This window comes from Paraburkholderia ginsengiterrae (assembly GCF_001645125.1).
GTDB classification, from domain to species: Bacteria; Pseudomonadota; Gammaproteobacteria; order Burkholderiales; family Burkholderiaceae; genus Paraburkholderia; species Paraburkholderia ginsengiterrae.
The window spans coordinates 1-56880 of sequence record NZ_LXKA01000330.1 but is presented as its reverse complement, the minus strand read 5'-3'; the positions used below and the strand labels follow the sequence as shown (position 1 = coordinate 56880).

The 56880-nt window shown below is 62.2% G+C and carries 57 protein-coding genes and 1 tRNA gene (1 of these 58 only partly in view); 19 read left to right on the top strand and 39 right to left on the bottom strand.

Going from position 1 to position 56880, the window contains the following annotated elements:
* The 5 genes from A6V37_RS24730 to A6V37_RS24710 all read left to right on the top strand — a co-directional run.
* A protein-coding gene (locus tag A6V37_RS24730; protein ID WP_064272074.1) for an oxepin-CoA hydrolase, alternative type crosses the window boundary here: on the top strand, window positions 1–662 show its 3' portion. 127 nt of this gene lie to the left of the window's left edge; only the last 662 of its 789 coding nucleotides appear in the window; its start codon lies beyond the left edge, outside the window; the stop codon is at window positions 660–662.
* 22 nt (window positions 663–684) lie between these two features.
* On the top strand, window positions 685–1401 hold the full coding sequence (locus tag A6V37_RS24725; RefSeq protein ID WP_064272075.1) for a histidine phosphatase family protein: 717 nt from the start codon (window positions 685–687) through the stop codon (window positions 1399–1401).
* A 20-nt stretch (window positions 1402–1421) separates the two neighbouring features.
* A complete protein-coding gene (locus tag A6V37_RS24720) occupies window positions 1422–2528 on the top strand; it encodes a phosphotransferase (RefSeq protein ID WP_064272076.1) in 1107 nt (368 codons plus the stop codon).
* Window positions 2529–2591: 63 nt separating this feature from the next.
* Window positions 2592–3851: an acyl-CoA dehydrogenase family protein gene (locus A6V37_RS24715; RefSeq protein ID WP_064286426.1), complete on the top strand. Its 1260-nt coding sequence runs from the start codon at window positions 2592–2594 to the stop codon at window positions 3849–3851.
* A 142-nt stretch (window positions 3852–3993) separates the two neighbouring features.
* Window positions 3994–4695, top strand: a complete 702-nt coding sequence (locus tag A6V37_RS24710) for a glutathione binding-like protein (protein ID WP_064272078.1) — start codon at window positions 3994–3996, stop codon at window positions 4693–4695.
* Window positions 4696–4790: 95 nt separating this feature from the next.
* Here A6V37_RS24710 and A6V37_RS24705 read toward each other — a convergent pair whose 3' ends face one another.
* From A6V37_RS24705 to A6V37_RS24565, 30 genes are all read right to left on the bottom strand, one after another.
* The gene (locus A6V37_RS24705) at window positions 4791–5267 is read right to left on the bottom strand and encodes a MaoC family dehydratase (protein WP_064272079.1); all 477 of its coding nucleotides are present in this window, start codon (window positions 5265–5267) and stop codon (window positions 4791–4793) included.
* Window positions 5264–5722, bottom strand: coding sequence for a MaoC family dehydratase (locus tag A6V37_RS24700; RefSeq protein ID WP_064272080.1), 459 nt, complete (start codon window positions 5720–5722; stop codon window positions 5264–5266). Before A6V37_RS24700 ends, A6V37_RS24705 begins: the two co-directional genes overlap by 4 nt.
* Before the next feature lie 35 nt (window positions 5723–5757).
* Entirely contained in the window at window positions 5758–6885 is a 1128-nt protein-coding gene (locus tag A6V37_RS24695; protein WP_064272081.1) for an acyl-CoA dehydrogenase family protein, read from the bottom strand.
* A gap of 10 nt (window positions 6886–6895) precedes the next feature.
* Window positions 6896–8092, bottom strand: a complete 1197-nt coding sequence (locus A6V37_RS24690; protein ID WP_064272082.1) for an acyl-CoA dehydrogenase family protein — start codon at window positions 8090–8092, stop codon at window positions 6896–6898.
* 48 nt (window positions 8093–8140) lie between these two features.
* Entirely contained in the window at window positions 8141–8566 is a 426-nt protein-coding gene (locus A6V37_RS24685; protein WP_064272083.1) for a DUF1178 family protein, read from the bottom strand.
* Between the two features lie 224 nt (window positions 8567–8790).
* Entirely contained in the window at window positions 8791–9315 is a 525-nt protein-coding gene (locus A6V37_RS24680) for a helix-turn-helix transcriptional regulator (protein ID WP_064286425.1), read from the bottom strand.
* A gap of 52 nt (window positions 9316–9367) precedes the next feature.
* On the bottom strand, window positions 9368–9613 hold the full coding sequence (locus A6V37_RS42530) for a hypothetical protein (RefSeq protein WP_075643555.1): 246 nt from the start codon (window positions 9611–9613) through the stop codon (window positions 9368–9370).
* 337 nt (window positions 9614–9950) lie between these two features.
* Entirely contained in the window at window positions 9951–10535 is a 585-nt protein-coding gene (locus A6V37_RS24675) for an NUDIX domain-containing protein (protein ID WP_064272344.1), read from the bottom strand.
* Between the two features lie 40 nt (window positions 10536–10575).
* Window positions 10576–10872: a DUF2818 family protein gene (locus A6V37_RS24670; protein ID WP_007175603.1), complete on the bottom strand. Its 297-nt coding sequence runs from the start codon at window positions 10870–10872 to the stop codon at window positions 10576–10578.
* Complete coding sequence (gene nuoN, locus A6V37_RS24665) at window positions 10872–12344, bottom strand: NADH-quinone oxidoreductase subunit NuoN (protein ID WP_064272085.1); 1473 nt, start codon at window positions 12342–12344, stop codon at window positions 10872–10874. The genes A6V37_RS24670 and nuoN overlap by 1 nt, the downstream gene beginning before the upstream one ends.
* Before the next feature lie 23 nt (window positions 12345–12367).
* Window positions 12368–13861 carry an NADH-quinone oxidoreductase subunit M gene (locus A6V37_RS24660; RefSeq protein ID WP_064286424.1) on the bottom strand — a complete coding sequence of 498 codons (1494 nt, stop codon included), beginning with the start codon at window positions 13859–13861 and terminating at the stop codon, window positions 12368–12370.
* A gap of 14 nt (window positions 13862–13875) precedes the next feature.
* Window positions 13876–15954, bottom strand: a complete 2079-nt coding sequence (gene nuoL, locus A6V37_RS24655; protein ID WP_064272087.1) for an NADH-quinone oxidoreductase subunit L — start codon at window positions 15952–15954, stop codon at window positions 13876–13878.
* 17 nt (window positions 15955–15971) lie between these two features.
* On the bottom strand, window positions 15972–16277 hold the full coding sequence (nuoK, locus tag A6V37_RS24650) for an NADH-quinone oxidoreductase subunit NuoK (protein ID WP_013339863.1): 306 nt from the start codon (window positions 16275–16277) through the stop codon (window positions 15972–15974).
* Between the two features lie 20 nt (window positions 16278–16297).
* On the bottom strand, window positions 16298–16987 hold the full coding sequence (locus A6V37_RS24645; protein ID WP_064272088.1) for an NADH-quinone oxidoreductase subunit J: 690 nt from the start codon (window positions 16985–16987) through the stop codon (window positions 16298–16300).
* Window positions 16988–17156: 169 nt separating this feature from the next.
* Entirely contained in the window at window positions 17157–17645 is a 489-nt protein-coding gene (gene nuoI, locus A6V37_RS24640; protein ID WP_007588142.1) for an NADH-quinone oxidoreductase subunit NuoI, read from the bottom strand.
* A gap of 14 nt (window positions 17646–17659) precedes the next feature.
* Window positions 17660–18724, bottom strand: coding sequence for an NADH-quinone oxidoreductase subunit NuoH (gene nuoH, locus A6V37_RS24635; protein WP_064272089.1), 1065 nt, complete (start codon window positions 18722–18724; stop codon window positions 17660–17662).
* Window positions 18725–21058 carry an NADH-quinone oxidoreductase subunit NuoG gene (gene nuoG, locus A6V37_RS24630; protein ID WP_064286423.1) on the bottom strand — a complete coding sequence of 778 codons (2334 nt, stop codon included), beginning with the start codon at window positions 21056–21058 and terminating at the stop codon, window positions 18725–18727.
* A 126-nt stretch (window positions 21059–21184) separates the two neighbouring features.
* Window positions 21185–22513, bottom strand: coding sequence for an NADH-quinone oxidoreductase subunit NuoF (gene nuoF, locus A6V37_RS24625; RefSeq protein ID WP_064272091.1), 1329 nt, complete (start codon window positions 22511–22513; stop codon window positions 21185–21187).
* Window positions 22510–22995 carry an NADH-quinone oxidoreductase subunit NuoE gene (nuoE, locus tag A6V37_RS24620; protein ID WP_064272092.1) on the bottom strand — a complete coding sequence of 162 codons (486 nt, stop codon included), beginning with the start codon at window positions 22993–22995 and terminating at the stop codon, window positions 22510–22512. Before nuoE ends, nuoF begins: the two co-directional genes overlap by 4 nt.
* 131 nt (window positions 22996–23126) lie before the next feature.
* Window positions 23127–24380 (bottom strand): NADH-quinone oxidoreductase subunit D, encoded by a 1254-nt coding sequence (locus tag A6V37_RS24615; protein ID WP_064272093.1) that lies wholly within the window; start codon window positions 24378–24380, stop codon window positions 23127–23129.
* Between the two features lie 9 nt (window positions 24381–24389).
* Complete coding sequence (locus A6V37_RS24610; RefSeq protein WP_064272094.1) at window positions 24390–24992, bottom strand: NADH-quinone oxidoreductase subunit C; 603 nt, start codon at window positions 24990–24992, stop codon at window positions 24390–24392.
* Between the two features lie 21 nt (window positions 24993–25013).
* Window positions 25014–25493: a NuoB/complex I 20 kDa subunit family protein gene (locus A6V37_RS24605; RefSeq protein WP_006052903.1), complete on the bottom strand. Its 480-nt coding sequence runs from the start codon at window positions 25491–25493 to the stop codon at window positions 25014–25016.
* Window positions 25494–25556: 63 nt separating this feature from the next.
* Window positions 25557–25916, bottom strand: a complete 360-nt coding sequence (locus A6V37_RS24600; protein ID WP_025496704.1) for an NADH-quinone oxidoreductase subunit A — start codon at window positions 25914–25916, stop codon at window positions 25557–25559.
* 165 nt (window positions 25917–26081) lie between these two features.
* Window positions 26082–26166 (bottom strand) — tRNA-Leu (locus A6V37_RS24595).
* A 113-nt stretch (window positions 26167–26279) separates the two neighbouring features.
* Window positions 26280–26666 (bottom strand): preprotein translocase subunit SecG, encoded by a 387-nt coding sequence (gene secG, locus A6V37_RS24590; RefSeq protein WP_064272095.1) that lies wholly within the window; start codon window positions 26664–26666, stop codon window positions 26280–26282.
* An 82-nt stretch (window positions 26667–26748) separates the two neighbouring features.
* A complete protein-coding gene (gene tpiA, locus A6V37_RS24585) occupies window positions 26749–27528 on the bottom strand; it encodes a triose-phosphate isomerase (protein WP_064272096.1) in 780 nt (259 codons plus the stop codon).
* 132 nt (window positions 27529–27660) lie between these two features.
* Window positions 27661–28677, bottom strand: a complete 1017-nt coding sequence (locus tag A6V37_RS24580; protein WP_064272345.1) for an NAD(P)H-quinone oxidoreductase — start codon at window positions 28675–28677, stop codon at window positions 27661–27663.
* A gap of 128 nt (window positions 28678–28805) precedes the next feature.
* Window positions 28806–30953 carry a polyribonucleotide nucleotidyltransferase gene (pnp, locus tag A6V37_RS24575; RefSeq protein WP_208607894.1) on the bottom strand — a complete coding sequence of 716 codons (2148 nt, stop codon included), beginning with the start codon at window positions 30951–30953 and terminating at the stop codon, window positions 28806–28808.
* Window positions 30954–31306: 353 nt separating this feature from the next.
* Window positions 31307–31579: a 30S ribosomal protein S15 gene (rpsO, locus tag A6V37_RS24570; protein WP_064272098.1), complete on the bottom strand. Its 273-nt coding sequence runs from the start codon at window positions 31577–31579 to the stop codon at window positions 31307–31309.
* A 173-nt stretch (window positions 31580–31752) separates the two neighbouring features.
* Window positions 31753–33060: a branched-chain amino acid ABC transporter substrate-binding protein gene (locus A6V37_RS24565; RefSeq protein ID WP_207547700.1), complete on the bottom strand. Its 1308-nt coding sequence runs from the start codon at window positions 33058–33060 to the stop codon at window positions 31753–31755.
* A gap of 189 nt (window positions 33061–33249) precedes the next feature.
* On the opposite strand from A6V37_RS24565, the gene A6V37_RS24560 reads away from it, so the two are divergent.
* From A6V37_RS24560 to A6V37_RS24550, 3 genes are all read left to right on the top strand, one after another.
* On the top strand, window positions 33250–33801 hold the full coding sequence (locus tag A6V37_RS24560; RefSeq protein ID WP_064286422.1) for a hypothetical protein: 552 nt from the start codon (window positions 33250–33252) through the stop codon (window positions 33799–33801).
* Window positions 33802–34039: 238 nt separating this feature from the next.
* On the top strand, window positions 34040–34675 hold the full coding sequence (locus tag A6V37_RS24555; RefSeq protein ID WP_064272100.1) for a carbonic anhydrase: 636 nt from the start codon (window positions 34040–34042) through the stop codon (window positions 34673–34675).
* 73 nt (window positions 34676–34748) lie between these two features.
* On the top strand, window positions 34749–36329 hold the full coding sequence (locus tag A6V37_RS24550; RefSeq protein WP_064272101.1) for a SulP family inorganic anion transporter: 1581 nt from the start codon (window positions 34749–34751) through the stop codon (window positions 36327–36329).
* Between the two features lie 132 nt (window positions 36330–36461).
* On the opposite strand, the gene A6V37_RS24545 is transcribed toward A6V37_RS24550, so the two are convergent.
* The 6 genes from A6V37_RS24545 to A6V37_RS24520 all read right to left on the bottom strand — a co-directional run bounded on the left by A6V37_RS24545 (window position 36462) and on the right by A6V37_RS24520 (window position 43565).
* The gene (locus tag A6V37_RS24545; RefSeq protein ID WP_064272102.1) at window positions 36462–38009 is read right to left on the bottom strand and encodes a 2-isopropylmalate synthase; all 1548 of its coding nucleotides are present in this window, start codon (window positions 38007–38009) and stop codon (window positions 36462–36464) included.
* Window positions 38010–38397: 388 nt separating this feature from the next.
* Window positions 38398–39267 carry a CDP-diacylglycerol--serine O-phosphatidyltransferase gene (gene pssA, locus A6V37_RS24540; protein WP_064286421.1) on the bottom strand — a complete coding sequence of 290 codons (870 nt, stop codon included), beginning with the start codon at window positions 39265–39267 and terminating at the stop codon, window positions 38398–38400.
* Window positions 39268–39291: 24 nt separating this feature from the next.
* Complete coding sequence (locus A6V37_RS24535) at window positions 39292–39930, bottom strand: phosphatidylserine decarboxylase (protein WP_064272104.1); 639 nt, start codon at window positions 39928–39930, stop codon at window positions 39292–39294.
* A 129-nt stretch (window positions 39931–40059) separates the two neighbouring features.
* Entirely contained in the window at window positions 40060–41076 is a 1017-nt protein-coding gene (gene ilvC, locus A6V37_RS24530; protein ID WP_064272105.1) for a ketol-acid reductoisomerase, read from the bottom strand.
* Window positions 41077–41198: 122 nt separating this feature from the next.
* A complete protein-coding gene (gene ilvN, locus A6V37_RS24525) occupies window positions 41199–41690 on the bottom strand; it encodes an acetolactate synthase small subunit (RefSeq protein ID WP_064272106.1) in 492 nt (163 codons plus the stop codon).
* Window positions 41691–41801: 111 nt separating this feature from the next.
* Entirely contained in the window at window positions 41802–43565 is a 1764-nt protein-coding gene (locus tag A6V37_RS24520; RefSeq protein ID WP_064272107.1) for an acetolactate synthase 3 catalytic subunit, read from the bottom strand.
* A 353-nt stretch (window positions 43566–43918) separates the two neighbouring features.
* Between A6V37_RS24520 and A6V37_RS24515 the strand changes: the two genes are divergently transcribed.
* From A6V37_RS24515 to A6V37_RS24465, 11 genes are all read left to right on the top strand, one after another.
* Window positions 43919–44482 (top strand): RNA polymerase sigma factor, encoded by a 564-nt coding sequence (locus A6V37_RS24515; protein WP_064272108.1) that lies wholly within the window; start codon window positions 43919–43921, stop codon window positions 44480–44482.
* Window positions 44479–44901: a DUF3619 family protein gene (locus A6V37_RS24510; protein ID WP_064272109.1), complete on the top strand. Its 423-nt coding sequence runs from the start codon at window positions 44479–44481 to the stop codon at window positions 44899–44901. The genes A6V37_RS24515 and A6V37_RS24510 overlap by 4 nt, the downstream gene beginning before the upstream one ends.
* A gap of 16 nt (window positions 44902–44917) precedes the next feature.
* The gene (locus A6V37_RS24505; RefSeq protein WP_064272110.1) at window positions 44918–45679 is read left to right on the top strand and encodes a DUF3106 domain-containing protein; all 762 of its coding nucleotides are present in this window, start codon (window positions 44918–44920) and stop codon (window positions 45677–45679) included.
* Window positions 45680–45691: 12 nt separating this feature from the next.
* The gene (locus A6V37_RS24500; protein ID WP_064272111.1) at window positions 45692–46222 is read left to right on the top strand and encodes an RDD family protein; all 531 of its coding nucleotides are present in this window, start codon (window positions 45692–45694) and stop codon (window positions 46220–46222) included.
* A 92-nt stretch (window positions 46223–46314) separates the two neighbouring features.
* Window positions 46315–47256, top strand: coding sequence for a UDP-2,3-diacylglucosamine diphosphatase (locus A6V37_RS24495; protein WP_064272112.1), 942 nt, complete (start codon window positions 46315–46317; stop codon window positions 47254–47256).
* Window positions 47257–47297: 41 nt separating this feature from the next.
* On the top strand, window positions 47298–48329 hold the full coding sequence (locus A6V37_RS24490) for a glycosyltransferase family 4 protein (protein ID WP_064272113.1): 1032 nt from the start codon (window positions 47298–47300) through the stop codon (window positions 48327–48329).
* Window positions 48330–48349: 20 nt separating this feature from the next.
* The gene (locus A6V37_RS24485) at window positions 48350–48976 is read left to right on the top strand and encodes a diacylglycerol kinase (protein WP_075643554.1); all 627 of its coding nucleotides are present in this window, start codon (window positions 48350–48352) and stop codon (window positions 48974–48976) included.
* A 337-nt stretch (window positions 48977–49313) separates the two neighbouring features.
* On the top strand, window positions 49314–50039 hold the full coding sequence (locus tag A6V37_RS24480; protein WP_064272114.1) for a TetR/AcrR family transcriptional regulator: 726 nt from the start codon (window positions 49314–49316) through the stop codon (window positions 50037–50039).
* A 2-nt stretch (window positions 50040–50041) separates the two neighbouring features.
* Window positions 50042–50626: an LOG family protein gene (locus A6V37_RS24475; protein WP_064272115.1), complete on the top strand. Its 585-nt coding sequence runs from the start codon at window positions 50042–50044 to the stop codon at window positions 50624–50626.
* 31 nt (window positions 50627–50657) lie between these two features.
* Window positions 50658–51404 carry an SDR family oxidoreductase gene (locus A6V37_RS24470; RefSeq protein WP_064272116.1) on the top strand — a complete coding sequence of 249 codons (747 nt, stop codon included), beginning with the start codon at window positions 50658–50660 and terminating at the stop codon, window positions 51402–51404.
* 250 nt (window positions 51405–51654) lie between these two features.
* Window positions 51655–53628, top strand: coding sequence for an ArnT family glycosyltransferase (locus tag A6V37_RS24465; RefSeq protein WP_064286420.1), 1974 nt, complete (start codon window positions 51655–51657; stop codon window positions 53626–53628).
* Window positions 53629–53670: 42 nt separating this feature from the next.
* On the opposite strand, the gene A6V37_RS24460 is transcribed toward A6V37_RS24465, so the two are convergent.
* The 3 genes from A6V37_RS24460 to A6V37_RS24450 form a co-directional block, all read right to left on the bottom strand.
* On the bottom strand, window positions 53671–54321 hold the full coding sequence (locus A6V37_RS24460; protein ID WP_064286419.1) for a DUF924 family protein: 651 nt from the start codon (window positions 54319–54321) through the stop codon (window positions 53671–53673).
* Window positions 54314–54727 (bottom strand): group II truncated hemoglobin, encoded by a 414-nt coding sequence (locus A6V37_RS24455; protein WP_064272119.1) that lies wholly within the window; start codon window positions 54725–54727, stop codon window positions 54314–54316. The genes A6V37_RS24460 and A6V37_RS24455 overlap by 8 nt, the downstream gene beginning before the upstream one ends.
* A 26-nt stretch (window positions 54728–54753) precedes the next feature.
* Window positions 54754–56880: ABC transporter permease (locus tag A6V37_RS24450; protein ID WP_064286418.1), on the bottom strand; the 2127-nt coding region annotated here is incomplete at its 5' end.

Sequence of the window (56880 nt, the reverse complement as noted above, 5' to 3'; positions counted from 1 at the left end):
AATCGGTGGAGCGCGATCCGTCGATCCGCGCCATCGTGATTACCGGCGCGGACAACTTCTTCTGCGCGGGCGGCAATCTGAACCGTCTCCTCGAGAACCGCGCGAAGGAACCGTCCGTGCAAGCCGAAAGCATCGACCTGCTCGGCGAATGGATTTCAGCGCTGCGTCTTTCGTCGAAGCCGGTGATTGCCGCGGTCGATGGCGCTGCCGCCGGCGCGGGATTCTCGCTCGCGCTCGCATGCGACCTGATCGTCGCCGCGGACGACGCCAAATTTGTGATGTCGTATGCGCGTGTCGGTCTGACGCCCGACGGCGGCGGCTCGTGGTTCCTCGCTCAAGCCCTGCCGCGCCAGTTGGCCACCGAGGTGCTGATTGAAGGCAAACCGATCGGGGCCGCGCGCTTGCATGAACTCGGCGTCGTCAACAAACTGGCCAGGACCGGCGCCGTGCGTGACGCCGCGATTGCATGGGCCGACGAACTCGGCAAGATTTCGCCTAATTCAGTCTCTCGCATCAAGGGGATGATCGGCTCGGCCGCTACGCAACCGCTCGCCGACCATCTGATCACGGAGCGCGACAATTTTGTCGCGTCGCTGCACCACCGCGAGGGCCTTGAAGGGATTTCCGCGTTCCTCGAAAAACGCGCGCCGGTCTACAAGTGAACGAAGAGTGAACTAAAGGACCATGCCAGACTATCAATTGCCCAAACGCCGCCGCATCTTCCTGATGCGGCACGGCGACGTCACCTACTTCGACGACTCCGGCCGCGCGATCGATCCTGACACCGTGCCACTGAACGCCAACGGCCGCGAGCAGGCCAGCGCGGCCGGCCGTGTATTCGCCGAACAGCAGATCCGCTTCGACCGGGTGATTGTCAGCGGTTTGCCGCGCACGATCGAGACCGCGCGGCGCGTATTGGCCGAGACCGGCCAGCAGATCGAACTCGAAGTGGAGCCTGCGTGGCAGGAGATTCGCGGTGGCAAACTCCACGATATTCCACCGCAGGATATCGAAGCCGCGTTTCTCGGCGTGTTCGACGGCATCGTGCCGGAAAGCACACGCTTTCTCGAAGGCGAAACCATCGGCGAACTGTTCGATCGCGTGTTGCCCGCCGTGACGGCGTTGCGCGAGGACTCGTCGTGGGACACCTTGCTGCTGGTTCTGCACGGCGGGGTGAATCGCGCGATCCTGTCGCATGCGATCACCGCGGGCGGCCGCACGTTCTTTGGCCATCTTGCGCAGGCCACCGGCTGCATCAACGCACTCGACGTAGGTACCGCACCGCGAGATTGGGTGCTGCGCGCGCTCAACCACTCACCGCCTTCGCCGCTTCATCGCGACGTCCGCAACACCACGATGGAAATGCTCTACGCACAATTCACCCGATACCAGCGCAGCTAAATCCGAACTGGAGGAGACACATGGTGCAAGCCACACAGAACGGCGAACCAGAACACACGACGGATTATTCGGCGTTCGAGGGCACACGTCCTCTCAACGAACGGCAACGCTTCGCTACCGACGCGCTCGCCGCGTGGCTGGCCCAGCATGTCGACGGATTCTCGGGACCACTCTCTCTGGAGCAATTCGCCGGCGGCCAGTCCAATCCCACCTTCAAACTGGTCACCCCTTCCCGCTCGTATGTGATGCGCGCCAAGCCCGGGCCGGCGGCGAAGCTGCTGCCTTCCGCGCACGCCGTCGAACGTGAATATCGGGTGATGCACGCGCTGGCCGGCACCGCCGTGCCGGTCGCGAATATGCTCGCATTGTGCGAGGACGAAAGCGTGATCGGCCGTGCGTTCTACGTAATGGAGTACGTCGAAGGCCGCGTGTTGTGGGATCAATCTTTACCCGGCATGACGCCTGCCGAGCGCGCCGCGATCTACGACGAAATGAATCGTGTGATCGCCGCCTTGCACAGCGTCGATGTCGCGGCCGCCGGTCTCGTCGATTACGGCAAACCGGGCAACTATTTCGCGCGCCAGATTGGCCGCTGGAGCAAACAGTACATCGCGTCCGAGACCGAGCCGATCGACGCGATGCAGCGTCTGATCGAATGGCTGCCGCAGCATATGCCAGCGGAAACGGGCGAGCGCGTGTCGGTCGTGCATGGCGACTACCGGCTCGACAATCTGATCTTTCATCCTCATGAGCCGCGGGTGCTCGCTGTGCTCGACTGGGAATTGTCGACGCTCGGCGATCCGCTTGCCGACTTCGCTTACCACTGCATGGCGTGGCACGTCGATCCGGCGCAATTCCGCGGCATTGCGGGTCTCGATTGGACGGCCCTCGGCATCCCGGACGAAACGCAGTACGTCGAACGCTACTGCAAGCGCACCGGTTTCGAGATTCGCGGCGACTGGAATTTCTACCTGGCGTACAACATGTTCCGCATTGCCGCGATTCTGCAAGGGATCATGAAGCGCGTCGTCGACGGCACCGCGGCCAGCGCGCAGGCACTCGACGCCGGCAGCCGCGCAAAGCCGATGGCCGAGCTCGCCTGGCGCTACGCTCAGAAGGTGCGCTAACCGGATTCGCGCGTCGAGTTGCGCGCCTTGATCAACTGTCGTCCGTTATTCGCGAGGTCACACATGAATTTCGATTACACACCGAAGGTTCAGGCGTTGCGCGAGAAACTGCTCGCTTTCTTCGACGAGCATATTTATCCGAACGAGCAGGCGTTCTATGCGGAAATCGCACGCAATCGTCAGAGCGGCAACGCGTGGTTGCCGACCGAACTGATCGAGCAACTCAAACACAAGGCGCGCGACGCCGGTTTGTGGAACCTGTTTCTGCCTGAATCCATACGCGGAGCGGGACTGACGAATCTCGAATACGCGCCGCTGTGCGAGATCATGGGCCGCGTGCCCTGGGCGCCCGAAGTGTTCAACTGCAACGCGCCCGACACCGGCAACATGGAAACGATCGAGCGCTACGGCAGCGACGACAACAAGCGCCAGTGGCTCGAACCGCTGCTGCAAGGTCAGATACGGTCGGCGTTTCTGATGACGGAGCCCGAAGTCGCGTCGTCGGACGCAACCAATATCCAGACCAGCATCGTGCGTGACGGCGACCACTACGTGATCAACGGACACAAGTGGTGGTCCTCCGGCGCAGGCGATCCGCGCTGCAAGATCTATATCGTCATGGGCAAGACCGATCCCGAGGCGCCGCGCCACCAGCAGCAATCGATGATCCTCGTCCCCGCCGACGCCGCCGGCATCACCGTGCACCGCCCGCTCAACGTCTTCGGTTACGACGATGCGCCGCACGGCCACATGGAAATCACGCTCAAGAATGTGCGTGTGCCCGTCACCAACATGCTGCTCGGCGAAGGCCGTGGTTTCGAGATCGCGCAGGGACGTCTCGGACCAGGTCGCATCCATCACTGCATGCGTTTAATCGGTCTTGCCGAACGTGCGCTCGAACTGATGGCGAAACGCTCGATGCAACGTGTCGCGTTCGGCAAGCCGGTTGCCGCGCAAGGCGTCACGCAGGAGCGTATCGCCGAGGCGCGCTGCATGATCGAACAGGCGCGGCTCCTCACGCTAAAGACTGCCTACATGATGGACACCGTCGGCAACAAGGGGGCACGCGGCGAGATTGCGATGATCAAAGTGGTCGCGCCAAACATGGCTTGCCAGGTAATCGACTGGGCGATTCAGGCGCACGGCGGCGGCGGGGTCAGCGACGACTTCCCGCTGGCGTATGCCTACGCCTGCGCGCGCACGCTGCGTTTCGCCGACGGTCCCGACGAAGTGCACCGCAACGCAATCGCCAAAATCGAGCTCGCACGCTATATGGACGCCGGCGCGGCGGCCCGCGTGGAAACGCCGATTACGCGAGTTTGAGGTCAGGCCAGCTAACTCACCTGTTGCCGCGATGGCCGGACTGACTTGCGCCGTCGCCAGCAGCATCGCGCGATCTATGCTCTAATTTTCGTCAACAGCGGCGTCCTGCGGGGCGCCGCTTTCACGAAACGAAGGAGCCACGATGATCGACGTCTATAGCTGGGCAACCCCGAACGGCCACAAGGTTCACATCATGCTCGAGGAGACCGGCCTCGCGTATAACGTGCATGGCGTGAATATCGGCACGGGCGACCAGTTCAAACACGAGTTTCTCGCTATCAGTCCGAACAACAAGATTCCGGCAATCGTCGATTCCGAGGGTCCGAGAGGCGCCGACGGTCAACCGTTTGCGCTATTCGAGTCGGGTGCGATTCTGATTTATCTCGCCGAGAAAACCGGCAAGTTTCTGCCAGCCGATCCGGCGGCACGTTATTCAGTACTCCAATGGCTGATGTTCCAGATGGGCGGCCTGGGCCCGATGCTCGGTCAAACGCACCACTTTCGCCTCTATGCGCCGGAGCCGATTGAATACGCGATCAATCGCTACACAAACGAGGCGAAGCGCCTGTACGGCGTCATGGACGCGCAACTCGGCAAAACGCAGTACCTCGCCGGCAACGACTACACGATCGCGGACATCGCGGCGTTTCCGTGGACACGCTCCTGGCAAAACCAGGGTATCGAACTGGATGCATTGCCGAACGTGAAGCGCTGGCATGAAGAAATCGCCGCGCGTCCGGCGGTATTGCGCGGCGTCGAGGTATTGGCGTCCGCACGCAAGCCACTCATGGATGAGAAGGCAAAAGAGATGCTGTTCGGCGCAACCCAGTACGCGAAACATTGACGCCAGCGCAGCCTCTGAATCTGCACCAGTAAAAAAGCGCGAGACGGCGTGAATGCCGTTCGCGCTTTTGGGGCTCCGGGACGGACGCGACAACGCTAGAAATAATGCCGCGTAATGAACTCCGCGACACATACCGGCCGCTCACTGCCCTGCCGCTCCAGCGTCACATTCCACACGACCTGTACGCCATCATTGCCAGCGTCCGTCACGGACTCCACCGCGAATTTCGCGCGCAACTCCGAGCCGACCGGCACCGGCGACGTAAACCGCACGCGATTCAATCCGTAGTTGACGCCCATGCGCTGCTCGATCACCACCGTCTTTCCGAGCAGTGCCGGGATCAACGACAACGTCATGAAGCCATGGGCGATAGGTCCGCCGAACGGCGACTCACGCCGCGCCCGCTCGGGGTCGACGTGAATCCATTGATGATCGCCGGTGGCTTCTGCGAAACGATCAACACTCGCTTGATCGACCGTCAGCCATTCACTCACTAGCGGGTCAGCGCCCACCAATGCACGCAAGGCATCCGCATTGCCGAACGCCGCGGCGGGCACCGCGCAATCCGTCATGCTCCGGCTCCCGGATTGCGCAGTCCGAACATGCCCTTCGAGCGCACCGTGATCACCGTCTCGCCATGCTGATTAATACCTTCCCATTGGGTCGACACAATGCCGCGATCCGGCTTGCTTTCGGAGATGCGCTTGTCGAGCACGGCGTTCATCATGGTGATCGTGTCGCCGACGCGCACCGGCTTCAACCAGCGGATCTCGTCGATACCGGGCGAACCCATCGACGTGGAGCCTGCAAGCGCGTTACGCACCAGCATGCCCATCATGACCGAACAGGTATGCCAGCCACTCGCCACCAATCCGCGGAACGGCGACTCGGCCGCAGCGGCTTCATCCAGATGAAACGGCTGCGGGTCGAACTTCTGCGCGAACTCGACGATTTCCTCACGCGTAAACGTGTGCTTGCCGATTTCCATGCTCGCGCCGACTATAAAGTCCTCGTAACTCAGACTCATCGTTGCCTCTCCTTTTATCCGGTTCGAGCGGCTGTTCAGGCTTCGGCAACGACGAAGCCGGGCAGCGCAGCGAAGCGCGCCAGGTGGTGATCGACGTCGCCCAACGTGGTTTCGATGATGGCAAGGCGTTTGAACAGATGTGCCGCCGCCACCTCGTTCGTCACCCCCATGCCACCATGCAACTGAACCGCCTGCTGGCCCACGAAACGCGCGGCCTGACCGACCCGTGCCTTCGCCGCCGAGACCGCGCGACGGCGTTCGTCAGCATCCGCACTGTTATAGCGCATGGCGGCAAGATAGGTGACTGAACGCGCCTGCTCGGCATGAATCAGCATCTCGACCATGCGGTGCTGCAAGGCCTGGAAGCGTGCGATCGGCTGGCCGAACTGCTGGCGCGTCTTGGTGTAGTCGACGGTAGCGAAGTTCAAGGCATCAAGTGCGCCGATCGCTTCCGCGCACAGCAGTACGGTGCCGTAATCCGCGATATGTTCGAGCGCGGCCGCGCCGGCGTGTTTGCCGGCCAGCCGGCGCGCGGGCGTGGCGGTGAATTCGAGGGTGGCAGCCCGTTGGCCGTCGATCGTGCGGTAATCCGTCACTTTGACGCCGGACGCATCACGCGCCACGACGAAAAGCGCAATCTCGCCGTTCAGACGGGCCGGCACGATCCAGTAGTCCGCCTGCGCACCGTGCAGCACAACCGACTTCGTCCCGGACAGCGTCTGCTGCTCGCCCTGTCCACTAGCGGCCGTGTCGACTTCAAACAGGTCGTAGCGTGCGTGCGGCTCGTGAAATGCCACCGCCAGCTTGATCTCGCCCTGTGCGGCACGCTCGAGCAGCGACGCATCTTCGCCCTCGCCCGTGCCCGCGAGGCGCAACGTCTCAATGCCGACCGCGGTCGCCCAATAGGGTTCGACCACCAGTGCACGGCCGAGCTCCTGCATCACCACCAGCATGTCAATCGGACCACCGTTGAATCCTCCTTGCGCTTCCGGCACCGGCAATGCCGTCAGGCCCAGCTCCGCAAAAGCTGCCCAATGCGCCTCCGACACGCCGGATTCCGATTGCACGATCGCCTGGCGCGCTTCGAAGCCGTAGCTCTTGTCGAGGTAGCGGCGCAGCGCGTCGGCGAATTGCTGCTGTTCGTCGTTGAAAGTGAAGTCCATGCGCCACTCCTCAAAGTCCGAGAATCATCTGCGCGATGATGTTCTTTTGAATTTCGTTCGAGCCGCCGTAGATCGACGTCTTGCGGAAGTTGAAGTAGTACGCGGCCAACGGTGCTGCGTCGTCGTCGCCGGCAGCGCTGTGCTCGCGTTCGCCTTCGAGGAACGAAACGTCGAACGGTGCCGCGAGCGGCCCGACTGCTTCGAACATCAGCTCGGTCAGCGCTTGCTGCACTTCCGTGCCCTTGATCTTCAGCATCGATGCTTCCGGCCCCGGTCCACGGCCCCCTGCTTCATTGGCGACCACGCGTTGCACGGTGACTTCGAGCGCCATCAATTCGATCTCGAGGCTCGCGACCTTCGCGGCAAACACCGGATCGTGCAGCAACGGCTTGCCATTCTTTTTCTGATTCAGCGCAAGCCGTTTCAGGAAGACGAGTTCGCGCTTGGACTGGCCGACGCGCGCAATGCCGGTGCGCTCATGGCCGAGCAGGTATTTTGCGTATGTCCAGCCGCGATTTTCTTCGCCGACCAGATTTTCGACCGGCACCTTCACGTCTTCGAAAAAGACTTCATTGACTTCGTGGTCTTCGTCGAGCGTGATGATTGGCCGTACGGTGATGCCCGGAGTTTTCATGTCGATCAGCAGGAACGAGATGCCCTCCTGCTTCTTGGCGCCGCCGTCGGTGCGCACTAGGCAGAACATCATGTCGGCGTACTGGCCGAGTGTGGTCCAGGTTTTCTGACCGTTGACCACGTAATGGTCGCCGACGCGCTCCGCGCGCGTACGCAACGAGGCCAGATCAGAACCGGAGCCAGGCTCGGAGTAGCCTTGGCACCACCAATCCGTACCGTCGAGAATGCGCGGCAAATAGTGACGTTTTTGCGCCTCGTTACCGTACTTCATGATTACGGGGGCCACCATCGCCACGCCAAACGGCAGCACGGACGGCGCACCGATACGCGCGCACTCTTCGTCCCAGATGTGCCGTTGAGTGGCGTCCCAGCCCGGGCCGCCGTACTCCTTCGGCCACGCGATCGCCGACCAGCCGCGCGTGCCGAGCAGCTTGTGCCAGCTCGCGAAGTCTTCACGGGCAAGACGTTTGTGATTGAGTACCTTGTCGCTCAGTTCGCGAGGCAGATTCGCTTCGAGCCAGGCGCGGATGTCAGCGCGGAACGCTTTATCAGCGGGGGAATAGTCCAGATTCATGCGTAGTGTCTCCTGGCCGCCACCACCTGGCGCCAGCGAGCCACTGCGCTATTGCAGCGGTTCCTTCAAGGCGGCCGGGACCGGCAGCGGCATCACTTCGATGCCTTCTTCGACCAAGGCTTGCGCGTCTTCGGGTGTCGTGACACCACGAATATTGCGAGCGGGCGCTTCGTTATAGTGAATGCGCCGTGCCTCCTCGGCGAAGCGGTCGCCCACGTTCTCGGTCTTTTCCAGTACCTCGCGCAAAGCGCGCATCACACGCGCCTGCATTTCCCCCACGCCCGCTGGCGCATTCGTGCCGGTCGCACCAGACAAATTCAGGCGCGGCGCCGACGGCAAACGGCTTACCTCGTTCGCACCGCAGATCGGACATTCGACGAGCTTGCGGGACTGCTGCGATTCGAAGTCATCAGCCGAAGCGAACCAGCCTTCGAACCGATGGCCATGCGGACACTGTAAATCGAGGACCTTCATGTGGAATCAGGGCTTGCGTGCCAGTTTAGCGCAAAAAGCAAATTTGTGAACGGTCGTTCGTAAATTTTTACGGACGATGCGCCGACGCCGGACATCGCTGACAAATCAGACGCGGTGGGCGATTTTAACGCTTTGCGCAAAGGACTGCCGAAGCTGACCAGAACGCCAACTGGCGAGCCGATCAAACAGGCTTGTGTCTTCAGGTACGGGCCGCTGCCTTGCTGCTATGCCACCAGACACTCAAGCTGGCGGCTAAACTTCGGTTCAAGTTCGCGCGCTTCCTTGACGAGGTTGATCTGCTTGGCCAGTTTCGCAACGTCGGCCACGTCTGACTTGATGTCATAGCCACCGCGTGCAGCCAGCCAGTCAAGAATGTCCGACAGATGCCATACCGACGCACTGCCCTCGTGGACCGGCGGCGGAAAGTCGATTGCGTGGCCCAGCATCAGCTTGCGCATGTTCTGCCGGGACACGCCGGCGATTTCGGCGACGTCGGTGAGGCCAACAAAATCGGGGCCGGCTTCGACAAGGCGCGCGGACGGCACCGCTTGCTTGATATCTCTGAGTGCGCTGACCAGCGCTCCGAAAGCAGACGAGCTTTCGCGAGTGGAAAACAGCGCGAGACGGCCAGGCTGCCCCACGCCGACCGTGGCGTCGTCGCATCCGGCTTCGCCCAATCGCTCGACAATCGCATCAAGATCGCAATCTTCGGCTGCGAGCCGGTACTTCAAGGTGAACACATATTCCATACGTTACTCCTGCCCTCATTCAGCTCAAACTCTTGCCATGAGAACGCCCTTGCTACGAGCGAGCCGTGCAGTTGTCGACAATGCGCCGTAGATGTCTGGCATGGTTGCCGGGATTCCTTGGCGTACTCCAGATGCTTGATATACAGAACTCCCCGCACCGACACTCCGCGGTGTTGTCAGGACAGTACATTCTTCCCCAGGCATGACCTTTCCCACCGCCATGGACTTGCCAACCGTTTTTTTCGGCGTACACCAAGGCAGCTTCGATCTCCTTTTTGGAGTGAGTTCCTCGAACCATCTATGTCCTCCAATTTAGCGATTCCGATCATGGTTGTCAAGTGACAACCATGATCGGAATCATCAGTCTTCGCATCGCCATTTATTTCGTTATCCAAAGTAAATAGGCATGATGAACACGCTCAACAAAGATCGATATTAGAGTGACAACGATTGCGTGACGAGACTGGCGAATGGCATAGGACGTGTACGGATTCTCCAAGAACGCGCGACGGGAACCGCGTTACGCAATTTCGCCTCTACAACGACAAAGCCCCCGTTGGTCCTGAACCAACGGGGGCCTCGCCAAAACGATCCCTAACTGGTGCGCAAGCCGCGCACTGCCCACACCTACCGGATTAGTTCGGCTCCGCCGTCGGCCAGGCACCCGACAGGACCTTCTCCAGCCAGAACGTGCCGATCACCGTCTTGACGTCGGTAATCTTGCCGGTACGCACCCACTCCGACACGTCAGCCACGCTTGCCGTGAACAGTTCGAGGAATTCACCGTCGTCGAGTTTGCGCTTGCCGGCAGTCAGGCCACGCGCCAGATAGATATCGATGAATTCAGTCGAATAGGAAATGATCGGGTGAATGCGCGTCAGATAAACATACTCCCGCGCGGTATAGCCAGTCTCTTCCCTTAACTCACGTATTGCGCAAGCCAGCGCGCCTTCGTTCGGATCGAGTTTTCCGGCCGGATACTCGACCATCACCTTGCCCATCGGATACCGATACTGGTTTTCCAGCAGCACGCGGCCATCGTCGAATAGCGGGATGACCATCACGGCACCCGGGTGCTGTACATATTCGCGAGTGGCCTGCTTGCCGTCCGGCAGGCGTACGGTATCGCACTTGAGGGTCAAAAACGGCCCTTGATGGATCGTTTTGCTCTCGAGACAAGTCTCGGTAAGCGCGTGGTCGTGATTGGGAAGTTCAGCCATGTGCGGACCTTGAAACATGGTGCGCGACGGCTATGCGCCGTCAGCGGCGTTTGACGAGATACTGGAAGGTGAAGCCTGGGAATGCGAACACGACGAATAGCGCAAACGTGATCGCGTAGAACTGCCATCCCTGCTCGAAGCGGTTACCCGCCCGCGCTTCGAGCAGAAAACCGAGTGCGCCGACCACAAAGTACAGCACGATCAACTCGGCTATCCGGATCCAGGCGCTCTTCTTCGCCGCTTTCAACGGCACGGCGGCGAAGAGGCGCTGATTCAGGAACGGCAGGTTGGCGCCAACCAGCGCCAACAGCACGATAAACCAACCCGCTGCCGACATCAGAGAAGCAGCGTGTGCTGCATAGCCTGCAGACAGGCCTTCAACAGCGGATCCGGCACAATACCGAGCACCAGCACGGCCACACCGTTGAGCGCGAGCAATGCACGCGTGCTGGTGTCGGCAACAATCGGCGACGTGTCTTGCGGATCATCAAAGTACATCAGCTTGACGATACGCAAGTAGTAGAACGCACCGAACAGCGAGGTGATCACGGCCAGCACCGTCAGCCAGGTCAGGCCGGCGTTCATGGTGGCTTGCAGCACGGCGAGCTTCGCGTAGAAACCGACCGCGGGCGGGATGCCGGCGAGCGAGAACATCATGATCATCATCACGAACGCGAACACCGGGCTGCGCTGGTTCAGACCCTTGAAATCTTCGAGCGTGTCCGCTTCGAAATCGCGGCGCGCCAGCAGCATGATGACGCCGAACGTGCCCATCGTCGTGATCAGGTAGACGATGCTGTAATACATCGCCGAGCCGTACGCGCTCGCGGCACCCGTCGTCTTGCTGTCGACCACGCCGGCCAGCAGGCCCAGCAGCACGAAGCCCATGTTCGAGATCGCCGAGTACGCCAGCATCCGCTTGACATTGCGCTGCACGATACCGGTGATGTTGCCGACGATCAGCGACAGCGCCGCGAGGATCACCAGCATTTGCTGCCACTCGACCGCCAGCGGCAGCAGACCCATCACGAGGAAGCGCAAGCCCCACGCGAATGCCGCAACCTTCGGACCGCCGCCTACGAGCAGCGTCATTGCGGTCGGCGCGCCCTGGTACACGTCAGGCACCCACATGTGGAACGGCACCGCGCCCATCTTGAACGCCACACCCGCCACGATGAAGATCACGCCGAACAGCAGCACGCTCGGATCGTAGTGGCTCGTGCCGATCGCCTTGAACACTTCGTTCAGGTCGAGCGAGCCAGTCGCGCCGTACAGCATCGAAATGCCATACAGCAGGAAGCCGGAAGCCAGCGCGCCGAGCACGTAGTACTTCATGGCCGCTTCGTTCGACGGCGCAGCGTCGCGACGCAGAGCGATCACGCCGTACAGCGACAGAGACATCAGTTCCAGGCCGAGATACAGCGTCAGGAAGTTGTTGCCGGAGATCATGACGAGCTGACCGAGCAGCGAGAACATGCCCAACAGGAAGAACTCGCCGCGGAACAGACCGCGATCTTCCAGGTAACGGCGCGAGTAGACGATCGACAGGGCGTAGCCGAGCGTCACCACTGCTTTCATCAGGTTGGCGAACGAGTCGACCACGTACATGTGGCCGAAGTAGTAGCGCACTTGCGGGTCGAACGCGTTCATCGCGAACCAGATGCCGGCGACGAGCGTCGAGAAGAACGCGATGAAATACGTGGTACGACGACCGGCCTGGCCGACGAACGTGTCGTTGAGCCACGCGACCACAACGGCGAGCATCACCAGTGCGTCGGGCAACAGAGCAGTCATAGGGGCGTTTTGCATGGTTTAAATTCCTCCGCTCCGCGTTACTGAGGCAACAACGGCAGCTTTGATTGCGCAACGTGGGAGAGGAGGTTTTCCACGGATACGTGCATCACATCGGTAAAGGGCTTCGGATACAGGCCCATGAACAGCGTCAGTGCGGCAAGCACTGCCAGCATGAAAAACTCGCGGCGATTGATATCGAGCAGGCTCTTCACGTGATCGTTGACCACCGCGCCGAAGTACACGCGCTTGTACATCCACAGCGTGTAAGCCGCGCCGAGAATCAGCGTGACAGCCGCACCGCCCGCGATCCAGAAGTTGTACTGGACCGAGGCCAGAATCACCATGAACTCGCCGACGAAACCTGAAGTGCCTGGCAAGCCGCAATTCGCCATGGAGAACAGCATCACGAACGCCGCGAACTTCGGCATCACGTTGACCACGCCGCCGTAATCGGCGATCTGGCGCGAGTGCATGCGGTCATACAACACGCCGATGCAAAGGAACATCGCGCCCGACACGAAACCGTGCGAGATCATCTGCACGATCGCGCCTTCCACACCGAGCTGGTTGAAGATGAAGAAGCCGAGCGTCACGAAGCCCATGTGCGCAATCGACGAATACGCGACCAGCTTCTTCATGTCGGCCTGCACCATCGCGACCAGACCGATGTAGATCACCGCGATCAGCGACAGCGCGATCACCACCGGCGCGAGGAAATGGCTTGCGTCGGGTGCGATCGGCAACGAGAAGCGCAGGAAACCATAGGCGCCCAGCTTCAGCATGATCGCCGCCAGTACGACCGAGCCGCCGGTCGGCGCTTCCACGTGGGCGTCAGGCAACCACGTGTGGACCGGCCACATCGGCACCTTCACGGCGAAAGCGAGGAAGAACGCTATGAATAGCAGCACCTGCGGCGTCATGGCGATCTGCGCATGCTGCCACGTGGCGAGGTCGAACGTGCCGGTCTCGACGTACAGGTACAGCAACGCGACCAGCATCAGCAGCGAGCCCATCAGCGTGTACAGGAAGAACTTGAACGCCGCGTACACGCGGTTCGCCCCACCCCACACGCCGATGATGATGTACATCGGAATCAGCGTCGCTTCGAAGGACACGTAGAACAGCATGCCGTCGGCCGCGCTGAACACGCCGACCATGATGCCCGACAGGATCAGGAACGCGGCCAGATACTGCGCCACGTTCTTCGTGATCACTTCCCACGCGGAGATCACGACGATCACCGTAATCAATGCGGTCAGCACGACAAACCACATCGAGATGCCGTCGACACCCAGGTGATACGTAATGTTGAAGCGCTCGATCCAGTTCGCCTTTTCGACGAACTGCAGATCGGCCGTGCTCGAATCAAAACCGGTAATCAGCGGGATCGTCACGAGGAAACTGACGACCGAGCCGATCAGCGCGATCCAGCGCGCCGGAGCCGGGTTCCGGTCGGAACCGACAGCCAGAACAAGGAGGCCGACGAGGATCGGCAACCAGATCGCGATACTGAGAATCGGATATGCGTGCATTAGTGTCCCTCGCCTTATTTGCCGCCGAGCGTTACAAACAGGGTCAGGAGCCCCAACATGCCGATAATCATGGCGAACGCGTAGTGGTAGATGTAGCCGGATTGGAGGAAGCGGATCACACCGGCGAACCAGCCGATAAAGCGTGCGCTGCCGTTGACGATGCCGTCGATCACGACGACGTCGCCTTCCTTCCAGAGGCCACGGCCGATCGCCACGGCGCCCCGCGCAAACACGACTTCGTTGATCTTGTCCATGTAGTACTTGTTATCGAGCAGCGTGTAGATCGGGCCGAACGCGCGCTTGATGACAGCCGGCAGATCCGGACGAACGAGGTACAGGAACCACGCGGTCAACACGCCTGCGAGCGCCAGCCACACCGGCAGCCCTGCCACCGAGTGCAGACCCATCTGGCTCCAGCTAACGAACTCGTGGCTCATCTCTTCCAGTGCCGGATGGTTTTCGCCGATGAAGATCACCTTCTCGAACGCCACGCCATGCTGGAAGAAGTCGCCGAACAGCATCGGACCGACTGCAATCGCACCGATCACGACCGACGGAATGGCCAGCAGCACCAGCGGCACCCATACCACCCACGGCGTTTCATGCGGCTCGTGAGCATGGTCGTCGTGACCATGACCGTGACCGTGACCGTGCGCATCGTGGCCGTGGCCATGCGCGGCTGCATGAGCGGCTTCGATGCCCATCGGCGATTCCGGATGCTTCGGATCGCGGAAACGCTCCTTGCCGTGGAACACCATGAAGTACATACGGAACGAATACAGCGCGGTGACGAACACGCTCGCCACCACCGCGAAGTATGCGAAACCCGAGCCCGGCAGATGCGACAGCTTCACCGCGTCGATGATCGAATCTTTCGAATAGAAGCCGGAGAAGAACGGCGTACCGATCAGCGCCAGCGAACCGACCAGCGACGTGATCCACGTGATCGGCATGTACTTGCGCAGGCCGCCCATGTTGCGCATGTCCTGATCGTGGTGCATGCCGATGATCACCGAACCCGCGCCGAGGAACAGCAGCGCCTTGAAGAACGCGTGCGTCATCAGGTGGAAGATCGCGACCGGGTAAGCCGAGACGCCGAGCGCAACCGTCATGTAGCCAAGCTGCGACAGCGTCGAATAAGCCACCACGCGCTTGATGTCGTTCTGGACGATCCCGAGGAAGCCCATGAACAGCGCCGTAATCGCACCGATCACCGTAATGAACGTCAGCGCGCTATCCGACAGTTCGAACAGCGGCGACATGCGCGCCACCATGAAGATACCGGCCGTCACCATGGTTGCCGCGTGAATCAGCGCCGAGATCGGGGTCGGGCCTTCCATCGAATCCGGCAGCCAGACGTGCAACGGGAACTGCGCCGACTTACCCATTGCGCCGACGAACAGGCAAATACAGGCAACCGTCAGCAGGCCCCAGTCGGTGCCCGGGAAAGTCAACGCAGCGAGTTCGGTGCGCTTGGCGAAAACGTCGCCATAGTTCATCGAACCGGCGAACGCGAACAGCAGGCCGATGCCGAGCAGGAACCCGAAATCGCCGATGCGGTTCACGATGAACGCCTTCATGTTCGCGTAGATCGCGCTCTCACGGGTGAAGTAGAAGCCGATCAGCAGGTACGACACCAGACCCACTGCTTCCCAGCCGAAGAACAACTGGAGGAAGTTGTTGCTCATCACGAGCATCAGCATCGAGAACGTGAACAGCGCGATGTACGAGAAGAAGCGCTGGTAGCCGTCGTCGTCGGCCATGTAGCCGATCGTGTAGATGTGCACCATCAGCGACACGAAGGTCACCACGCACATCATCATCGCCGTCAGCGAGTCGACGAGGAAGCCGACCTCGAACTTCGTCTTGCCGATCGTCATCCATTCGTACACGGTCGCGTTGAAGCTCGCGCCGCCCAACACCTGGAAGTAGACGATGGCCGAGAGGATGAACGCAACCGCGACGCCGAGGATCGTCACCGTGTGCGCGCCCGCGCGCCCTACGGCTTTCCCGAACAGCCCCGCAATCAGGGAGCCGGCCAGCGGTGCCAGCGGGATCGCCAGCAGCAGGTTTTCATTGATTGTCGTTGACATAACCGCTTTACCTGAAATTAACCTTTGAGCTGATCGAGGTCCTCGACATTGATCGTGTCGAGGCTACGGAACAGGGTCACCAGAATCGCGAGGCCGATTGCCGCTTCCGCTGCCGCAACCGTCAGCACGAAGAAGACAAAGATCTGGCCATGCACGTCGCCGAGGTAGTGCGAGAACGCGACGAAATTGGTGTTCACCGCGAGCAGCATCAGTTCGATCGCCATCAGAATAATGATGACGTTGCGACGGTTCAGGAAAATGCCGACGACGCTGATCGCAAACAGGATCGCGCCGAGGACAAGGTAATGAGCAAGGGTCAACATGATTTCTATCTCCTGTCCGCTCAGCTGTTCTTGGCCGGTGCCGAGTCGGCTGCTGCTGCCGCTGCCGCTGCGGCTTCTTCCGCCGCGACGGTTGCCGCGGTCTTTTCCGACTTCATCTTCACGACGCGCACGCGGTCCTGGGCACGCACCTTGACCTGCTCGCTGACTTTCTGACGCTTGCTGTCTTTCTTATGGCTCGTGGTCAGCGCGATCGCCGCGATGATCGCGACCAGCAGCACGAGACCGGCCACTTCGAACGCGAAGATGTAATCGGTGTAGATGACCTTGCCGATGATGCGGGTGTTCGACCAGTCGCCCATGCCGTTCGCGGCGACCGTGGTATCACGCAACGCCGTGGTGGTCGCACCGTAGCCGTGCCACAGAACCAGCGCCGTTTCGAGCACGATGATCACGCCCACCAGCGTGGCCATTGGCACGAAACGCTTGAAGTCTTTGCGCAGCACGTCGAGATTGATGTCCAGCATCATCACGACGAACAGGAACAGCACCATCACCGCGCCGACATAGACCAGCACCAGCAGGATCGCAAGGAACTCGGCCTCCAGCAGCATCCAGATCGCGGCTGCGTTGAAGAACGCCAGCACCAGAAACAGTGCGGACGAAACCGGGTTGCGCGAGGTGATCACCTTCAGCCCTGAGACAACCAGGAGCAGCGCGAAGATGTAGAACAGTACGGTCGTGAATTCCATGATTACCGGTTCATCGTTAGGCCATCGTCAGGCATTGTTCTTTGGCACATGTGACTGGCAAAACCGCCAGAACAGCCGCACAGGTGCGCCGTGCCGCGGCGTTCAGGCCGCGGCGCCCGGCCCGACAACAGGCCGTGATTACTGCATTGACTGCTTCAACTGAATTGCTTCAACGATACGGTGCGTCGGCTGCCTTATTGGCGGCGATCTCCGTTTCGTAGCGATCGCCCACCGCCAGCAGCATGTCTTTCGTGAAGTACAGGTCGCCACGCTTTTCGCCGTGATACTCGAGAATGTGCGTCTCGACGATCGAATCGACCGGGCAGCTCTCTTCGCAGAAACCGCAGAAGATGCACTTGGTCAGGTCGATGTCGTAGCGCGTCGTGCGGCGCGTGTTGTCCGCGCGCGTTTCCGACTCGATCGTGATGGCGAGCGCCGGGCACACCGCTTCGCACAGCTTGCAGGCGATGCAGCGCTCTTCGCCGTTTTCATAGCGGCGCAGCGCATGCAGGCCACGGAAACGCGGCGAGATCGGGGTCTTCTCTTCCGGGAACTGCACGGTGATCTTGCGCTGGAACGTGTAACGTCCCGTCAGCGCGAGGCCCTTCAGCAGCTCGGTCAGAAAGAAGGTCTTGAAGAAGTTTTGAATTGCGGTCATGGTTCGTCCGCCCTTTAATTCCAGATATTCAACGGCGACATGATCCAGAAGCCGACCACGATCACCCAGATCACGGTGACGGGCAGAAAGATCTTCCAACCCAGACGCATGATCTGGTCATAGCGGTAGCGCGGGAACGTCGCGCGCACCCAGATGAATACCGACAGCAGCAAGAATACTTTCAGGACCAGCCAGAAGATGCCGGGGATGAACGAGAGAAACTCGAACGGTGCACTCCAGCCGCCGAGGAACAGCACGGAAGCCAGCGCCGAGATCACGATCATGTTGATGTACTCGGCGAGGAAGAACAGCGCGAACGCCATACCCGAGTAATCGATCATGTGACCCGCGACGATTTCCGACTCGCCTTCGACCACGTCGAACGGGTGACGGTTGGTTTCGGCGATACCCGAAATGAAGTAGACGACGAAGGCCGGCAGCAGCGGCAGCCAGTTCCACGAGAGGAACGTCACGCCGTGGCTCGCGAAGATGCCGCGCATCTGCGAACCGACGATGTCCGACAGATTCATCGTGCCCGCGGTCATCATCACGACGACGAGCGCGAAGCCCATCGAGATTTCGTACGACACCATCTGTGCCGCCGCGCGCATCGCACCGAGAAACGCATACTTCGAGTTCGACGCCCAGCCCGCCAGAATCACGCCGTACACGCCGATCGACGAGATCGAGATCGCGTACAGCAGACCCGCGTTGATGTTGCCGAGCACCGCGCCCGCCTGGAACGGAATCACCGCCCAGACCGCGAACGCCGGGACCACCACCATCACGGGGGCGATCAGATAGACCCAGCGGCTTGCCTGAGCAGGCTGAATCACTTCTTTCAGCAACAGCTTCAGCACGTCGGCGATCGGCTGCAGCGAACCACCGGGGCCGACGCGGTTCGGGCCGAGACGCACGTGCATCCAGCCGATCAGCTTACGCTCCCACAGAATCAGGTAAGCCACGCACAGCAGGATCGCGACGGCCACCACCAGGATGCGCACGAGTGCCCACACCGTGGGCCATGCCATACCGAGAAGCTGGGTGCCGCCCGAGTTGATCGTATCGAACAAGCTCATTTACGCCTTCTCCACCACCAGTTCACCGAACAGGCTGCCCAGCGCTGCACCGGCAGGCGTAGCCGCCGATACGCGGACGACCGTCTCCGCAAGATTTGCGTCGCGCACGGCCGGCAACTGCACCGATTGCTCGCCCTGGCGCACGCGCACTGCGTCGCCTTCCTTCAAACCCAGTTTGTCGAACAGCGCCGCCGGCAGACCGGCCGAGTTCGCTGCGCGAGCCGCGGCGGTCAGATGCAGCGACTCAGCGCGACGCACGAGCGCATCGGCGTGATAGATCGGCACATTGGCGATACGCTCGAACTTGCCGTCCGCAGCCTTTGCCGACTTGCCGCGCGCAATCGCGACGCCCGTCTTGTTCGACAGACGCGACTTCAGTTCGCCGTCGCCGAGGGCAGTGGCACGCACTTCTTCCGCTGTGTCGAATTCGAAGCCCGGCACGCCGAGCAGGCTGCCCAGCACGCGCAACACCTTCCATGCCGGACGCGTGTCGCCCAGCGGACGCACCACGCCGTTGAACGTCTGCACCGTACCTTCGGCGTTGACGAACGTACCGGACGTTTCCGTGAACGGGGCGATCGGCAGCAGCACGTCGGCGTAGTCGGCGCCGATCTGGAACGGCGACATCACCACGACCATCTCGGCCTGCTTCAGCGCGGCCAAAGCCTGCGCCGGATTGGCCGTGTCGAACTCCGGTTCGACGTTCAGCAGCACATAACCCTTGCGCGGTTGCTCGAACACTTCGCGAGCGTTCAAACCGCCCTCGCCCGGCAATGCGTTCACCAGATGCGCGCCAACCGTGTTGGCCGTTTCCGTGAGGAAGCCCAGCGTTGCACCGGTCGCGTCCGCGATCCATTGCGCAGCAGCGTGAATGGTTGCGAAGTCCGGGTGACGGGCCGCACCGTTGCCAAGCAGCACGAGGCGGCGCTCGCCGCTTGCGAGCGACTTCGCGGCTTGCTTGTCAGCGTCCGTGGCCTGCGCGCCGGCGAAAGCCTCCGGCAGTGCTGCACCGTTGGCTTCCGACACCGCAGCGGCGATACCGGCCAGCGCGTCGAGCCATGCGGAGGGCGCTGCAACCACCCGCTGTGCTTGCGGAATCAGTGCGTCGTCATTGGTGGCCTGCACGAGCGTGAGCTTCGCGCCGCCCTTCGCAGCCTGGCGCAGACGCGCGGCGAACAGCGGATGATCGCGGCGCAGATCCGAGCCGATAACGAGCGCGGCATCGACGTTCGACAGATCGGCGATAGCGGTGCCGAGCCACGGCGCGCCGTTGACGGGAGCCGAGAAATCCGACTGACGCAGGCGGAAGTCGACGTTAGGCGTGCCGACTGCTTGCGCCAGCTGCTTCAACAGGAACAGTTCTTCGACCGTGCTGTGGGCGCTGCCGAGCGCCGCCAGCGCGTTCGCGCCGTGGTCGCCCTTGATGCCCGTCAGACCCTTGACCACATAGTCCAGCGCGGTCTGCCAGTCGGTCTCGACCCACTGCCCGCCTTGCTTGAGCATCGGCTTCGTCAGACGCTCGGGGCTATTCAGGCCTTCATACGAGAAGCGATCCTTGTCCGAAATCCAGCATTCGTTGATGGCTTCGTTTTCGAACGGCAGAACGCGCATCACGCGGTTGTTCTTCACTTGCACCACGAGGTTCGCGCCGACGGAATCGTGCGGGCTCACCGACTTGCGGCGCGACAGTTCCCACGTGCGGGCGCTGTAGCGGAACGGCTTGCTGGTCAGCGCGCCGACCGGGCACAGATCGATCATGTTGCCCGAGAGTTCGGAGTCGACCGTCTTGCCGACGAACGACGTGATTTCCGAGTGCTCGCCGCGGCCCAGCATGCCGAGTTCCATCACGCCGGCCACTTCCTGGCCGAAACGCACACAGCGCGTGCAGTGGATGCAACGCGACATTTCTTCCATCGAGATCAGCGGGCCGACGTTCTTGTGGAACACCACGCGCTTTTCTTCGCTATAGCGCGATGCCGACTTGCCGTAGCCCACGGCCAGATCCTGCAACTGGCATTCGCCGCCCTGGTCGCAGATCGGGCAATCCAGCGGATGGTTGATCAGCAGGAATTCCATCACGGCTTGCTGGCCCTTCACCGCCTTGTCCGACTTGGTGCGCACGATCATGCCGGCCGACACCGGCGTGGCGCATGCGGGCACGGCCTTCGGCATCTTTTCAACATCGACCAGACACATCCGGCAGTTGGCCGCAATCGACAGCTTCTTGTGATAGCAGAAGTGAGGAATGTACGTGTCGACCTTATGCGCAGCCTGGATCACCATGCTGCCTTCAGGCACCTCTACTTTCTTGCCGTCTATTTCAAGTTCAACCATGATGGTCAATCTTCCTTAACCTGTTACCGCTCAATCGTTCGCCCCGTTCATCGCGTGTGTCATGCGATGAATCCCGCGGTTGACGTATTCTGGTGCGTACCTGTTCAGCGTACGTGTCTAACGCAATCAGGCAGCTACTGTTTCAGACGCCGCCGCCGCGCCGGTATGACCGCCGACGAGGCAATGCTTGTGGGCGACGTGGTATTCGAATTCGTCCCAGTAGTGCTTGAGCATGCCGCGAACCGGCATGGCCGCTGCATCGCCGAGCGCGCAGATCGTGCGGCCCATGATGTTTTCAGCAACCGAGTTCAGCAGGTCCAGATCTTCCGGCCGGCCGAGCCCATGCTCAATGCGATGCACCACGCGGTACAGCCAGCCCGTACCCTCGCGGCAAGGCGTGCATTGACCACATGATTCTTCGTAATAGAAGTAGGACAGGCGCAGCAGCGAGCGCACCATGCAACGTGTCTCGTCCATCACGATGACCGCGCCCGAACCGAGCATCGAGCCGGCCTTGGCGATCGCGTCGTAATCCATGTCGGTCTGCATCATGATGTCGCCCGGAATCACCGGCGCCGACGAGCCGCCAGGAATCACAGCCTTGATCTTCTTGCCGCCGCGCATGCCGCCGGCGAGTTCCATCAGCGTCGAGAACGGCGTGCCGAGCGGAATTTCATAGTTGCCGGGACGCTCGACGTCGCCGGCCACCGAGAAAATCTTCGTGCCGCCGTTGTTCGGCTTGCCGATTTCGAGGTAATTCTGCGGACCGATGGCGAGCAGGAACGGCACTGCCGCGAACGTTTCGGTGTTGTTGATCGTGGTCGGCTTGCCGTACACGCCAAAGCTCGCCGGGAACGGCGGTTTGAAGCGCGGCTGGCCTTTCTTGCCTTCCAGCGATTCGAGCAGCGCGGTTTCCTCGCCACAGATATAGGCGCCGTAACCGTGATGCGCATGCAGTTCGAACGAGAAGCCCGAACCCATGATGTTGTCGCCGAGGAACCCGGCGCGGCGAGCTTCTTCCAACGCTTCTTCGAAGCGTTTGTAGACTTCCCAGATTTCGCCGTGGATATAGTTGTAGCCGACCGTAATACCCATCGCGTACGCGCCGATGGCCATGCCTTCGATCAGCGAATGCGGATTGAAGCGCAGGATGTCGCGGTCCTTGAACGTGCCCGGTTCGCCTTCGTCCGAGTTGCAGACGAGATACTTCTGGCCGGGGAACTGACGCGGCATGAAGCTCCACTTCAGACCGGTCGGGAAGCCTGCGCCGCCACGGCCGCGCAGACCCGACGCCTTGACGTCGGCAATGACCTGCTCGGGCGGAATTTTTTCTTCGAGAATACGGCGCAGCTGGGCGTAGCCGCCGCGCGCCACATAGTCTTCGAGATGCCAGTTGTCGCCGTTCAGGCCGGCGAGAATCAGCGGTTTGATGTGACGGTCGTGTAGAGACGTCATTTCGAAAGTTCCTCGAGCAGCTGGTCGATCTTCGCGCGGCTCATGAAGCTGCACATGCGATGGTTGTTCACCAGCATCACCGGCGCGTCGCCGCACGAGCCCATGCACTCGCCCTCTTTCAGGGTGAATTTGCCGTCGGCCGTGGTTTCGCCGAAGTCGATGCCGAGCTTCTGCTTCAGATAGTCAGCGGCACTGTCGGAGCCGCCGTCCGGGCCGAGCTGGCACGGCAGGTTCGTGCAGAGCGTGATCTTGTACTTGCCGACCGGCTTGGTCTCGTACATCGTGTAGAAGGTCGCCACCTCCTGCACGGCGACTGCTGGCATGCCGAGATAGTCCGCGACGAACTGCATGAGTTCGGGCGACAGCCAGCCATGCTCTTCCTGAGCAGTGGCCAACGCCGACATTACGGCGGACTGTTTCTGATCGGCGGGATACTTCGCGATCGCACGATCGATTTCTTTCAGGCCTTCAGCTGAGATCATTTTCAGACACGACTCTTTCAATTCCTACCGAACGAAAACCCGTCGCTCACATCATGCTGCGACAGACCCGGCGTTCCTTTGCTTGACGCGCGCTTCGGTGCAAACCGAACACGCGCGCCGATGAATACGTCCTAGCGATCCACTTCGCCGAACACGATGTCCTGCGTGCCGATGATCGTCACGGCGTCGGCGATCATGTGGCCGCGCGCCATTTCATCCAGCGTAGACAGGTGCGCGTAGCCCGGCGCGCGGATCTTCAGGCGATACGGCTTGTTGGCGCCGTCCGAAATCAGGTAGATGCCGAACTCGCCCTTCGGATGCTCGACCGCCGCATACGCCTCGCCTTCCGGCACATGGAAGCCTTCCGTGAAGAGCTTGAAGTGGTGAATCAGCTCTTCCATGTTCGACTTCATGCCAACGCGCGACGGCGGCGCAACCTTGTGATTGTCGATCATCACAGGGCCGGGATTCTTACGCAGCCATTCAATGCACTGTTTCACAATCCGTGTGGACTGGCGCATTTCTTCGACGCGAACCAGGTAGCGGTCATAGCAATCGCCATTCACACCGACCGGGATGTCGAAATCCAGCTTGTCATAAACTTCGTACGGCTGCTTCTTACGCAGATCCCACTCGATACCCGAGCCGCGCAACATGGCGCCGGTCATGCCGAGGTTCAGCGCGCGTTCCGGGCTGACCACGCCGATACCGACCAGACGCTGCTTCCAGATCCGGTTGTCGGTCAGCAGCGTTTCGTACTCGTCGACACACTTCGGAAAACGCGTGAAGAAATCGTCGATGAAGTCGAGCAGTGAACCCTGGCGGTTCTCGTTCATCTTCGACAACGCCTTCGCATTGCGAATCTTGGACGCCTTATATTGCGGCATGGCGTCAGGCAGATCGCGATAGACGCCGCCCGGACGGTAGTAAGCCGCGTGCATCCGTGCTCCGGACACCGCTTCGTATACGTCCATCAGGTCTTCGCGTTCGCGGAACGCGTACAGAAACACGGCCATTGCGCCGACGTCGAGCGCGTGCGCGCCGATCCACATCAGGTGGTTCAGCACGCGCGTGACTTCGTCGAACATCACGCGGATGTATTGCGCGCGCACCGGCACGCCGATGCCGAGCAGCTTTTCGATGGCCATCACGTAGCCGTGCTCGTTGACCATCATCGACACGTAGTCGAGACGGTCCATGTACGGCACCGACTGGATGAACGTTTTGGTTTCCGCGAGCTTTTCAGTCGCGCGATGCAGCAGACCGATGTGCGGATCGGCGCGCTGGATGACTTCGCCGTCGAGTTCGAGCACGAGGCGCAGCACACCGTGCGCTGCCGGGTGCTGAGGGCCGAAGTTGAGCGTGTAGTTCTTAATCTCTGCCATGGCGTTCTCTTAGTGTTTCAGACCGCCATAGCGATCCTCGCGGATCACGCGCGGCGTGATCTCCCGCGGCTCGATCGTCACAGGCTGATAGACGACGCGCTTCTCTTCCGCGTCGTAACGCATTTCGACGTAGCCGGAGACGGGGAAATCTTTACGGAACGGGTGACCGATGAAGCCGTAGTCGGTCAGAATGCGGCGCAGATCCGGGTGACCTTCGAAAACGATGCCATACAGGTCGAATGCCTCGCGCTCGTACCAGTTGACCGAATTCCAGATGTCGACGACGGACGGCACGATCGGCATCTCGTCGTCCGGCGCGAACACGCGCAGACGCAAGCGCCAGTTGTTCTGCACCGACAGCAAATGCAGAACGGCCGCAAAACGCGGACCTTCGTACGCGCCGTCGGCATAAGTTTGATAGTCGACGCCGCACAGATCCACGCACTGCTCGAAACCGAGCGAGCGGTCGTCGCGCAGACGCGTTGCCACATTGATGTAGTCGCTTGCTTTCACGACGATCGTCAACTCACCGATTGCCTCGGTAGTGCTCAACAGGAGGCCGCCAAAGGCCGCCTCGAGGTTCGCTTTCAGGGTCTCGAGTTTGCTTGCCATATTGTGGGGGAGGCGTTGGCCTTATTGACGGGCGATTGTGTTGGTGCGGCGAATCTTGGCCTGCAACTGGATCACGCCGTACACCAGCGCTTCCGCGGTCGGCGGGCAACCCGGCACATAAACGTCGACCGGAACGATCCGGTCACAGCCGCGCACCACTGAATACGAGTAGTGGTAGTAGCCGCCGCCATTCGCACACGAACCCATCGAGATCACCCAGCGCGGCTCGGCCATCTGGTCGTAGACCTTGCGCAGAGCCGGCGCCATTTTGTTGCACAGCGTGCCGGCGACGATCATCACGTCCGACTGACGCGGACTCGGACGAAACACCACACCGAAACGGTCGAGGTCATAACGGGCGGCGCCCGCATGCATCATCTCGACCGCGCAACACGCAAGACCGAACGTCATCGGCCACAGCGAACCGGTGCGCGTCCAGTTGATCAGTTTGTCAGCCGTGGTGGTGACAAACCCTTCCTTCAAGACCCCTTCGATACTCATTTGCTTTCCACTCCAGACGGGATGGCAAGCTTTGGCCACCCACGCAAACCGGCGGTTAATCCATCATTCCCAGTCGAGACCGCCCTTCTTCCAGATATAGGCAAAGCCCAGCAGGAATTCGAGCAGGAAAATCATCATTGCCATGAAGCCGGTCCAGCCGATGTCGCGCAGGGCCACACCCCACGGAAACAGGAACGCGGTTTCAAGGTCGAAAATAATGAAGAGAATGGCGACGAGATAGTAGCGCACGTCGAACTTCATGCGCGCATCTTCGAATGCTTCGAAGCCGCACTCGTACGGTGCATTTTTCTCGGTATCGGGCTTGTTGGGACCGAGGATCTTGCCAATACTGACCAGTGCTACGCCTAAACCGGTGCCCACAATGAGGAACAGCAATACGGGGAAATAGGCTGCGAGGTTCAAGACTGTCCTCTATCGGTTAGTTCTGAGTGCCGACAGGAGCATAGCACTCCTGACGCGAAATCACTCCCGAAACGCACATGCAGCAAGCCCAACGCAAGCCACACACGCCAGAAGTGAAAAAAGCCAGCCGAAGCGAAGCAAGCGGCTAGCTTTTAGATAACATTTTGGTGCCGACGGCGAGACTCGAACTCGCACAGCTTTCGCCACTACCCCCTCAAGATAGCGTGTCTACCAATTTCACCACGTCGGCACTGCATGCAATCCGGGAAAACAACTTGTAAAACCCGCGAATCGCTTCAAGACTTAGATTGTAACGCGTCTAAACAGATTGTTCAACGCACAAAAGCACTTTGAACGAAAAATTTATTTCGGCACGTCGGTAGCCGGGACGGACGCAGCCGAGGCCGGCAGAACAGCCGAACCACCTGCAGGTGCCGCAGCAGCGGACACGCCAGAAGCCGCGACTGGGGCAGTCACTGTCGCGCCCAGCAAGCCAGCAGAAGGCTTCGCCCGATATGCACCGAGGTAGGTGAGCGTCAGCGTGGTGACGAAAAACACCGCCGCCAGCACCGCCGTTGTCCGCGACAAAAAGTTCGCCGAACCGGTTGCGCCGAACAGACTGCCCGACGCGCCACTACCGAAAGCAGCGCCCATATCGGCGCCTTTGCCGTGTTGCAGCAAGACGAGGCCGATGACCCCGAGTGCCGACAACAGCTGAACGACGATAATCAATGTTTTCAAATACAGCATCACACTCACCTGAGTCTTTATTTAACCGCGCCACACACGACGTGCCGCACGGCAGGGGGTCATCCTCGCCACGACGTCCTGCTTAACCGGCGACGCTTGTTGCGGCCGCCGCCTTGCAGATCGCCAGGAAATCCTGGTCTTTCAACGACGCGCCACCAATCAGGCCACCGTCGATATCCGGCTGGCGGAACAATTCTTCCGCATTTTCCGGTTTCACACTGCCGCCATACAACAGCGACACATTCGCCACGGCTTCGCCCTTCGCCGCCAGACGTTCACGCAGGAATGCGTGCACGGCCTGCGCCTGCTCCGAGGTCGCACTCTTGCCGGTGCCGATCGCCCAGACCGGCTCATACGCGACGACAATTCGCGCCGCTTCCTGCACAGACAACTTCGCCAGCACTTCATCCAGTTGCGCGCCGACCACCTGCTCGGTCGAACCGGCTTCGCGCTCTGCGAGCGTTTCGCCGACACAGACGATCGGCGTCAAGCCTGCTTCCAGCGCGCGCTGCGTCTTCACCGCTACCAGCTCGGCGCTTTCGCGATGATAGGCGCGACGCTCCGAGTGCCCAACGATCGCGAGCGTGGCGCCGAATTCCACCACCATCGGTGCAGCCACTTCGCCGGTGTAGGCGCCATGCGTAAATGCGGAGACGTCCTGCACGCCCCACACGACGCAGCTACCTTCCAGCAACGATTGCGTCTGCGCGAGATACGGGCTCGGCACACAAACCCCAACACGCACGTCAGCCGGCAATTCACCCGCGCCCTGCGCCACGGCTTGCAAAAGCGCGGCATTCTCGGCGAGGCGCCCGTGCATCTTCCAGTTACCGACTACCAGTTTGGCTCGTTGTTTCGACATCGTCTCGTCTTGTCTTGACGGCGGAACTGGCTGGCGCATGGTTTGCGCTGACAGCCCGCCTTTCGGATTCACGCGGCGTGCGCAAAACGCGCAATTTTACTGCGTGGGGTGGATCGGGTCAAACCGGCCGTGTCAAGCGTCCTGACCCCAAGACAGTACGATCTTGCCAACGTGCGTACTGCTTTCCATCAACGCATGCGCATCGGCAGCCTGCACGGCCGGAAACGCGCGATACACGACAGGCTTGATACGGCCGTCTTCCAGCAGAGGCCACACGCGCTCATGCAACTGCGCGGCAATCTTCGCCTTGAACTCGACCGGCCGCGGGCGCAACGTCGAGCCGGTGATCGTCAGACGGCGGCGCAGCACCTCGTTCAGATTCACTTCCGCCTTCGCGCCGCCGAGCAGCGCTATCACGACGATGCGGCCGCCGTCGGCGAGAGCCGCGAGTTCGCGCGGCACGTAGTTGCCCGCCACCATATCGAGAATCACGTCGACGCCACGATCATTGGTGAGCGACTTGATCACTTCGACGAAATCTTCGGTCTTGTAGTTGATGGCACGTTCGGCGCCCAACGCCTCACAAGCACGGCACTTCTCGTCCGAGCCGGCGGTTGCGATCACGCGGAAACCGAGCGCGTGCGCAATCTGGATCGCGGTTACGCCAATGCCGCTGGAGCCGCCCTGCACAAGCAGGGTTTCGTTCGGAGCGCCCTCACCCTTGCCGAGTTGCGCACGATCGAACACATTGCTCCAGACCGTGAAGAAAGTCTCCGGCAGCGAGGCCGCCTCGACATCCGACAAGCCCACCGGCACGGGCAGGCACTGCAGCAGTGGCGCGGCCGCGTATTCCGCGTAGCCGCCGCCGGCCAGCAACGCACACACGCGATCGCCGATTTTCAGACCGAAGGGATTGTTCTTTTCGTCGATCGACCCGCCGACGATCTCGCCCGCCACTTCCAGCCCCGGGAGGTCCGACGCGCCCGGCGGCGGCGCATAGCCACCTTTGCGCTGAAACACGTCCGGACGGTTGATGCCGGATGCCGCCACCTTGATCAGTACCTCGCCCGCTTTCAGTTGCGGCGTTGGCCGTTCTGCCAGCTTGAGGACGTCCGGTGCACCGAATTCCGTGATTTCGATCGCTTTCATCTGCGTCAACTCCAAGATTGGATTGCGTTGCATGCCGGCACCCCCGCCTGCAACGCAATCCACCCTGCAGCCTACATAAAAAACGGCCGGGACGCTTTTGCGCCACCGGCCGTTGACCCGCTACCGCATTACTGCGGCGTCGGCTCGCCTTGCGGCGCGCCGTTTGCGGCTTCGTTCAGCAACGCCTTGGCCGACAAACGCACGCGGCCCTTTTCGTCCGTCTGGATGACCTTGACCTTCACTTGCTTGCCGTCCTTCAGGTAGTCGTTGATGTCCTTGATACGCTCGTTGGCAATTTCGGAGATGTGCAGCAGACCGTCCTTGCCCGGCAGGATGTTCACGATCGCGCCGAAATCGAGCAGCTTGAGCACGGTGCCTTCGTACACCTGGCCCACTTCGACTTCCAGCGTGATGTTCTCGATACGCTTCTTCGCTTCGGCCATCCCTTCGCTGCTCGTGCTTGCGATGGTAACGACGCCGTCGTCCGAAATATCGATCGTCGTGCCGGTTTCTTCGGTCAGCGCGCGGATCACCGAACCACCCTTGCCGATCACGTCGCGGATCTTTTCCGGATTGATCTTGATGGTGATCATGCGCGGTGCGAACTCCGACAATTGCGTGTTCGCGCCCGACACGGCCGAGGTCATCTTGCCGAGGATGTGCATACGGCCTTCCTTCGCTTGCGCGAGAGCGACCTGCATGATTTCCTTGGTGATGCCCTGGATCTTGATGTCCATCTGCAGCGCGGTCACGCCTTGCTCGGTACCCGCCACCTTGAAGTCCATGTCGCCGAGGTGATCTTCGTCGCCGAGGATGTCGGTCAGCACGGCAAACTTGTTGCCTTCCAGGATCAGGCCCATGGCGATGCCGGCCACGTGCGCCTTCATCGGCACGCCTGCGTCCATCAGCGCGAGGCAGCCGCCGCACACCGAAGCCATCGACGAGGAACCGTTCGATTCGGTGATTTCCGACACGACGCGAATCGAGTAGCCGAATTCGTCGGCGCTCGGCAGGCAGGCAGCCAGCGCGCGCTTGGCCAGACGGCCGTGACCGATTTCACGACGCTTGGGCGAACCCACGCGGCCCGTTTCGCCGGTCGCGAACGGAGGCATGTTGTAGTGGAGCATGAAGCGTTCGCGGTACTCGCCTTCGAGCGCGTCGATGTTCTGCTCGTCGCCCTTCGTGCCCAGCGTGGCCACCACCAGCGCTTGCGTTTCGCCGCGCGTGAACAGTGCCGAGCCGTGCGTACGCGGCAGCACGCCGGTACGGATTTCGATCGGGCGCACGGTACGCGTGTCGCGGCCGTCGATACGCGGCTCGCCGTTCAGGATCTGCGTACGGACGATCTTCGCTTCGATATCGAACAGCACATTGCCGACGGTTGCCTTGTCGGCCGCCACCGTGCCGCCTGCTGCGGCATCTTCTTCCAGCTTCGCCGACGTTGCTGCGTAGACTTCCTTCAGCTTGGTCGAACGTGCCTGCTTGTCGCGAATCTGGTAAGCGGCGAGCAGATCCGCTTGCGCCAGTTCCGTCACGCGTGCGATCAGCGGCTCGTTCTTCGCGGCCGGCTTCCAATCCCATTCCGGCTTACCGCCTTCGCGGACCAGTTCGTGGATCGCGTCGATCGCGATCTGCATTTGCTCATGGCCGAACACCACGCCGCCGAGCATCACTTCTTCGCTCAGCTGCTGCGCTTCCGATTCCACCATCAGCACCGCGCGTTCCGTACCGGCGACGATCAGGTCGAGTGCCGATTCCTTCATTTGCGGACGCGTCGGGTTCAACACGTATTCGTTGTTGATGTAGGCCACGCGTGCTGCGCCGACCGGGCCGTTGAACGGCAGACCGGACACGGCGAGCGCCGCCGACGCGCCGATCAGCGCGGGAATGTCAGCGGGGATTTCCGGGTTCAGCGACAGGACGTGGATCACGACCTGAACTTCGTTGTAGAAGCCTTCCGGGAACAGCGGGCGAAGCGGACGGTCGATCAGGCGCGAGATCAGCGTTTCGCCTTCCGAAGGACGGCCTTCGCGACGGAAGAAGCCGCCCGGAATCTTGCCGGCGGCGTAGGTTTTTTCGAGGTAGTCGACTGTCAGCGGGAAGAAGTCCTGACCCGGCTTGGCCGTCTTGGCGCCGACCACGGTGGCGAGCACCACGGTGTCTTCGACGTCGACGATTACCGCACCGCTCGCCTGACGAGCGATTTCGCCGGTTTCGAGGCGAACGTTATGTTGTCCCCACTTAAACTCTTTGACGATCTTATTGAACATAGTCATTGCTTTTCCTCTTCGTAATGCCGCGCGGACCAGAAGCGGCGCGGCAACGCCAGGACCGGCGCCGCATGGGAAGAGTCGTGTTATGCCATTCCAGAGAATCACGCTCTACATGGAGTGCGCGCGAACCGCTGGAATGACACAAACCTCCGCCCTGAAGCCCGGCCGTGTTTCTCTTTCTACTGCCTGCTTGACTGCTTTAGCACTGCACTTACTGCTGCCACCTGCTCCCGCCGCATGAACCGGCATGCCACCGCGGAGAACAGCCGGCGCGCGTCACATGAAGCGCACCGTGAAAAAACAAAATGCCTGTATCAGTGGAACTGACACAGGCATCTTGCTGAACGACTGGCCGATTACTTACGCAGACCCAGCTTCTCGATCAGTGCGCGGTAACGATCCGCGTCCTTACCCTTCAGGTAGTCGAGCAGCTTGCGACGGCGGCTCACCATGCGCAGCAGACCGCGGCGGCTGTGGTGATCTTTCGCGTGCTCCTTGAAGTGAACGGTCAGTTCGTTGATACGGGTCGTGAGCAGCGCGACCTGAACTTCGGGGGAGCCGGTGTCGTTAGCTGCGCGTGCGAATTGCGCAACGACTTCGGATTTCTTGCTTGCTTCAACTGCGGACATGTCTATTTCCTTAAGAACTGGACTGGCGGTCACGGAAGAAAGGCCGTGCCGTGGTTTACTCCCGAGTGTTGCCCTTCAAAACAACCCGGCTTCACAACGGGACCCGTATTGTAGCACAGCCCAATCCCGCCGCGAACCCTGCCGTGCCGGGCCGCCGCGTGTGCCCGCCCGGGCTACGGCCGCTTCATCCTGCAAACGGTCGGCAGGACGGTGCGCTCTGCCGGCAGCGCCAGCACCGTGCGGAAGCCGTAGCCGGAGCCCTCGTTGTCGAAATGCACGCCCGGCGTACCGGCTTTGTCCATCTCCATCACGTAAAGGGGCTGGATCAATTGGTGATCTTCGGCGCGCATCCACGAGGCATGAAAGCCGTTGTCGAACCGGATTCCTTCGAGGGCTTTCGCCACGGCCGCCGGATCGGCGCTGCCGGCGCGGTTCATCGCCGCGGCCAGGGTCTCGATCATTAGCGGCATGCGCAGCACCGGGTAATCGTCCTGAGCCGCCGGGAAGCGGGCCCGGAAGGCCGCATACCAGGCATCGGACGCGGCACCGCCCGCGTTCGGATGCCAGTCAGCCACCGCGATCACATGGCCGACGCCGGCATCTCCCAACGCGGCCGGCGCGCCCAGACTGTTGCCGTAGAACGTATAGAACTTCGTGTCGAGGCCCTGCTCCCGCGCCGCCTTGACGAGCAGCGTCAGGTCGTTGCCCCAGTTGCCCGTGATCACCGCATCCGCCCCGCTCGCGCGAATCTTCGCGACGTACGGCGCGAAATCCTTCACGCGCCCGATCGGATGAAACTCGTCGCCGACCACCGCGATATCCGGGCGCTTCGCCGCCAGCGCCGAGCGTGCAAGGCTGCTGACGTCGTGCCCGAAGCTGTAGTCCTGGTTCAGCAGATAGACCTTCTTCACAGCCTTGTCGCGCTGGATCACGTCGGCCAGCGCGTCCATGCGCATGCCCGCGTGCGCGTCGAAGCGGAAATGCCAGAAGCTGCAGTTGGCGTTGGTCAGCGCCGGGTCGTCGGCGGAATAGTTGAGAAATAGCTCGCGGTTGCCCGGTTCGCGGCTGTTCTGCTTGTCGATCGCGCCGATCAGCGCGGCGGCAACCGCCGAGCTGTTGCCTTGCAGGATGTAGCCGATATGACGGTCGGCGGCCGCGCGCAGCTGCGTGAGCGCCTCTTCGGCGCCACCCTTGCTGTCCAGCACGACCAGTTCGAACGGATGCGCGCCGTCGGCGAGTTTCACGCCGCCCTGCGCATTCACCTGCTCGACGCCGAAGCGCAGATTGCGCTCCACCGCCGCGCCTGCGTTCGCGAACGGGCCGGACATGCCTTCGATCAGCGCGAGCTGGATCGGTGCCCCGGTCGCTTTACTCACGGACTTCCCGGCGGGACTCTCCGCCGTCGCGCCAGCCGCATGGGCCGCCACGGCTATTGAAAATGCCGTCAACGCCACTGCCACCGTCCGTTGCCACTTCGCCATCACCAGTGCCCCATTTGATTTCTGAATGCGCGGATCATAGGGCGCGCGAGACGGAATAAGCAAGTCGGCTCAGCCGTTCAACCAGTTCACGGATCGTCTTTGCGCGGCGCAAATCTTTTGCCGCAGCGCGTGTCAAAATAAGGTGTCTCGATGATAAAAACCGCTACTCAAACGCCATCGGAGGAATTCATGTTCAACCGCCATCACTCCACGGCGGCCTCGATCGAAGCGCCGGCCGCAGGACGTCTGCGCCGTGCGGCGCTTGTCTGCCTGAGCGCGCTGGCGCTCGCCGGCTGCGCACAGCCGTGGCAGCAATACACTCAGGGCGCGGACGAATCGACCATCGTCACGCGCCTCGGCCCGCCGCGAGAAGTCTACGACCTGCCGAACGGCGGCAAGCGGCTCATGTGGCCGACCCAGCCGATGGGCGAAACCACCGCCGCCGCCGACATCGACGCAGCCGGCAAGATCGTCAACGTGCGCCAGGTGCTGCAGCCCAACGAGTTCTATCGAGCGGAAATCGGCAAGTGGACCAGGAGCGACGTGCTGGTGAACTTTGGCCGTCCGGTCGAAACGTCGTACTTCCCGCTGATGAAGCGTGAAGTCTGGACCTATCGCTATCTGGAAGACAACGTCTGGTACATGATGTACAGCTTCTATTTCGATGATCAGGGCATCGTGCGGCTCACGCAAAAAACGCCGGACCCCTTGCACGATCCCGATCGGCGCAGCCTGTTCTGAGCGTCCATCCAAACGCAATGTGCATGCATCCACGAAGCCGCCTCCCCAGGCGGTTTTTTTTATTTATTGCGCATGACAGCGAATTTTATTTCGCGCACAGCGGATTTATTTTTTGATAGAAAGGTATTCGTAAGAATTGATTCCATAGCGGCCTCTCCTGAAGCCGCCCGAGCGCGACTGCCGATCCGGCGGATTCGGCAGCTCGAATCAATGCGCCTCACTAACGGAGCCACTATCGATGAATCGTCCCAAACGCCTGCTGGTCGCCAACGTTGCATGGGCGCACGAAACCGCCGCGCGCAATCCTGAATTTTTTCGCAATCTTGTTCGCGGCCAGAATCCGCACGTGCTGTGGATCGGTTGCTCGGACAGCCGTGTGCCGGCTGAAACCATCACGCATTGCGAACCGGGTGATCTGTTCGTTCACCGTAACATCGCCAACCTCTTTCATCCCGACGACGACAACTCCGCGAGCGTCCTCGAATACGCGGTCCGCGTGCTGAAGGTCGGTCACGTGATTGTCTGCGGGCACTACGGATGCGGCGGTGTGCGTGCCGCGCTGCTGCCGCCGGAACCGACGCTGCCGCACGTGAATCGGCGGATCGCGCCACTGTGCGCCCTGGCCGGAACGCATCACGAGGAACTGGACGGTCATGCGAGCGAGCGTGAGCGCATCGATCGCCTCGCCGAACTGAACGTGCTCGAACAGGTGCGCCAGCTACGCGCCAACCCGATCGTGCAGGATGCCGGGCCGGCGCCGCTCGTCCACGGCTGGATCTTCGCGCTCGAGGACGGCCGCATCAAGGTGCTCACCTCCGGCTACGAAGCCGACGACGCCATGACCTGCACGACGGCGGCCCACAGCGCCGCATAAAGCGCGCCCCCTTTCGCGAACCGGATAGATTCGGCTTTCGCGTGTCACGTCCCTTCATTACCGCATAGACACCATGAATCTTCGAACCGTCTTTTCCACGTTTCAGCGCGACCTGCTTGCGGGCACCGTCGTTTTTCTGGTCGCGCTGCCGCTCTGCCTGGGTATCGCCAATGCATCGGGCGTCGAGCCGTTCGCCGGGCTCGTATCGGGCATTGTCGGCGGCCTGATCGTGGCCGTGCTGAGCGGCTCGCGATTAAGCGTGAGCGGACCGGCGGCGGGTCTTGTCGTGATCGTCGTCGATGGAATCGCGCAGCTCGGCAGCTTCTCCGCGTTTCTGCTGGCCGTGCTGCTGTCCGGCGTGATCCAGTTCGGCTTCGGCATGCTCAAGGCCGGCCGGTTTGCCGCCTATGTGCCGTCCGCGGTCATCAAAGGCATGCTCGCGGCGATCGGCGTGCTGCTGATCGTCAAGCAATTCCCGCTTGCGCTCGGCCTGTCCGGCCAAAGCGAGCCGTCCGGCGCGCACGCCACTACCGCAATGGCCGGCGCGATCACCACGCCGTTCGGTTCGATCTCACTCGCCGCCTGCGTGATCGCGCTGCTGTCGCTGGCTATTCTGGTCGGCTGGGAAACACGCGCACTCCGCCGCTTCGCGCTAGTGCGACTCGTCCCCGCACCGCTCGCGGTGGTCCTGCTGGGTATCGGCGCGACACTGCTGCTCGGCCTGCTCGCACCCGCGCTAGCACCGCCCGCGGAGCATCGGGTCGCGCTCCCGCCGCTCGAGTCGTTCGCCGCCTTGCGGGTTGCGCTCGAATGGGTCGACTTCGGGCCGCACTTCACACAACTCGTCAATCCCGACGTGTGGCGCGTAGCGATCACTCTGGCGATCGTCGCGAGTCTGGAGACGCTGTTGAGCCTCGAAGCGGTCGAGCAGATCGATCCCCAACGACGCGTTGCGCCGCCGGATCGCGAACTGAAAGCACAAGGCATCGGCAACCTGATTGCCGGCGCAATCGGCGGCCTGCCGATCACCTCGGTGATCGTGCGCAGTTCAGCCAACCTGCATGCGGGCGCGCAGAGCCGGCTCTCCGCGATCATTCACGGCGTTCTGTTGCTGGTCAGCGTGTTCGCGCTCACTAGCGTCATCAACCTGATTCCGCTCGCCTGCCTCGCCGCGATCCTCATTTTCACGGGACTGAAACTCGCCAAGCCTTCCTTGTTCGTCGCCGTCGCCAAGCAAGGCTTCGCGCCGTTCGCACCGTTCATCGTCACGTTGGTCGGCGTGCTCGCAACCGATCTGCTGGCCGGCATCGTGCTCGGCATTCTGTGCAGCGTGTTGCTCGCGCTGTACGCGAACCTGCGCAGCCCGATCGTGCTCGCGCAGCACGGCGATCACTACCTGCTGTCGTTTCGCAAGGACGTGTCGTTTCTCGGCAAGGTGCCGCTCAAGCACTACCTGCAGCAGATTCCCGACGGCGCGACCTTGATCGTCGACGCGACGCGCGCCGACTTCGTCGATCACGACGTGCGCGAATTGCTCGACACGTTTGTCGCCGATGCACCACGCCGCGGGATCGCCGTCGAAGTACGGCATCAGGTTCAGGCGCAGGCGCGCGCGGCACGCGGCTGGTCGATGCGGCGCGCGGCGACAGAGTAGTCTCTAGTCTCGTCACGGAACCCGGCATGCGCACACATGCCGGCACACCAAAACAAAAAAAGCCCCGTTTTCACAACACGGGGCTTTTTCGACTCGAACGCGGCAGGCACGCCGTCGGCGCCCTGCCTTCCATCATTCCGAACGTTGCGGATTCAACTTGTCCGCGTTCGAATACAGCCTGTTGAGCGCCGAGATATACGCCTTCGCCGAAGCTGCGACGATATCCGGATCGGTGCCCACGCCATTAACGATGCGTCCACTCTTCGACAGACGCACGGTCACTTCTCCCTGCGCCTGCGTGCCGGTGGTAATCGCGTTCACCGAATACAGCAGAAGCTCCGAGCCGCTGCCCACTTCCGTTTCGATGGCATTGAGGGTGGCGTCGACCGGGCCGTTGCCATTCGCTTCGCCCGTCACTTCCGCGCCGTCCACCGAGAACACGATCTTCGCGTGCGGCCGCTCGCCGGTTTCCGAATGCTGCGACAGCGACAGGAACTTGTAGTGCTCCCTCTCCTGCGCTTCAGCCGATTCTTCCGTGACGATCGCGATGATGTCTTCGTCGAAAATTTCCGCCTTGCGGTCGGCCAATTCCTTGAAGCGCGCGAACGCGGCGTTCAATTCTGCTTCGCTATCCAGCGCGATGCCCAGTTCCTGCAGACGCTGCTTGAATGCGTTACGGCCCGACAGCTTGCCGAGCACGATCTTGTTCGCGCTCCAGCCCACGTCTTCGGCGCGCATGATTTCGTAGGTGTCGCGCGCCTTCAGCACGCCGTCCTGATGGATGCCGGATGCGTGCGCAAATGCGTTCGCGCCGACCACCGCCTTGTTCGGCTGTACGACGAAACCGGTGATCTGCGACACCAGCTTCGAAGCCGGCACGATCTGCGTCGTATCGAGACCGAGCTCGAGGCCGAAATAATCCTTGCGCGTCTTCACGGCCATCACGATTTCTTCGAGCGACGTATTGCCCGCGCGCTCGCCGAGACCGTTGATCGTGCACTCGACCTGACGCGCGCCGCCGATCTGCACGCCGGCAAGCGAGTTCGCCACGGCCATGCCGAGGTCGTTATGGCAATGCACCGAGAACACTGCCTTGTGCGAGTTCGGAATGCGCTCGCGCAGCGTTTTCACGAGATTGCCGTACAGCTCCGGCACACCATAACCAACCGTGTCCGCGATGTTGATGGTAGTCGCGCCTTCCGCGATCACCGCTTCCAGCACACGGCACAGGAAATCCATGTCCGAGCGGCTGCCGTCTTCGGGCGAGAACTCGACGTCGTCCGTGAACTTGCGGGCGAAACGCACCGCCAGCTTCGCCTGTTCGAACACCTGGTCCGGCGTCATGCGCAGCTTCTTCTCCATGTGCAGCGGCGACGTTGCAATGAACGTGTGGATGCGGAAATGATCGGCCGGTTTGAGCGCGTCTGCCGCGCGCTGAATGTCTTTGTCGTTCGCGCGGGCAAGCGAGCAGATCGTGCTGTCCTTGATCAGGCCCGCAATTGTGTGAATCGAATCGAAGTCGCCGTTCGAGCTCGCTGCGAAGCCTGCTTCGATCACGTCCACTTTCATCCGCTCGAGTTGCTTCGCGATACGGATTTTCTCTTCTTTCGTCATCGACGCGCCGGGCGATTGCTCGCCGTCTCGCAGCGTGGTGTCGAATATGATCAGTTTGTCGGACATGTCGAGTCTCCTGCGGAGTCGTTCAATTATGGGAATGGGATATTGGAATCCGGGCGTTTGCGCTGCCGCGGGCGACGCCTGATGACCGCTCATTGACCAACGGGGCAGACGGAGGGCAAAACCGATTTGCGCAGGGGTCGGCGCGGCAGGCGCATCGGCGTATTTACGCCGGACGGAGCGCCGGTTCATCGAGCCTCGTCGTGCAGCCCAAAAAGGAACGCGAACGCCTTTATCCAACGACTATAGCGGCATTCCAGCCGGCGTGCAATGCGCGTCGGGCTTGCCTGCCAGGCGCTGTCCAGCGGGCAACGCCCATGAAAAAACGGCAGCCCTGAGGCTGCCGTTTTGTGACTTTTGTGATTCGCCGACATACGCCGTGAGCGAAGCGTCATCTATCCCGCTCGGCCGACCGAGCCGGATTCGCTCTGCCCCGCACCGCCTGATAGGCCCAGAACACGTAGCCCGACAGACCGTACAGCACGAACAGGCCGAACAGCATCAGCGGCGGATCGGACGACACCAGCACGAACGCGACCACCACCAGCAGGATCACGCCGTACGGCACGCGATGCCGCACGTCGAGCGCCTTGCCGCTGTAGAACGGCGCGTTGGAGACCATCGTCACGCCGGCGTAAATGGTCAGCACGAAGGCCACCCACGGCAGCCAAACCAGCTTGAGCGGCACGCGGTTGTCGGTGGCGAGCCACACGAAACCCGCAATCAGGGCCGCGGCGGCGGGGCTCGGCATACCCTGGAAGAAACGCTTGTCGACCACGCCGATATTCGTGTTGAAACGCGCGAGACGCAGCGCCGCGCCCGAACAGTACACGAACGCCGCCAACCAGCCCCAGCGGCCGAGGTCTTTCAGAATCCACTCGTACATCACGAGTGCGGGGGCCACGCCGAACGACACCATGTCCGACAGGCTGTCGAACTGCTCGCCGAACGCGCTTTGCGTATGCGTCATGCGCGCCACGCGGCCGTCCATGCCGTCGAGCACCATGGCGACGAAGATCGCGATGGCCGCGACCTCGAAGCGCACGTTCATGGCCTGCACCACGGCGAAGAAACCGCAGAACAGTGCCGCCGTGGTGAAGGCGTTCGGCAGCAGATAGATGCCGCGTTTTCTCAGGAACTGCTGACGCTGCGCGCGCCGGCTGTCGACCGCCGACGCCTCCGCCACGATCGGCTTGTTACGGCGGAACGGACGTGGCAGCGGTCGGCTGCTGCGGGGTCGACGCGGTTTGAATGCGGCCATTCGGAAAACCTCCTGTGTGCCGCTTTATAGTTCAGCGAGGATCGTGGACGACGCGGAAACCTTCTCACCGATCGACACACGCGGACGGCTGCCCACCGGCAGATACACGTCGACACGCGAGCCGAAGCGGATAAATCCGTAACGCTGGCCGCGGGTGAGCGGCTCGCCTGCCCGCACGTAACAAAGAATGCGCCGCGCGATCAAGCCGGCGATCTGCACCGAGGTCACCGTCTGGCCGCCGGCCATTTCGATCACCACCGCATTGCGCTCGTTTTCGAGCGAAGCCTTGTCCACCGCGGCATTCAGATACGCGCCGGGAAAATATTCGACCTTCGAGATCGCGCCATCCACCGGCGAACGCTGCGAGTGGACGTTGAAGACGTTCATGAACACGCTGATCTTCAGCGCTTCACGGTTGGCGTACGGATCATGCGCGGTTTCGACCGCGACGATGCGGCCGTCGGCCGGGCACAGCACGGCATTGGCCTGAGTGGGGATCGGGCGCGCCGGATCGCGGAAGAACTGCACGACGAAGATCAGCAGCAGCCAGAACAGCCATGAAATGCCGAACCCCGCGAAGAAGTGAACCAGCAATGCAACGACGGCCGCGATGGCGATGAACGGCCAGCCTTCTCGCGCGATGATCGGATGAGGGTAATTCATGAATGGCTTCTGTTTTTTTGTAAAACCGTAGGATAGCAAAAGCCGCCCAGGGTTCAGCACCCTTGGACGGCTTTTTGATCTGTCCGGCATTGCGGCACACCGCCACGCCGGACTTGAGCGACAACCCGCTTAGTTCTTCGACTGATCGACCAGCTTGTTCTTAGCGATCCACGGCATCATCGCGCGCAGCTTCGAACCGACCTGTTCGATCTGGTGCTCGGCCGTCAGACGGCGGCGCGATTGCAGCGTCGGTGCGCCGGCCTTGTTCTCGATGATGAAGCTCTTCGCGTACTCGCCCGTCTGAATGTCGGTCAGCACGGCCTTCATCGCCTTCTTCGTTTCAGCCGTCACGATACGCGGACCCGTCACGTACTCGCCATATTCAGCGTTGTTCGAGATCGAGTAGTTCATGTTCGCGATGCCGCCTTCATAGATCAGGTCGACGATCAGCTTCAGTTCGTGCAGGCATTCGAAGTACGCCATTTCCGGCGCGTAGCCGGCTTCCACCAGCGTTTCGAAACCGGCCTTGATCAGGTCGACCGTACCGCCGCACAGCACGGCTTGTTCGCCGAACAGGTCGGTTTCCGTTTCTTCGCGGAAGTTGGTTTCGATGATGCCGGCACGGCCGCCGCCGTTAGCCGCTGCGTACGACAGCGCGATGTGACGCGCCGCGCCCGACTTGTCTTGCGCGACCGCGATCAGGTGCGGCACGCCGCCACCTTGCGAGTAGGTGCCGCGAACCGTGTGGCCCGGCGCCTTCGGCGCGATCATGATCACGTCGAGGTCGGCACGCGGAATCACCTGGCCGTAGTGCACGTTGAAGCCGTGCGCGAAGGCGAGCGCCGCGCCTTGCTTGATGTTGGCGTGCACTTCCTTGGCGTACACGTCGGCGATCTGCTCGTCCGGCAGCAGCATCATGACGACGTCCGCGCCCTTGACGGCTTCCGCCACTTCCTTGACCTGCAGGCCCGCGTTTTCAGCCTTGCTCCACGATGCGCCGCCCTTGCGCAGACCAACCGTCACCTTCACGCCGCTTTCGCTCAGGTTCAGTGCGTGCGCATGGCCTTGCGAGCCATAGCCGATGATGGTGACTTGCTTGCCCTTGATGAGGGAGAGGTCAGCGTCCTTGTCGTAGAAAACTTTCATGTCGGTTCCTTGGCTAAATTCGATGAATCAGTGATATTCAAATGCTGCAAATAGGGTGTTGCCTGGCCGGATTCTTAAGAGCGCGATCCAGCCTCGATCGAAACGGTATGTCAGCTCGCGCGTCACACCTTCAGAATGCGCTCGCCGCGACCGATGCCCGAGCTGCCCGTGCGGACCGTTTCGAGAATCGCCGTGGCGTCGATGCCTTCGATGAAGGCGTCGAGCTTCTCGCTCGCCCCCGTCAGTTCGATCGTGTAGGTCTTTTCGGTGACGTCGATGATGCGGCCGCGGAAAATATCCGACATCCGTTTCATCTCCTCACGCTCCTTGCCGACCGCCCTCACCTTGATCAACATCAGCTCGCGCTCGATGTGGGCGCCCTCGGTAAGGTCGACCACTTTAACCACCTCGATCAGGCGGTTCAGATGCTTCGTGATCTGTTCGATCACGTCGTCCGAGCCAATGGAGACGATGGTCATGCGCGACAGCGAACGGTCTTCGGTCGGTGCCACCGTCAAGGTTTCAATGTTGTAGCCGCGTGCGGAGAAGAGACCCACCACGCGTGATAACGCGCCCGGTTCGTTTTCCAGCAGGACTGAAATAATGTGTCTCATGTTTCGCTTCTTCCAGATGTTTTGTCGATGTCTGCGAACGGCTCGGCGCCGCCTCGTCCGCCCGCGCCTTTTTTGAAGGCGTGCATGACGAAGCCGGCTGCCAGGCCGCCGTTATAGATCTTCCGAACCCATGAGCATCTCGGTGATGCCCTTGCCGGCCTGAACCATCGGCCAGACGTTTTCGGTCGGATCGGTCTGGAAATCGAGAAACACGGTGCGATCTTTCAGGCGCAGCGCTTCCTTCAACGCCGGCTCCACGTCCGCCGTGCGTTCGATACGCATGCCGACGTGGCCGTACGCTTCGGCGAGCTTCACGAAATCCGGCAGCGCATCCATGTACGAATGCGAATAGCGCTTGCTGTATTCGATCTGCTGCCACTGGCGCACCATGCCCAGATAGCGGTTGTTCAGCGAAATGATCTTCACAGGCGTGTCGTACTGCTTGCAGGTCGACAGCTCCTGGATGCACATCTGGATCGAGCCTTCGCCCGTGATGCAAAGCACGTCGTCGTCCGGGTGCGCCATCTTCACGCCCATCGCCGCCGGCAGGCCGAAGCCCATCGTGCCGAGACCGCCGGAGTTGATCCAGCGGCGCGGCTTGTTGAACTTGTAGAACTGCGCCGCCCACATCTGGTGCTGGCCGACGTCGGAACACACGAAGGCATTGCCGTCGGTCAGCTCCCACGCCTTTTCCACCACGTACTGCGGCTTGATGATGTCGCTCTTGCGGTCGAACTTCAGGCAATCTTTCGCGCGCCAGGCTTCGATGTCCTTCCACCAGTCGGCCAGCGCCGCGGTGTCGGGGCCATGCTCGGCCGTTTGCAACTGCTCGATCAGCTCCTTCAGCACTTCCTTCACGTCACCGACGATCGGAATGTCGACCTTGACGCGCTTGGAAATGGAGGAAGGATCGATGTCGATATGGATGATCTTGCGCGGACGCGACGAGAAGTGCGCCGGGTCGCCGATCACGCGGTCGTCGAAGCGCGCGCCGATCGCGATCAGCACGTCGCAGTGCTGCATCGCCATGTTGGCTTCGTACGTGCCGTGCATGCCGAGCATGCCGAGGAATTTCTTGTCGCTTGCGCGGTAGCCGCCCAGCCCCATCAGCGTGTTGGTGATCGGGTAGCCGAGCAGGTCGGCAAACTGGTTCAGCTCACGCGACGCATCCGCGAGGATGATGCCGCCGCCGGTATAGATATACGGACGCCTGGCCGACAACAGCAACGCCACGGCCTTGCGGATCTGACCCGAGTGGCCTTTCGTGACGGGGTTGTACGAGCGCAGCGACACGCTCTTGAGCGGTTCGTACTGGCAGGGTGTTTTCGACACGTCTTTCGGAATGTCGATCAGCACCGGGCCGGGACGACCGGTACGGGCAATATAGAACGCTTTCTTGACGGTGGCGGCGAGGTCGCGCACGTCCTTCACGAGGAAGTTGTGCTTCACGCAAGGACGCGTGATGCCGACCGTGTCGCACTCCTGGAACGCATCCTGGCCAATGGCGGCAGTCGGCACCTGGCCGCTGATGATCACCATCGGAATCGAATCCATATACGCCGTGGCGATGCCGGTCACCGCATTGGTGACGCCGGGGCCGGAGGTCACGAGACACACACCGACCTTGCCGGTGGAACGCGCATAGGCGTCGGCGGCATGGACCGCGGCCTGCTCGTGGCGCACGAGGACGTGCTGGAATTTGTCCTGCTTGTACAGCTCGTCGTAAATGTAGAGTACCGAGCCGCCGGGATAGCCCCAGATAAAATCGACGTCTTCGTCGGCCAGTGCCTTCATGAGCACGGTGGCGCCGATAGAGTCAGCTTCGTGAGGGAGGGTCGTATCCGACGTGGAGAATTCCGCGCTGGGCATATTCATTTAATTCACCTTTCGAATTTTCGGCAAAAAATTGATCGGGTGCTCTCTGCCGGGCTTGTGGCTCGGGTTCAAGCGGCGCGTCCAGTTGACAGGTGAGCTTCTTGGGCCACACCTCAATTGAGACAAGTCACTTATGTTGCGAACCAGCGACAATATCTGCAGATGCCCGCGCGGTCAAGCAAATATTGCCGTGCCACCCTGCCCCCGATTCTCGAGATTGACCGAAAGCTTGTTACAGAGATGCAAGGTGCATCACGTTTCGCCCCAGCAGCGCAGAAATTTGTTAGCATCCGCGAGTTTTACGACATTTTTCGACCGATTACGCGCACGCTCGCTGCGCCGACCCCCAACGGATGGCATCAGACAAGGAACTCGCCGATTTTCTGGCGGGCGTCGAAAGGCGCGCATTCAAGCAGACGGTCTACGCCGTGCGGGACGACGACGCCTCGCTCGATATCGTGCAGGACGCGATGATCAAGCTCGCCGAAAAATACGGCGACCGGCCCGCGGCCGAACTTCCGCTTTTGTTTCAGCGTATTCTGCAGAATGCGATGCACGACTATTTCCGTCGTGCCAAAGTGCGCAATACTTGGGTTAGCCTGTTTTCGTCGCTCGGCAATTCCGAAGACGACGAATTCGACCCCCTGGAAACCTTCGAGGCGCAGGACGGCTCGGCGGGCGCCGAGAGCAACGAACAGAAGCTCGAACGCGAACAGGTTCTGCAGTTGATCGACGACGAGATCCAAAAATTACCGGCACGTCAACGGGAGGCGTTTCTCATGCGTTATTGGGAAGATATGGATGTCGCTGAGACTGCCGCCGCGATGGGCTGCTCCGAGGGAAGCGTGAAAACGCACTGCTCGCGGGCCACCCACACGCTGGCGCAAGCGCTCAAGGCTAAAGGAATCACCCTATGAGCACCCTTGAAACCAAAGAACTCGAGTTCGCCCGCCAGGTGCGCCGCGCGCTCGACGAAAACACCGCCAGCATCGCACCCGCCACCGTCGATCGACTCGCCGCGGCGCGCCGTGCCGCGCTCGCCCGCAAGAAGCCCGAAGCTGTGAGCGCGCCGGTGTTCGTACCCTCATTCGCGGGCATGCCGGCCGGTATGCCGCAGACCGAACTTCCACAGCGCCGCCGCTCGCCGCTGCGCCGCTTCGCGCTCGCATGGCCGCTCATCGCGCTGGTCGTGAGCCTCGTCGGGATCGCCTACTGGGAAGACCAGCAGCGCACCGCCGAACTCGCCGATATCGATGCCGCGATGCTAAGCGACGACCTGCCGCTCAATGCCTATCTCGACCACGGCTTCAACGCGTATCTTTCACGCGCCCACTGAGCGGGAGATCTTTCGGGTGAGCTACAAGCGCGGCTTGGCCGTAGTTTTCGGATGCGCAATCGCGGCCCTCGTGTCGTTCGCCGCGACGTATCCGCGCTTTTACCCCAGCCCGTCGCCCACCAGCGCGCCCGCCGCCGGCGGCAATGCCACCGCCAAGGCGCCCGCGCCTACGCTCGCCGTCGAGTTGCCCGGCCTGCCCGGCAGCAACAGCCCGCTGGCGTGGTCGCGCCTGACTTCGGCCGAGCATATCGCGCTTGCGCCGTTCGAATCCCAATGGGACTCCTTCAGCGACGAACGCAAACGCAAATGGCTCAAGATCGCGGCGCGTTATCCGAAGATGTCGCCCGATGCGCAAAAACGCCTGCATGACCGCATGACCGAGTGGACTCGCATGACGCCCGATCAGCGCCGCGTCGCGCGCGAAAACTATCAGGTGTCGAAGGAATTGCCGCGCGAAGCCCGTCAGAACGCGTGGAAGGCCTATCAGCAGTTGCCTGAAGAGCAGAAGGAACGGCTTGCCGCGAGCGAGCGCAAGCGGCGCCCCAGCGTGGTCAGCGCGCCGCCCTCGGGCCGCAGCGAAATCAAGGGGATCGACCGCCTGGTCAATGCGCGCGAGCACGGCGCAAGCAGCGCCGCGGCAGCCAGCGCCGCGATCGGCGCTTCGTTGCCGAGCCCGGCCGCCGCCGTGCCGCCGATTCCCGCCGCGGGCAGTTTCGTGCCCGCCACGCCGCTGCCGGTTTCGCCGGCCGAAGCGCCGTCGATTTTCAACGGTTCCTGAGCGCGCCCCGCTGTGTCCCAGCCGCTCACGACCCTGACACCGCCCGCCGAGTCATCCGGCGCCACGCCCGCCGTTCCCACCGTTCGGCGGCGCCTCGCGGCGCTGCTCTACGAAGCGGTCATTCTGTTCGGCGTGGTGTTCATCGCCGGCTATCTGTTCAGCACACTCACGCAGCAACGCAACGGCCTGACCCACCACAACCTGCTCGCGGGCTGGATCGGCCTCGTAGTGGGCCTGTATTTCGTCTGGTTCTGGACCCACAGCGGCCAGACCCTGCCGATGAAAACCTGGCGCCTGCGCGTGGTCGGCGCTGACGGCGCGGCGCTCTCCACCGGCCGCGCGATCGTCCGCTATGTGCTTGCGTGGCTGTGGTTCCTGCCACCGCTCGCGCTGCATCCGCTCTTCGGCCTCACGCTGCCGCAAACCCTCTCGATTGCGGGCATCTGGTTCGTGCTGTGGGCCGCCACGGGCCGCTTCGACCCGCAGCGTCAATTCCTGCACGACCGTCTCGCGGGCACGCGGGTGATCAGCGTCTCACGCTAAAGGTTCGGTAGTAATAAGAACTTCTTGTGACTGTCACGGCACAGTCACGCGCGCGCGGCCCAATACGGGCACTGCAACTCGACGCGTGAGCCATGGACCCCAAAACGTCCGCGACTTCCCTGTTCCGCCAAACCGGCCCGAGCGTCGATCCCGTCGCGTTCCGCCCGGAACCCACTCACAGTCAAGGCTTGCCGCTGCCCACAGGGCCGGTGCCGCTCGACGCCAACGCCGGCCAGCACGACGACGATCACGCCAACTCGCACCGCTACCGCACCATCTGGCTCTCCGACATCCATCTTGGCTCGAGCGGCTGCCAGGCGCCCTACCTACTCGACTTCCTGCGTCACAACGAGTCGGAGTATCTGTACCTCGTCGGCGACATCATCGACGGCTGGCAGCTGAAGAAAGGCTGGTACTGGCCGCAGGCGCACAACGACGTCGTGCAGAAGGTGCTGCGCAAGGCGCGCAAAGGCACCCAGGTCATCTACGTGCCGGGCAATCACGATGAAGCCGCGCGCCAGTTCTGCGACCTCGCGTTCGGCGACATCCACGTGCGCGGCGAGGCGTTTCACACCACCCTCGCCGGCAAGCGCCTGTGGATCGTGCACGGCGACCTGTTCGACGGCGTGATCCAGCACGCCAAGTGGCTCGCCTATCTCGGCGACACGCTCTACACCCTGATCCTGATCCTGAACCGCTGGTTCAACCGCATCCGCAGCCGGCTCGGCTTTCCGTACTGGTCGCTGTCGCAGTACCTGAAGCATCAGGTGAAAAACGCGGTGAACTTCATCTCCTCGTTCGAACGCGTGATGACCGACGAAGCGCGCCGCCGCGGCTGCGACGGCGTGGTCTGCGGGCACATCCACAAAGCCGAGATACGCGATATCGACGGCGTGTTGTATTGCAACGACGGCGACTGGGTCGAAAGTCTCTCGGCACTCGTCGAGACGTATGAAGGCGAACTGAAAGTGATCTACTGGACCGTGATGCGCGCCCCGGAAGCCGGCGTGCAAAAGGCCCGGGCGACCGCGTAATCCTTCGCTTTGTCCTTATAACTTCAACTGGGCCGAAACCGATGAAGATCATGATCGTCACCGACGCGTGGGAACCGCAGGTCAACGGCGTCGTGCGCACGCTGAAAAACACCACCCGCGAACTCAGCGCACTCGGCCACAACGTCGATCTGCTGACGCCGCTCGAATTCAAGACGATCCCCTGCCCGACTTACCCTGAGATCCGCCTCTCGCTGCTGCCGCGCCGCAAGCTGCGCGAGCGCATCGACGCGTTCGCGCCCGATGCGCTGCACATCGCCACCGAGGGTCCGCTCGGCATGGCCGCGCGCGCCTATGCGATCCAGCACAAGCTGCCGTTCACGACGGCGTATCACACGCGCTTTCCCGAGTACGTGCAGGCGCGCTTCGGCATTCCGCTCGCGGCGACCTACAAATTCCTGCACTGGTTCCACAAGCCGTCGCTGGCGGTCATGGCGCCCACGCCGGTGGTCAAGAGCGACCTCGAGAAATACGGCTTCACGAACGTCGTGCTGTGGACCCGCGGGGTCGATCTGGACATCTTCCGCCAGATGGACTCGAAGGTGCTCAACACCGCGCGCCCGATCTTTCTGTATGTGGGACGCGTGGCGGTCGAGAAGAACGTCGAGGCTTTTCTGAAGCTCGATCTGCCTGGTTCGAAGTGGGTTGCCGGCGAAGGCCCGGCGCTCGCCGAACTGAAATCGCGCTATCCGCAGGCCAACTATCTGGGCGTGCTCACGCAAGCCGAACTGGCCAAGGTGTATGCTGCGGCTGACGTCTTCGTGTTCCCGAGCCGCACCGACACCTTCGGGCTGGTGCTGCTCGAAGCGCTCGCCTGCGGCACACCCGTCGCCGCTTACCCCGTCACCGGTCCGATCGACGTGCTCGGCGACGGTGGCGCGGGCGCGATGCACGAAGATCTGCGCGAGGCCTGTCTCGAAGCCTTGAAGATCGATCGCAACCACGCGCGCGCATGGGCCGAACGCTTCTCGTGGGCGGCGGCCTCCGAGCAATTCGCGTCGCATCTGAAACCGCTGCCGCGCGCGTCGTACCAAGAGGAAAGCGCGGCGGTATAGCGCGGCGTACCGGGCCGTCCATGCAAAACAGACCATCCATTGCAAGACGCGCGCCGAATGGCGCGCTAAGCGCTCTCGATGCCGACGGCAACACCGCCAGCATCGAGCCGTTCGACGACGTGGCCCACCCCGGCGCACCGGATCAAGGGGATCACGCGCATGGTTTGAAGGGTGTGAATGGCGCGAGCGACATCCAGCATGACGCGCAACACGAACCGCTCAGCCCTGACGATCCCTTCGCCCCGCTGCCCTTCAACCCGTACAAGGGCAATCGCGGCCTGACACGCGCCTGGCACGCGATGAAAAATTCGCTCGCCGGATTTCGCGTGGCGATTCGCGAGGAAAGCGCGTTTCGCCAGGAACTCACGCTGGCGGCGATCCTGATCCCATGCGGCGTGCTGGTGCCGGTCGAGCCGGTGTCGCGTGTGTTGCTGCTCGGCTCCGTGCTGCTGGTGCTGATCGTCGAACTGCTGAATTCGAGTGTGGAAGCGGCAATCGATCGCATCTCGCTCGAACGCCACGAACTGTCGCGCCGCGCCAAGGATCTCGGCAGCGCGGCCGTAATGGTCGCACTCGGCATGTGCGTGATGACGTGGCTGCTGCTCGTCGGACCGCTCGTCGTGCGCTGGGTCAAAGCGTGGCTATGAACCCGCGCCGCCGGCCGCTTTAGCGTCGCGCGGCGAGCCGCGCCGCCACCCCATCAAATGAAAACCCTGAGTATCCGCTTGGTATAAGAACGCTCGGTTTATAATCGTCCGATAGTCTCACAAGAAAACGCTGGGCCGCCCCGGGTTTTCCGCTCCGCAGGAAGTCGCCCACCCCAAGGGGAATTCCCTTCGGAGATTGGGAGATTGCCCCCTCGGGGGACCTGCCGTGCAGCGACAGGTTTGGGGGCGCTCAACATATACCAACCGCGTCCGGGTGGACAACGCAGCGGCGGCTTGCCCTCGCGCGCGCAGCCCGGCGTAACCAGGGCCGGACGACATGGAAGCCAAACCTCCCCGCCGCACGCGCGAACGGATTCTCGAACTGTCGTTGAAGCTGTTCAATGAAATCGGCGAGCCGAACGTCACGACGACAACGATCGCCGAGGAAATGGAAATCAGTCCAGGCAACCTGTACTACCACTTCCGCAACAAAGACGACATCATCAACAGCATCTTCAGCCAGTTCGAGCAGGAGATCGAAAAGCGTCTGCGTTTTCCCGACGACCACCGCGCGACCATCGACGAAATGTGGTCGTATCTGCAGTACATGGTCGATTTCACGTGGCGCTATCGCTTCCTGTATCGTGACCTGAACGATCTGCTCGCGCGCAATCGCACGCTGGAAACGCACTTCAAGCAGATCATCAGCCACAAGGTGCGCTTTGCCAGCCAGTTCTGCGATCAGCTCGTGGCCGACGGCGAAATGGTCGCCACACCCGAGGAACTGCACGTGATCGCCACCAACGTCGGCGTGATCGGCACGTACTGGCTGTCCTATCAGTTCGTGATGAACCCGCGCAAGTACAACGAGCAGGAAGCAATTCGCGCGGAGCTGCACCAGGTGAGCGTGCAGATCGTGTCGCTGATGGCGCCTTACCTGCGCGGCCGCTCGCGGCAGCTGTTCGACGACCTCGTGTCGGGCAAGATGCCCAAGCGCGAGTTTTATGACTACCTGCCACCGAAGGAAGGCGCCGCGCCCCGCAACGAACCGAAGGACGTTTGAACATGAAGTCGGTGTGTGTGTATTGCGGCTCCTCCAACGGAGCCAAACCGTTGTATGCGCAAGCGGCGCGCGCCTTCGGCCGCGCGCTCGTGCAAGCCGATCTCGCGCTGGTGTATGGCGGCGGCAAGGTCGGCCTGATGGGTGTGATCGCCGACACGGTCATGGCCGAAGGCGGCCGCGCGATCGGCGTGATTCCCGAGCTGCTGGTGAACAAGGAAGTCGGCCATGACGGCCTGACCGAATTGCATGTGGTGCCCGACATGCACCATCGCAAGAAAATGATGGCCGACCTGTCCGATGCTTTCGTCGCCTTGCCGGGCGGCGCGGGCACGCTCGAAGAGCTGTTCGAGGTCTACACGTGGGCGCAACTCGGCTACCACCAGAAACCGGTGGCACTGCTGAATATCGACGGCTTCTACGATCCGTTGATCAACCTGTTGCAGCACACCGTGGACGAAGGCTTCATGCGCCAGACGTATTTCGACATCCTGCAAGTGGATGCCGATCCCGCCGCGCTGATCGGCAAGCTGCAAGGCTATCAGCCGCCCGCCAAGGACAAATGGGCGATCAAGGTCGATTCGGTCTAAGAACGCCCCCTACCCGAAGCATGAGGTTGCGATGACGAAAGCCGTTCTGATCACCGGTGGCAGCCGCGGCATTGGCCGCGCGACCGCGCGTTTGCTGGGCGCGCAAGGCTGGTCGGTCGGCGTGAATTACGCGAGCAATCTCGCGGCCGCGCAGAACACCGTGGCCGAAGTGGAACGCGCCGGCGGCCGCGCGGTGGCCGTGGCAGGCGACGTCGCGAGCGAGGCCGATGTCATCGCCATGTTCGATACGGTGCAGCAGACGTTCGGCCGGCTCGACGCCCTTGTCAACAACGCCGGCATCGTCGCGCCCTCGAGCCAGCTTGCCGACATGGACCTCGCGCGCCTGAAACGCATGTTCGACGTCAACGTGCTCGGCGCGTTTCTGTGCGCGCGCGAAGCCGCGCGGCGCATGTCGACGCATCGCGGCGGCACGGGCGGCGTGATCGTCAACCTCTCGTCGGCGGCGTCCCGCCTGGGGTCGCCGAACGAATACATCGATTACGCCAGCTCCAAAGGCGCCGTCGACACGATGACGCTCGGCCTCGCCAAGGAACTCGGCCCGCAAGGCGTGCGCGTGAATGCGGTGCGCCCTGGCCTGATCGACACGGAAATCCATGCTAGCGGAGGCAAGCCCGAGCGCGCCGCCCAACTCGGCGCCACCACGCCGATCGGCCGTCCCGGCACCGCCGACGAAGTGGCCGAAAGCATCGTCTGGTTGCTGAGCGATGCCGCGTCGTACGTGACGGGCGCCCTGCTCGACGTGTCCGGCGGACGTTAACAGGCCCGCCCCGCGGCGCGCGGCACACGGCCTTGCGAATCCGCACCCCTTCCTGACAGCAAATTCCCACCGATTTAACGTGGAATCGGAGTCATGCGCCGAACTAGCGCACGGATCGCACGCCTTTTCTGTAATCTACAGTAATAAACGACGGCTACAATCGCTGCGGCTCGCATGCATTTGCGTGCGGCCCACAGCCAAAAACATCAGTACGCAGCCCATGCCGCTGCGTACGGCGAGTAGAGATCTCATGCCAGAAAAATCTTCCGCGCCCTGGCGCACGGGGAATGCCGCGGCCGCGGCAACCGAGCCGGCCGACAGCACGCCCGCCGGCTCGGCACGCTTTGCCGGCGACGCCGCGCTCACGCTGAGCGAACACGCAGCCGAGCCCGAAGCGCCCGCGCAACCTGCCGCGCCGCCCGGCTCTGCCAGCCCGGCTGATCGCGCCGCGCGCGGCGCACGGCGCTGGCGCGCGCTCACCTCCGTCCGCCCGCTGATGTGGCTGGTTGCGCTGGCGATCCTGTGCGCGTGGCTGTTGCCGGGCACCTTGGGCCATGAGCCGTGGAAGCAGGACGAAACCTACACGTTCGGCATCATCCAGCACATGCTCGATACCGGCGATCTGGTCGTGCCGACCAACGCTGGCCAGCCTTTCGTCGAAAAACCGCCAATCTACGATTGGGTCGCCGCCGGCCTCGCGTGGATGTTCGGCCGCTACCTGCCCTTGCACGACGCGGCACGTCTCGCGAGCGCGCTGTTTGCCGGGCTGACCGCCTACTACACGGCACGCGTCGCCCGCCGCGCCGTGGCCGCCGCGAGCTGGTTCGACCTCCGCGTGATCGGCACGCTCGCGCTCTTCGCCAGCACGCTTGTCGTCATCAAACACGTGCACGACATGATGACCGACGTCGCGCTGATGGCCGGCGCCGCCCTCGGCTTCTGCGGACTGTTCGAACTGGTGCTCGTGCATTTGCGCGACGAGGCCCGCCTGCTGCCGGTCGACGCGCGCCGCCGGCGTCACGCCGTGCTCAGCGGCGCAGCGATGTACGGCGCGGGCGTCGGCGTGTCCTTGCTGGCCAAGGGCCTGTTCGTGCCACTCGTGTTCGGCGCGACCACCTGCGCGGTGCTGGCGCTCTATCCCGCTTGCCGCACCCGCAGCTTTGCCGGCGCGCTCGGCGTCGCCGCACTGGTCTGCGCGCCCTTCGCGCTGATCTGGCCGATCTGTTTCTATCTGCACTCCGAGGCGCTCTTCAAAGTCTGGCTGTGGGATAACAATGTCGGCCGCTTTTTCGGCTTTTCAGTGGCCGAACTCGGCTCCGAAAACGAGAGCCGACTGTTTGTGCTGCGCACGGCGCTAAGCGTCGGCTTCCCGGTGGTGCCGCTTGCCGTAGCCGCCCTCGCAGGGGGCGCGTGGCGGCGCTGGCGCGATCCACGCGTGGCGCTGCCGGCCATCTTCGCAGGCACCGGCTTCGCCGTGCTGCAAAGCTCGGCGACAGTTCGCGAACTCTACATTCTGCCCTTCATCGCCCCGCTCGCCGTGCTGGCGATGCAAGGCGTCGAGAAGCTGCCGCGCCGCGTGCACGTGAGCTGGGACATGGCAAGCCGTGTGCTGTTCGGCAGCGTCGCCGCGCTGGCGTGGATCATCTGGTCGATCATGAGCAACCCGGCGAACACGCACGCGTCGCTGCATCGCCTGGGCCGCTGGTTGCCGCTCGATTGGGTGCTGCCGGTCAAACCTGGTCTGATCGTCGCCGCCTTGCTGATGACTTTCGGCTGGCTCTGGCTGCTGCCGGTCTTCAAGTACGCCGGCAAATGGCGCGGCGCGCTGAGCTGGTGTGCCGGCGCGATTCTCGCGTGGGGGCTGGTGAGCACGTTGCTGCTGCCGTGGCTCGACTATGCAAAAAGCTACCGCTCGGTGTTCGAAAGCCTCAGCACGAAGATCAATATCGAATGGAACGACGGCGATTGCATGGCGAGCACCGGGCTCGGCGAATCCGAAGCGCCGATGCTCTACTACTACAGCGGCATCGAGCATCGACCGACTGCCGACACGAGTGCGACCGAATGCACGTGGTTGATCCAGCAGAGCCGTCGCGACAATGCGCGCGAGCCGGCGGGCGAGTGGCGCCTGTTCTGGTCGGGCGCGCGTCCGGGCGACACGGACGAATTGCTGCGCGTATTCCAGCGCACGCCGTCTGCCGCCCAGGCTGCACCCGGCAAATAGAGCTCGCTATCGCTGCAGGCGCGGGGGCAGGCTCCCGCGCTGCTAGAAGGATGATCCGGGTTTGCGCAGGAAGTCAGCTTCTTCAGCCGTCGAGACACGCCCAAGCACCGCATTACGATGCGGAAAACGTCCGAATCGCTCGATGATCTCCGCGTGCCGTACCGCGAACCGGTAGTACGACTCGCCACCCGGCTCCGCGTCCAGCTGTTTGAACAGACGCATCGACTCGTGCTGGCTAGCCATCGTTTCGTCATGTTCAAACGGCAGATACGCGAACGCGCGATGGTGCGCGCTCGGCAACACACGGTCGGCGCCGCTCGCGACCATCTGCTGCGCGGTACGCAAGGCCTTCTGATCGCCGTCGAACGCGCGCGGCGTGTTGCGGTGACAGTTGCGTGAGAACTGATCCAGCACGACGATCAGCGCCAGCATGCCGAGCGGCGTGGCAGTCCAGTCGTCGAGCCGCGACTCGCGGGCCGCATCGATCAGGGATCCGAAGCGTTCTCGCAGCATCGTATCGAAGGCTGCGTCGCGGGCAAACCAGCTTTTACGCGCGACGCCGAAGTCCGGCTCGTCCGGCGTGCCGAACCAGCAGTCGAGCACCGCGCGTGCGGCCTGAGGCAGTCCGGCGTAATCTGCCGTCGACTCAATCAAAACCGTGCGGAGGGTCCGCCGAGAAGCGTCGTCAACCATTCCGGTTGCGCATCCAATCGGCGGTCTCGAAGAAAGAGCCGAGCAAACGCTCCCTCAGCGGCTCGGCAAGGCCGATGTCTTCCATGGCCCATGCCATGCATCGCAGCCACTGATCGCGCTCGCTGGAAGCAATCGCAAACGGCAAATGCCGCGCGCGCAGGCGCGGATGGCCAAAGCGGCTGATGTAATGATCGGGGCCGCCCAGCCAGCCGCACAAAAACCAGAAAAACTTGTCGCGTGAACCGTCGAGCGACTCCGGATGCAAAGCCCGGATGCCGGCGAAATCCGCTTCGAGATCCATCAGGTCATAAAAACGGTCGACCAGTTCGCGCACTCGCGCTTCGCCGCCCACCAGTTCGAAGGCCGTCGGCTGCGCCGCCGGCACTTCGTTGTTCAAATCGCTCATACCCACTTACCAGCCAGATAGAAAATTCACGCGTCCCGCAGTGATTGCAACGCGGGCCGCGCCAGCACATGCCGCAAGCTCAGCCAGCCGCCGACGCCGGCACACGCAATGCCGGCGGCAACGCCCGCCGGCAGCAACCAGGGATCGAAACTCAGATAGAACTCGAACACGCGCGTGGCCAGCACATAACCAATGGCCTGCGCGCCCACCGCCGCCATCAGGCCCGCCAGCGCGCCCACCGCGACAAACTCGGCGATCTGCACCGCGCGCACTTGCCGATGCGACGCGCCCAGCGCCCGCAGCAGCGCGGATTCTCGCATACGCTCGTCGCGCGTGCCGGCGAGCGCCGCGTACAACACCAGCACGCCCGCCGCGAGCGTGAAGGCAAACAGGAACTGCACGGCGCCGATCACCTGCTGCAACACGCGCTGCACCTGCGCGAGGATCGGACCAGTGTCGATGGCCGTGAGGTTCGGATAGGCCGCAATCAGTCCGTCGATCGTGGACTGCTTTTCCTGCGGCAAATGGAAGCTCGTGATGAAGGTCGCCGGGAAATCCTGCAACGCCGCGGGTGGCATCAGCACGAAGAAGTTGACCTTGAACGAACCCCAGTCGAGCTTGCGCACACTCGTCACCGGCGCGTCGATCTGCAAGCCGGTCACGTCGAAGCGCAGCATGTCGCCGGGCTTCACTTTGATCAGCTTGGCGAGCCCCTGCTCGATCGAAATCTGCGGCGTCTTCGTGTCGCCGTACCACGTGCCGGCGGCGAGCCGGTTGTCGTCGGGCAGCTCGGTCGTGTACGACAGGTTGAACTCGCGATCCACGAGGCGCCGGGCGTCATCATCCTTGAACGCGTCAGGATTGACCGGCTTGCCGTTGATCGCCGTCAGCCTGCCGCGCACCATCGGCGCGAGCACCGTGCCGGGCAGGCCGTGCGCGCTCAGATATTGCGTGACGGCGTCGCGCTGGTCGGGTTGTACGTCGATGATGAATTCGTTTGGCGCATCGGGCGGCGTCGATTTACGCCAGCCGGCCACGAGATCGTTGCGCGTCATCGCGATCAGCAGCAGACACATCAGGCCGATGCCGAGCGCGGTGATCTGCAACGCGCTCGCGCCGCTGCGCCTCTCAAGCGACGCCAACGCATAGCGCCAGCCGATCCCCGCATTCACGCGCTCGCTGCGCACGACCCGCGCCGCGCCCCACAGCGCCAGCCGCGCGATGCACGCGAACACCAGCAAGCCGCCCGCGAATCCGCCGGCGACAATCCCACCCAGCTTCAACTCACCCGCCGCGACGATCAAGAGCGCGGCGAACAGCACGATGCCGAGCGCGTACGCCGCCCAGGCGGTGCGCCCCGCCTCGCCCCATTCGCGACGCAGCACCCGCACCGGCGGCACGCGCGTGAGCGGCAGCAGCGGCGGAAGCGCGAAGCCCAGCAGCAGCACGAGACCCGCCGCAATCCCTTCGAGCGCCGGCCATGCCGTCGGATACGGCAGCACGACGTCGATCAGACTGCCGAGCCACGTCAGCAACGCAAGATGCCCCAGGTAGCCGAGCATCACGCCAAGCGAGCCGCCGATCAGCCCAAGCCCGACGAATTCGAGCGTGAACAGTGCGCGCAGCGTCGCCTGGCTCACGCCGAGACAGCGCATCGCCGCGCAACTGTCCAGATGGCGACGCATATATCGATGCGCGGCCATCGCGATTGCCACGGCCGCGAGCAACGCCGTAAGCAGCGACACGAGCGTGAGAAAGTGACTCGCGCGATCGAGTGTCTGGCGGACTTGCGGCTGGCCGTCCTGCAACGATTCGAGCGCGACTCCGCGCATCTTGCCGCCATCCACCCGCTCATGCGCGAATTGCGCGAACTGCGCCACCGGTGCGTCCTGCCCCGCGACCAGCAAGCGATAGGTAACGCGGCTGCCGAAGGTGATGAGACCGGTGGACTGAACGTCATCGGAGCGCATCATCAGGCGCGGCGAGAAATTGACGAACGAGAAACCGCGGTCGAGTTCGCGCGTGATCAAAGCGCCGATCGTAAAGTTGCGGCTGCCGACTTTCACCGTATCGCCGACCTTCACCTTCAAGGCGTCGAGCAGCGCCTGATCGATCGACGCGACGCCCGGCGGCGGAATCGCATGCGCCGGGTG

Excerpts from the sequence above, each read along its gene's own strand:
- A6V37_RS24610 (WP_064272094.1), bottom strand. The coding sequence starts at position 24,992 with ATGGCAAGCAAACTCGAGACCCTGAAAGCGAACCTCGAGGCGGCCTTT.
- rpsO (WP_064272098.1), bottom strand. The coding sequence starts at position 31,579 with ATGTCCGCAGTTGAAGCAAGCAAGAAATCCGAAGTCGTTGCGCAATTC.
- A6V37_RS24455 (WP_064272119.1), bottom strand. The coding sequence starts at position 54,727 with ATGAGCGATTTGAACAACGAAGTGCCGGCGGCGCAGCCGACGGCCTTC.
- A6V37_RS24490 (WP_064272113.1), top strand. The coding sequence starts at position 47,298 with ATGAAGATCATGATCGTCACCGACGCGTGGGAACCGCAGGTCAACGGC.
- A6V37_RS24465 (WP_064286420.1), top strand. The coding sequence starts at position 51,655 with ATGCCAGAAAAATCTTCCGCGCCCTGGCGCACGGGGAATGCCGCGGCC.
- A6V37_RS24510 (WP_064272109.1), top strand. The coding sequence starts at position 44,479 with ATGAGCACCCTTGAAACCAAAGAACTCGAGTTCGCCCGCCAGGTGCGC.
- A6V37_RS24720 (WP_064272076.1), top strand. The coding sequence starts at position 1,422 with ATGGTGCAAGCCACACAGAACGGCGAACCAGAACACACGACGGATTAT.
- A6V37_RS24520 (WP_064272107.1), bottom strand. The coding sequence starts at position 43,565 with ATGAATATGCCCAGCGCGGAATTCTCCACGTCGGATACGACCCTCCCT.
- A6V37_RS24515 (WP_064272108.1), top strand. The coding sequence starts at position 43,919 with ATGGCATCAGACAAGGAACTCGCCGATTTTCTGGCGGGCGTCGAAAGG.
- pssA (WP_064286421.1), bottom strand. The coding sequence starts at position 39,267 with ATGGCCGCATTCAAACCGCGTCGACCCCGCAGCAGCCGACCGCTGCCA.
- A6V37_RS24680 (WP_064286425.1), bottom strand. The coding sequence starts at position 9,315 with ATGGAATATGTGTTCACCTTGAAGTACCGGCTCGCAGCCGAAGATTGC.
- nuoK (WP_013339863.1), bottom strand. The coding sequence starts at position 16,277 with ATGTTGACCCTTGCTCATTACCTTGTCCTCGGCGCGATCCTGTTTGCG.
- A6V37_RS24495 (WP_064272112.1), top strand. The coding sequence starts at position 46,315 with ATGGACCCCAAAACGTCCGCGACTTCCCTGTTCCGCCAAACCGGCCCG.
- A6V37_RS24535 (WP_064272104.1), bottom strand. The coding sequence starts at position 39,930 with ATGAATTACCCTCATCCGATCATCGCGCGAGAAGGCTGGCCGTTCATC.
- A6V37_RS24565 (WP_207547700.1), bottom strand. The coding sequence starts at position 33,060 with ATGGCGAAGTGGCAACGGACGGTGGCAGTGGCGTTGACGGCATTTTCA.
- nuoN (WP_064272085.1), bottom strand. The coding sequence starts at position 12,344 with ATGCAAAACGCCCCTATGACTGCTCTGTTGCCCGACGCACTGGTGATG.
- A6V37_RS24480 (WP_064272114.1), top strand. The coding sequence starts at position 49,314 with ATGGAAGCCAAACCTCCCCGCCGCACGCGCGAACGGATTCTCGAACTG.
- A6V37_RS24660 (WP_064286424.1), bottom strand. The coding sequence starts at position 13,861 with ATGCACGCATATCCGATTCTCAGTATCGCGATCTGGTTGCCGATCCTC.
- A6V37_RS42530 (WP_075643555.1), bottom strand. The coding sequence starts at position 9,613 with ATGGTTCGAGGAACTCACTCCAAAAAGGAGATCGAAGCTGCCTTGGTG.
- A6V37_RS24670 (WP_007175603.1), bottom strand. The coding sequence starts at position 10,872 with ATGTCGGCAGCGGGTTGGTTTATCGTGCTGTTGGCGCTGGTTGGCGCC.
- A6V37_RS24580 (WP_064272345.1), bottom strand. The coding sequence starts at position 28,677 with ATGAAAGCGATCGAAATCACGGAATTCGGTGCACCGGACGTCCTCAAG.
- A6V37_RS24710 (WP_064272078.1), top strand. The coding sequence starts at position 3,994 with ATGATCGACGTCTATAGCTGGGCAACCCCGAACGGCCACAAGGTTCAC.
- A6V37_RS24475 (WP_064272115.1), top strand. The coding sequence starts at position 50,042 with ATGAAGTCGGTGTGTGTGTATTGCGGCTCCTCCAACGGAGCCAAACCG.
- A6V37_RS24690 (WP_064272082.1), bottom strand. The coding sequence starts at position 8,092 with ATGAATCTGGACTATTCCCCCGCTGATAAAGCGTTCCGCGCTGACATC.
- A6V37_RS24545 (WP_064272102.1), bottom strand. The coding sequence starts at position 38,009 with ATGTCCGACAAACTGATCATATTCGACACCACGCTGCGAGACGGCGAG.
- A6V37_RS24685 (WP_064272083.1), bottom strand. The coding sequence starts at position 8,566 with ATGAAGGTCCTCGATTTACAGTGTCCGCATGGCCATCGGTTCGAAGGC.
- nuoG (WP_064286423.1), bottom strand. The coding sequence starts at position 21,058 with ATGGTTGAACTTGAAATAGACGGCAAGAAAGTAGAGGTGCCTGAAGGC.
- nuoL (WP_064272087.1), bottom strand. The coding sequence starts at position 15,954 with ATGTCAACGACAATCAATGAAAACCTGCTGCTGGCGATCCCGCTGGCA.
- nuoE (WP_064272092.1), bottom strand. The coding sequence starts at position 22,995 with ATGATCTCAGCTGAAGGCCTGAAAGAAATCGATCGTGCGATCGCGAAG.
- A6V37_RS24550 (WP_064272101.1), top strand. The coding sequence starts at position 34,749 with ATGAATCTTCGAACCGTCTTTTCCACGTTTCAGCGCGACCTGCTTGCG.
- nuoF (WP_064272091.1), bottom strand. The coding sequence starts at position 22,513 with ATGACGTCTCTACACGACCGTCACATCAAACCGCTGATTCTCGCCGGC.
- A6V37_RS24555 (WP_064272100.1), top strand. The coding sequence starts at position 34,040 with ATGAATCGTCCCAAACGCCTGCTGGTCGCCAACGTTGCATGGGCGCAC.
- A6V37_RS24605 (WP_006052903.1), bottom strand. The coding sequence starts at position 25,493 with ATGAGTATCGAAGGGGTCTTGAAGGAAGGGTTTGTCACCACCACGGCT.
- A6V37_RS24645 (WP_064272088.1), bottom strand. The coding sequence starts at position 16,987 with ATGGAATTCACGACCGTACTGTTCTACATCTTCGCGCTGCTCCTGGTT.
- A6V37_RS24485 (WP_075643554.1), top strand. The coding sequence starts at position 48,350 with ATGCAAAACAGACCATCCATTGCAAGACGCGCGCCGAATGGCGCGCTA.
- A6V37_RS24715 (WP_064286426.1), top strand. The coding sequence starts at position 2,592 with ATGAATTTCGATTACACACCGAAGGTTCAGGCGTTGCGCGAGAAACTG.
- pnp (WP_208607894.1), bottom strand. The coding sequence starts at position 30,953 with ATGACTATGTTCAATAAGATCGTCAAAGAGTTTAAGTGGGGACAACAT.
- ilvN (WP_064272106.1), bottom strand. The coding sequence starts at position 41,690 with ATGAGACACATTATTTCAGTCCTGCTGGAAAACGAACCGGGCGCGTTA.
- tpiA (WP_064272096.1), bottom strand. The coding sequence starts at position 27,528 with ATGTCGAAACAACGAGCCAAACTGGTAGTCGGTAACTGGAAGATGCAC.
- nuoI (WP_007588142.1), bottom strand. The coding sequence starts at position 17,645 with ATGACCGCAATTCAAAACTTCTTCAAGACCTTCTTTCTGACCGAGCTG.
- A6V37_RS24560 (WP_064286422.1), top strand. The coding sequence starts at position 33,250 with ATGTTCAACCGCCATCACTCCACGGCGGCCTCGATCGAAGCGCCGGCC.
- ilvC (WP_064272105.1), bottom strand. The coding sequence starts at position 41,076 with ATGAAAGTTTTCTACGACAAGGACGCTGACCTCTCCCTCATCAAGGGC.
- A6V37_RS24615 (WP_064272093.1), bottom strand. The coding sequence starts at position 24,380 with ATGGCAGAGATTAAGAACTACACGCTCAACTTCGGCCCTCAGCACCCG.
- A6V37_RS24725 (WP_064272075.1), top strand. The coding sequence starts at position 685 with ATGCCAGACTATCAATTGCCCAAACGCCGCCGCATCTTCCTGATGCGG.
- A6V37_RS24695 (WP_064272081.1), bottom strand. The coding sequence starts at position 6,885 with ATGGACTTCACTTTCAACGACGAACAGCAGCAATTCGCCGACGCGCTG.
- A6V37_RS24460 (WP_064286419.1), bottom strand. The coding sequence starts at position 54,321 with ATGGTTGACGACGCTTCTCGGCGGACCCTCCGCACGGTTTTGATTGAG.
- secG (WP_064272095.1), bottom strand. The coding sequence starts at position 26,666 with ATGCTGTATTTGAAAACATTGATTATCGTCGTTCAGCTGTTGTCGGCA.
- A6V37_RS24700 (WP_064272080.1), bottom strand. The coding sequence starts at position 5,722 with ATGAGTCTGAGTTACGAGGACTTTATAGTCGGCGCGAGCATGGAAATC.
- A6V37_RS24705 (WP_064272079.1), bottom strand. The coding sequence starts at position 5,267 with ATGACGGATTGCGCGGTGCCCGCCGCGGCGTTCGGCAATGCGGATGCC.
- A6V37_RS24470 (WP_064272116.1), top strand. The coding sequence starts at position 50,658 with ATGACGAAAGCCGTTCTGATCACCGGTGGCAGCCGCGGCATTGGCCGC.
- A6V37_RS24675 (WP_064272344.1), bottom strand. The coding sequence starts at position 10,535 with ATGGCTGAACTTCCCAATCACGACCACGCGCTTACCGAGACTTGTCTC.
- nuoH (WP_064272089.1), bottom strand. The coding sequence starts at position 18,724 with ATGAGCTTGTTCGATACGATCAACTCGGGCGGCACCCAGCTTCTCGGT.